Raw genomic sequence first — 57,671 nt, forward strand, 5'->3', positions numbered from 1 at the left:
CACCAGGTATTGGCAGGCCAGTTTGCCGGCCTCGACGTTGTCGGTCTGCACCGTGGCGTTCACGCCCTTGGCGTCCACGTCCACCGCCACCACGATAATCCCGGCATCCCGCGCTTTCTTGATCGCCGAGGCCATGGCGGAGGGGTCGACGGCATTGATCAGGATCAGGTCGACCTTGGATGAAATGAAGTTATCAACCTGCGCAAACTGCTTGCTCAAGTCATAGTCGGCCGACACCGAGGTGACCTTGACGTTGGGGTTCAACGCCTTGGCCCGCGCCGTGGCGCCATCGGCCAGCGTGACGAAATACGGGTTGCCCAGCGAGCCCATGCTGATGCCGAGGGCCTTGAGTTCACGCGCCTGCACGGCCTGGGACATCAGGGCTGCCAGGGCAATCAGCGGAAAAATACGTTTGACGTTCATGCGGGTCTCTCTCTTGTGATTGTTATAGGAGTCAAATCAAGTGCGCGCACCGGACTGGCGATAACGATCCAGCGCCACCGCGCCGATGATCACGATGCCTTTGATGATGTACTGCCAGATATCCGATACCCCCAGCAGCACCAGGCCATTGGTGAGCACCGCGATGATCAGCGCGCCGATCAGGGTGCCGCCGATGGTGCCGACGCCGCCGGTAAAGCTGGTGCCGCCAAGAATCACCGCGGCGATCGCATCCAGTTCATAGGACTGCCCCAGTTGCAGGCCGTTGGCGGCGAACAGGCGCGAGGCGCTCATCACCGCACCGAGCCCGGCCAACGCACCGGACATGGCATAGACGAACAGCAGCACCTTCCACACCTTGATCCCCGACAGCCGCGCCGCTTCCGGGTTGCCGCCCACCGAATAGATCTGCACGCCCATCACCGTGCGGCGCAGGATGAACCATGACAGCGCCACCACCGCCACGGCAATCACCACCAGCCAGGGCACACCGAGGATCGAGTCATTGCCGATGAACGCAAACGGCAAGTCGGGGTTGAACACGGTCTTGTCGTCGGCCAACAGCCTTGCCAGGCCACGCATGGCGGTGAGTGCGCCGAGGGTGACAATGAACGGCGGCAACCGCATGAAGGCGATCAACCCACCGTTGACCAACCCCAGCAACAGGCCAAAGCCAATCCCGGCGGCGATGCCGAACATGCCGAACTGCGGCGACATCGACGCCTGCAGCGCCACCACCGCCGACGCCGCCAGGATCGCGCCGACCGACAGGTCGATGCCCGCCGTGAGAATCACGAAGGTCATGCCGGCCGCCAGCACCACATTCACCGAGGCCTGCTGGGTGATGATCGACAGGTTCTGCATCGTCATGAAGTTCTCGCTGGCCAGGGCGAAGCCCACCAGCAGCAACACCAGCACCGGCAACATGCCCACCGTGCGCATCAGCTCGCGTACGCGCTCAGCCTTGCCCGTCGTTGTTGCGCTATTGAATTCAGCCATTGGCAGCCACCTGATCGCCACCGGTGGCGAGGTCGATAATACGTTCCTGGGAGATGACGTGACCGGAGGCCCCGCCGACTTCAGCCACCAACTGGCCTTCGCGCATGATCAGCACACGGTCGCAGGTGCCGATGATTTCCGGCAGTTCGCTGGAGATCACCACGATGCCGACACCCGCCAGGGCCAATTGATTGATGATGCGGTAAATCTCGGATTTGGAACCGATGTCCACGCCACGGGTGGGCTCATCCAGAATCAGTACATGGGGCTTGACCTCCAGCAGCCGCGCCAGCAACACCTTCTGCTGATTGCCGCCGGACAGCGCGCCCACGTTGACCTTGCCCGAGGCCACGCGAATCGACAGCGACTGGATGGCGTCATTGGCGCGCTGTGCGCCATGGGCGCGATCGAGCACGCCACCGGCCCGCGCATCCGGCACACAGGCGCACACATTGATGTTGTCGGCCACGCTCATGTCCAGGAACAGGCCCTGGGCCTTGCGGTCTTCGGTGAGGTACACCACGCCGGCACGAATGGCGTCCGCCGGGGTGCGCAGTTGCGTCACCGTTTTGCCCACCACTTCCAGGGTGCCGCTGGTGCGCGGGTCGGCGCCGAAGATCAGCCGCGCCAGCTCGGTGCGCCCTGCCCCCACCAGCCCGGCAATGCCCAGCACTTCACCGGCATGCAGATCGAAACTGCAATTGCGCACGCGCTTGCCATCGGCCATGTCGCGCACGCGCATCACCACGTTGCCGGGGTTATAGGCGGCGTGTTCCTTCTTGTAGAAACCGGACAGGTCGCGGCCCACCATCATCTTCACCAGCACATCGGCCGACAGCGCCTCGCGGGTCAGCTCACCGATATACTGGCCGTCGCGCAGCACCGAGACCCGGTCCGACAGCTCGTAGATTTCGGCCATGCGGTGGCTGATGTAGATGATCGCCAGGCCCTGGCTGCGCAGCTGTTTGATCAGCGCGAACAGACGGTCGGTTTCACGGGAGGACAGCGGCGTGGTCGGTTCGTCCATCACCAGGATCCTGGCATGGGCATGCAGGGCGCGGGCGATTTCGACCAACTGGCGCTCGGCAATCGACAGGCTGCTGACCTGGGTGGCGCCGGTGAATTCGGCGCCCAGGCGTTGCAGCACCTCCACGCAACCGGCCTGCATGCCCTTGCGGTCGATGGTCCAGCCTCGGCGCAGTTCGCGGCCCAGGTAGATATTCTCGGCCACGCTCAGGTTCGGGCACAGGCTCAGTTCCTGATAGATCACGGCGATGCCGAGGGCTTTGGCGGTAGCGGGGGTGAAGCTGGCGACGGGTTGGCCATCGATGCGGATAACGCCACCGGGATCGGCTTGGTAGGCGCCGGAGAGGATTTTCATCAGGGTGGATTTGCCGGCGCCGTTCTCCCCCATCAAGGCGTGGATTTCGCCGGGGTAGACCTTCAGGCCGACGCTTTTGAGCACGCGCAAACCGTTGAAGGTTTTGCTGATGCCCTGCATCTCAAGCAAGGGTTCAAGGCTCATGGATGAGCTCCTGGATTTATTGTTTTTGTTGTCGAGTGCTGCCGACTCTAGTTCAGATACATTTGCTTACGCAAGCGCTTGCGTTGCCGTTTTTGCGCAAGGTGAAACGTTTCATCAGCGGAGAAACACGTAAATCATTGAAATGCGGGCGCTATTGCATCGAAAGGCTGCACTCGGCCATCAAAACGCCATAATCTCTGCTATTGTCCAACGAACTCATCTCCTCCTCATCGCGTCCGCGCGATCTTCTGTGAGCATGTTCTGCGCCATCGCGCTATGCCGATGGCACGCTTGAAGTTCACGGAATGCCTGGCAATGGACACCCCCCTACCCGACCCGCCCCAATCACGCGCCGAAAAAATCGTTGAGTTCAAGCGCCAGAAAACCTTGCTCAAGACCGGCGCGCTGCAGGATGCGATCTTCAACAGCGCGTATTTCTCCAGCATCGCCACTGACGAAAAAGGCGTGATCCAGATCTTCAATGTGGGCGCCGAGCGCATGCTCGGCTACGCCGCTGCCGATGTACTCAACCGCATCACCCCCGCCGACATCTCCGATCCCGCCGAACTGATTACCCGCGCCGCCGCCCTCAGCCTGGAACTCGACACGCCGATCACGCCAGGTTTCGAAGCCCTGGTGTTCAAGGCCTCCCGCGGCATCGAAGACATTTACGAACTGACCTATATCCGCAAGGACGGCAGTCGCTTGTCGGCCATGGTCTCGGTGACCGCCCTGCGCAACCGCCATGACACGATCATCGGCTACCTGCTGATCGGCACCGACAACACCGCGCGCAAGCAGGAAGAAGCCGAGCGCAAAGGCTTCGAACGCGCCCTGGAAGAAAAGAACCTGGAGTTGGAACATGCCAACCACATGAAGTCGGAATTCCTCGCCACCATGTCCCATGAACTGCGCACGCCGCTGAACGCGGTGATCGGTTTTTCCGAGGCGCTCAAAGACGGGCTGGTAGGCGACATGAGCGAGATCCAGCGCGAGTACATCGGCGACATCTTCACCAGCGGCCAGCATCTGCTTGCGTTGATCAACGATATTCTCGACCTGTCCAAGGTCGAGGCCGGGATGATGGACCTTGAACTGGAAGCCGTGGAACTGGCCGGCCTGTTGGCCAACAGCCTGTTGATCGTGCGTGAAAAGGCCGCCCTGCAACGCATCCAGTTGACGCTGGACAACCCGCAGGATTTTGGCTGGCTGCAGCTGGACCTGCGCAAGACCAAGCAGATCGTCTACAACCTGCTGGCCAATGCGGTGAAATTCAGTGAGCACGGCAGCACCGTGACGTTGGTGGTGCGTGAAGTCAGGCGCGAACAGGTCGGCCTGATCCCCGGCGATTGGCCGGTGCAGGGTTTTGTCCTGCCGCCCGGCAGCCACCCGGCATTTCTCGAGCTGAGCGTGAACGACACCGGTATCGGCATCGCCCCGGATGACATGAGCAAGCTGTTCAAGGCCTTCAGCCAGATCGACAGCAGCCTGGCGCGCAAATTCGAAGGCTCCGGCCTGGGCCTGGCGATGGTCAAGCAATTGACCGAGCTGCACGGCGGCAGCGTGGCCGTGGCCAGCCGCGAAGGCCTGGGTGCGCGTTTCGTGGTGTGGCTGCCGCTGCACCGCATTCCGGAGGCAGCATGGCCGATATCCTGATCATCGAAGACAACGAAGCGAATATGCGCCTGGCGCGCCTGTTGCTGGTAAGCGCAGGCCACAACGTACAGTGGGCGGCGGATGCCGAAAGCGGGCTGACCCTGGCCCGCGCGCAGCAACCGGCGCTGATCCTGATGGACATTCAGCTGCCAGGCATGGACGGCCTGGCCGCGACCCGCTTGCTCAAGCAAGACCCGCTCACCGCGCACATCCCGGTGATCGCCCTGACCGCCATGGCCATGAAGGAAGACCGGGAAAAAACCCGTCTGGCCGGTTGCGATGCCTACGTCACCAAGCCCCTGCGCTACAAGGAACTGTACCAGGTGATCGACACCCTGCTGAACCCGACCATCACACCTCCCGCATGAGTCCTCTCCATGGCCAGCTCACCCGCAACCCTGTTGATCGTTGACGATGAACCCCAGATACGCAAACTCCTGGAAACCCTGCTGCAGCACGAGGGTTACCAGACCCTGAGCGCGAGCAACGGTGAAGAGGCTTTGCAACTGGTGGCGCGGCAGCCGCCCGACCTGATCCTGCTGGACATCATGATGCCCGGCATGGATGGCTACGAGGTGGCCACCCGGCTCAAGGCCAACCCCGTCACGGCGAACATCCCGATCATCATGCTGTCGGCCTTGAGCGAATCCAGCGCACGGGTCAGCGGCCTGGAAACCGGCGCCGAGGAATTCATCAGCAAGCCGGTCGAACGCGTCGAGCTGTGGCTGCGGGTGCGCAACCTGCTGCGGCTCAAGGCCCATGGCGACGAGCTCAAGCAACACAGCGCAATGCTCGAGCAGCAACTGCAACAGCGCAGCGGCGACGATACCCAGATGAACGTGCATGATCTGGCCCGGCAAGACCTGGAGCACGCTCTGCGCGAGGCGGTTGAGCGGCAGGCATTCGCCCTGCACTACCAGCCCAAGGTCGAGCTGGCGGGCGGCGAAGTCTGCGCCCTGGAGGCTTTGCTGCGTTGGGATCGGCCAGGCTACGGCGCGGTATCGCCGGCGGTGTTCGTGCCGATCCTGGAAAGCCTGGGGCTGATCGTGCCCGTGGGACGCTGGGTGATCGAGCGCGTGTGCGAACAGATTGCCGCCTGGCAGTCGAGCGGCCTCGGCGCGATTGAAGTGTCGGTCAACGTCTCGGGGCATCAGTTGATCGAGGGTGACCTGATTGCCGATATCGAGCACATCCTGGCCCACACCGGGGTTGACGCACACTGGCTGGAGGTGGAACTCACCGAAGGCTCGTTGATGGAAAACACCGAACACACCATCGCCGCCCTGCAACGCTTGCGGGCCATGGGTGTGAAGATCGCCATCGATGATTTCGGCACCGGTTACTCGAGCCTGGCGTACCTGCGTCGCTTCCCCATCGACACCCTGAAGATCGACATTGCGTTTATCCGCGAAGTCACCACCAACCCCCAGGATGCGGCGATTACCCGCACGATCATCGAACTGGCCCACAGCCTGAAGCTGCGCGTGGTGGCCGAAGGGGTGGAAACCCAGGCGCAACTGGCCTTTCTGAAAGAGGCCGGCTGCGATCAGATCCAGGGGTATCTGTTCAGCCGACCATTGCCGGTGGAAACGCTGGAGCGCTTGTTGCTGGATCGGATTCAATAAGCTTGAAAACCGTTGCCGGCTTGCGCTGCAACCCAATGCAATCACATTGAACCTGCGCCCTGCAGTGGCCCTCAAACCTGCACACACCACGGCCGCGGTACTCGTTCGATGACATTCATTCTCTGGCTGGCCGTATTGGGCGCCGTGCTGCTCATTCTCGCCCTCACCTCCTCCTACCTGCGCTGGATGCCGGTAACCACCTCGGCGGTGTGCCTGCTGTTGGGCGTCGCTATCGGGCCGCTGGGCGTGGACCTTTTGCACCTGGACGTCAAGGGCTCCGCCCGCTGGATGGAGCACCTGACGGAAGTCGCGGTGCTGTTTTCGCTGTTCGTCAGCGGTTTGAAACTGCGCCTGCCGCTCAGGCACCGCACCTGGCGCATCGCCTTTGGCATGGCCGGGCCGGTGATGCTGCTGACGATCCTCGGCACTTGTCTGGCGCTGCATTACCTGTTCGAGTTGTCGTGGGGGGTGTCGCTGTTGGTGGGGGCGATGCTGGCGCCCACCGACCCGGTACTGGCCGGCCTGGTTCAGGTCAACAATGCCCAGGACTACGACCCGCTGCGGTTCGGCCTGTCCGGCGAAGCCGGTTTGAACGACGGTACCGCCTTTCCCTTTGTCATCTTCGGCCTGATGTTCATGCAGCACGGCGGTTTCGATGGCGACTGGTTCGGCGGCTGGGTGTTGAAAAACCTGATGTGGGCGGTGCCGGCCGGGCTCTTGATCGGTTACTGGATGGGCCGTGGCATCGGGCGTGTGACCCTACGCATGCGCCTGATCAATGCCGACAGCACCTCGTCACCCAATGACTACCTCACGCTGGCGCTGATCGCCCTGGCCTATGTGAGCGCCGAAGCCGTTGGCGGCTATGGCTTCCTGTCGGTGTTCGCGGCGGGCCTGGGGCTGCGCCAGGCCGAGTTCAAATCCACCGGTTACGCCCAGACACCCGCCGAGCATCTGGCGCAGCCGGTGGTGGGCCACCTGGAGATCGAGCCTGAACAGGCCCTGCACGGTGATGTCAGCCAATTGCAGGACACGCAGATCGCGGCCGGCGTGATGATGGGCGACATGCTGGCCTTCGGCAGCCTGGTGGAACGCTCGATGGAAGTGTTCCTGGTGACCGTGCTGGGCATCGTGCTGGTCAGCCATTGGGACTGGCGCGCGCTGGCGGTGGCCGCGTTGCTGTTTTGTGTGATTCGCCCGGTGAGCGTGTTCGCCATGCCCTGGGGCAGCCTGATGGACCGTCGGCAACGCAGCCTGGTCAGCTGGTTCGGCATTCGCGGAATCGGCAGCATCTACTACCTGTTCTACGCCCTCAATCACGGGCTGATCGGCACCAGCAGCACCGTGGCGGTGAACCTGACCCTGTCGGTGATTGCGTTGAGCGTGATGGTGCATGGCCTGAGTACCCAGCCGATGCTGGTGTGGTACGAACGGCGCGCCGCGCAAAAAAATTGAATCCTGCGCCGCGCCTGGGTTTCAAACGTTCACTATCGACAGCGCGAGTCAGCAGATGAAACAGATAGGCCTACGATTGTGTGAGGAACGCCAGCGCCTCGGCTATTCGCAACAGTACCTGGCGCAGGCCGGTGGTGTGACCGTGCGCGAGCAACGCCAATATGAGCTGGGCGAAGACCTGCCGCGCGCCGATTACCTGGCGCAATTGGCCGGGCATGGGGTGGATGTGGTGTATGTGGTGACCGGTAAGCGCAGCACTGTGGTCAATATCAGCCGGCACCAGGCGCAGACCCTGATGGATAACCGCGTGGTGGGCCAGGAGGTATCGCTGGACGGCCCGCCTGAAGAAGACCTCTACTTCAAGCTCAGCGATCCCTCCGGCCCGCCGCCGGATCAGTCCTGATCTTCGGTGTTGCCGACGTCCGCCGCTTCATCCAGATCGTTGAGCGGCACCTCGGCATCGTCCATCAATGAGCCCGGGTCTTCATTGCCCGGATCGTTGAGTTCTTCGTCCAGTTCTTTTGACATGGGTGTCTCCTCTAACCGCCTTGGGTATCGATATCGGCATCGGTTTCAGGCTTGTGCTCAGGCTCAGGCTTGAAGTCCGGACTGTAGTCGTTTTCCTTGGCCTGCGGGTCCGGTGCCGGCGTCGGGTCCTTGGGGGCATCGGCGGCGGTGCCGGGAGCTGGCGCGCCGCCGTCAATCGCCGGGTCGTTGCGGTCAGTGGTCTGGGGATCGTTATCTATCGTCATGGCGCACCTCTTTGCAGGCCTGTGGGGCATCTGTACCCCGTAAAGCTAAGGCGCTGCGTTGAGGGGTGAAGTTCCGTCCGATTGCTCAGTGCAAGGGGTTATCGACCTGGATGTAGAAAGCATAGAAGCCCAACACCAGCCAGAACCCCATGAACAACCAGGGTGCGCGCATGGAAAACAGCAGCGACTTGCGATAGCCCTTGTGGGTTGACTCCCTTTCGGAAAACAACGGCGATTCGTCGTAGGCCATGCCCATCAACGGTTCACTGCGCAGCAGCTCGCTTTGCTTGTAGTGCCAGTGATCGATGATCTCGTAGGCGGCGCGAATGCCAGGCCAGGCGTTGAGCGAGCTGAGAATCCCCAGCGCGGCGAGAATCACCGGCACCACCAGGGTGAACAACTTGCCCCACTCCGGGTTCAGGTTGCCCATCCCGGAGACAAAGGCAATCACCAGGAATGACTGGGCGGTGAGGTAGGCGTCGGTGCGGTTGGCCAGGATGCTGGTTTCGTACTGGATCTCGCGACGATAGAAGTCGAGCCGGTCCTTGGGCGAACCGAAGATCTTGGCGTTGTGCTCGCTGTGGTCGGTCAACGCCGATTCCGGCGTGTTGGGCGAAATGATTCTGGGCACGACGGGGCTCCATCAGGTTTCAAGGCTCATTAGAAGAAGCGGGCATGGGTGAAGTTCAAGTTAGTCGCGCACCAAATCAGAGCACCGTGCGCCCCCCGTAGGAGCGAGCTTGCTCGCGAAGAACGCAAGAGCAATGTGTTTAACCGGATTGGCGCGTCATCGTTGACGATCTTCGCGAGCAAGCTCGCTCCTACAGAGGATTTACCGGTATCGACTGCCGTTCCGGCACACGCCTTGCTTAATCCATTCATCCGCCGGTAAACAGGAGCATTCGTTACCCCCCGACCCAGAGCCGACTCCATAAGAAAGTAAGGACCAGACCTGTTGGCACCGTCAGCCACAGGCTCATAAAAAAAGCGTTTTTTAGCGGCAGTGCCACCCAAGCAAGCTGCCAACCAAGCAAGGCTGGGCACTGACAAGGTACTGGAATGGCTCGATCTTTCTTCGATGAAATGAATGACGCAGATGGCGCATGCCGTGCGCATTATCAGGATTTCTCCCGCTGGCTGGCCAATACGCCGCCGGAACTGCTGGCCCAGCGTCGCCGTGAAGCGGATTTGCTGTTCCACCGCGCCGGCATCACCTTCACGCTGTACGGCGACGAGCAAGACACCGAGCGCCTGATCCCCTTCGACATCATCCCGCGCAGCATTCCCGCCAGCGAATGGCGCGTGATCGAGCGCGGCTGTATCCAGCGGGTCACCGCGCTGAACATGTTTCTCGCCGATATCTACCACGACCAGCGCATCATCAAAGCCGGAATCATCCCGGCAGACCAAGTGCTGGGCAATGAGGGCTATCAGAAGGCAATGGTCGGCCTGGACCTGCACCGCGACATCTACTCGCACATTTCCGGCGTCGACCTGGTGCGCGATGGCGACGGCACCTACTACGTACTCGAAGACAACCTGCGCACCCCCAGCGGCGTCAGCTACATGCTCGAAGACCGCAAGATGATGATGCGCCTGTTTCCGGAAGTGTTCGCCAGGCAGCGCATCGCGCCGGTGGACCATTACCCCAACCTGCTGCTCAAGACCCTGAAAAGCGCCAGCCGCCTGGATAACCCCAACGTCGTCGTACTCACCCCAGGGCGCTTCAACAGTGCCTTCTTCGAGCATGCCTTTCTGGCCCGGGAAATGGGCGTGGAGCTGGTGGAAGGCGCCGACCTGTTCGTGCATGACCTCAAGGTGTTCATGCGCACCACCGACGGCCCCAAGGCGGTGGATGTGATCTACCGGCGCATCGATGACGCGTTCCTCGACCCGCAGGCGTTCAACCCCGACTCGATGCTCGGCGTGCCCGGCCTGGTGGCCGCCTATTGCGCGGGCAACGTGGTGCTGGCCAACGCCATCGGCACCGGCGTGGCCGACGACAAATCGATCTACCCCTATGTACCGGAAATGATCCGCTTCTATCTGGATGAAGAACCCGTGCTGCAGAACGTGCCGACCTTCCAGTGCCGCAAGCCGGATGAACTGTCCCATGTGCTGGCCAACCTGGCGCAATTGGTGGTCAAGGAAACACAGGGCTCGGGTGGCTACGGCATGCTGGTGGGCCCGGCTTCCACCGCTGCCGAGATCGAAGACTTCCGTCAGCGCATCAAGGCGCGACCCCACGCCTACATCGCCCAACCGACCCTGAGCCTGTCGACCTGCCCGACCTTCGTCGAAAACGGCATCGCGCCGCGGCATATCGACCTGCGCCCGTTCGTTCTGTCGGGCAAGGAAATCCGCCTGGTGCCCGGCGGCCTGACCCGTGTAGCGCTCAAGGAAGGCTCGCTGATCGTCAACTCGTCGCAAGGCGGCGGAACCAAGGACACCTGGGTGGTGGAGGACTGAATCATGTTGAGTAGAACCGCCGCAGATCTGTACTGGATGTCCCGTTATCTGGAGCGCGCCGAGAACCTGGCGCGCATGCTGGAAGTCAGTTATTCGTTGTCGTTGATGCCCCACGCCGGGCGCAGCGATGGGCTCGATGAACTGGCGATGTCGCTGCTCTGCAGCGGCACCCTGGACAGCTACCTTGAGCGCCATCAGCAACTGGACGCCGAACGCATGCTGCACTTCTTCGCCCTGGATGAAGAAAACCCGGCCAGTATCTACAACTGCCTGCGCGCTGCCCGGGGCAATGCCCATGCGGTGCGTGGGCGCATCACCGCCGACATGTGGGAAAACCTCAACGCCACCTGGCTGGAAATGCGCAGCATCGCCGCCGGCGGCCTGGCGCGGCATGGCATCAGCCATTTCTGTGACTGGGTCAAGCAACGCTCGCACCTGTTTCGCGGCGCAACCTCGGGCACCATCATGCGCAATGACGCCTATCGCTTCATTCGCCTGGGCACCTTTGTCGAACGCGCGGACAACACCCTGCGCCTGCTGGATGCGCGTTATGAGATGTTTGGTGAAGAATCCGAAGAAGTCAGCGACGTGTCGGCACGCGGCTATTACCAGTGGAGCGCCCTGCTGCGCGCGCTGTCTTCGTTTGAAGCCTATACCGAGCTGTATCCGAATGCCTTGAACGCCCGCTCGGTGTCCGAGCTGCTGCTGTTGCGCAGTGACGTACCGCGCTCGCTGCATGCGTGCATCGAGGAGTTGAACCACATCCTCGCCGACCTGCCCGGCAGTTACGGGCGCACGGCCCAGCGCCTGGCGGCCGAGTTCGAAGCGCGCCTGCGGTACACCGGGATCGATGAAATTCTGGAAGAAGGGCTGCACACCCGGCTGACCGACTTCATCGACACCGTGCGCGAACTGGCGCGGGCGATACAAAGCTCCTATCTGGAAGTGGTCTAAGGCTTTTTGTAGGAGCGAGCTTGCTCGCGAAAAACTCACAGGCACCGCGTTCATTCAGGACGCACGCGTTATCGTTGACGTTTTTCGCGAGCAAGCTCGCTCCTACAGAGTACGGCGTACGACAAGCCCTCCCACAGTTGAATGGCGGTGAGTCCCTCAGGTCGTTGGCGACCACCATTTGGGCAGCAACTGCCTCACCCGCGCCTCACCAAAGCGATCATCGATCAGCATCACCACACCCCGGTCGTGCTGGCTGCGGATCACCCTCCCCGCCGCCTGCACCACTTTCTGGATACCGGGATACAAATAGGTGTAGTCATAGCCCGCGCCGAAGATCGCGCCCATGCGTGCTTTGATCTGTTCATTCACCGGATTGAGCTGCGGCAGGCCCAGGGTGGCGATAAACGCCCCGATCAGGCGTGCGCCGGGCAAGTCGATGCCTTCGCCAAAGGCGCCGCCGAGCACGGCAAAACCCACGCCCTGGCTGTGCACGGTGAACTGGTCCAGAAAGGCCTGGCGTTCAGCCTCGGCCATGCCCCGTGACTGCAGCCACAGGGCAATCTGCGGGTGCCGCTCGGCCAGCAGCTGTGCCACTTGTTGCAGGTAATCGAAACTGGAGAAAAACGCCAGGTAGTTGCCCGGCTGCGTGGCGAACTGCCGGGCGATCAATTCCACGATCGGTTCCAGCGACGCCTGGCGGTGCACGAACCGCGTGGAGATGCGCTCGACGATGCTCACCTGCAATTGCTCGGCCTTGAACGGCGATTCGACGTCGACCCAGGCGGTGTCCGTCGGCAACCCGAGCAAGTCGGCGTAGTAGTGGCGTGGGCTGAGGGTCGCGGAAAACAGCACGCTGCTGCGCGCGGCCGTCAATCGGGGCCGGATGAACTCGGCCGGCACCACGTTGCGCAGGCACAGGGTCGAGCTGCTGCGCTTGGCACTGAATTGACGCTTGCTGATATCGAAGATGAAGTGTTCATTGAACAGCTCGGCCACCTTGGTAAATTGCAGCGCCTCGAAATAGAAGGCTTGCAGGTCACCGTTAAGGGCTTCGGGGTGGTCGTTGAAATAGTCGCCCATGGCGCTGGCACACAGGCTCAGGGCCTGCAGCAGCTTGTCGGGTTTGCCCGCGTAGGCCTGATACGGCGCAAGTTGGTCCTTGTGCAGTGCATTCCATTCCCGGTTCAGGCGCTGCAAGGGCTTTTTCAGCGGTTCAGGTGCGCTGTCACGCACGGTCTTGAGGCTGTACTGATCGAGGCTGGCGCTGTACATCGAACGGGCGCGTTCGACCAGGTTATGCGCTTCGTCCACCAGCACCGCAACGCGCCACTGATTGAGCTGCGCCAGGCCGAAGAGCATGGCGCCGAAGTCGAAATAGTAGTTGTAGTCGGCCACCACCACGTCGGTCCAGCGTGCCATCTCCTGGCTCAGGTAATACGGGCAGACGTCGTGAGCCAGCGCCACCTCCCGCAGGTGACGCTGATCGAGCAGGCGAACCCTGGATGCCGCCTGGCGGGCAGCGGGCAAGCGATCGTAAAAGCCCTTGGCCAACGGACACGAGTCGCCGTGGCAGGCTTTGTCCAGGTGTTCGCAGGCCTTGTCGCGGGCCACCAGTTCCAGCACCCGCAAGGACAGCTCGGGGCTGCTGTCGTACAGCACCTGGGCGGCATCCAGCGCCAGCTTGCGGCCCGGGGTCTTGGCAGTGAGGAAAAATACCTTGTCCAATTGCTGCGGGGCCAGGGCCTTGAGCATCGGAAACAGCGTGCCGACGGTCTTGCCGATGCCGGTCGGCGCCTGGGCCATCAGGCAACGGCCGGTGCTGACCGCCTTGTAGACCGACTCGGCCAGGGAACGCTGGCCGCTGCGAAATTCGGCATGGGGAAACGCCAGGCGTTGTGCGTCGCGATTGCGCGCCTCGCGGTGTTGCATCTGCTGGTGGGCCCAGTCGAGAAACAGCGCGCATTGCTGGTTGAAGAAGCGTTCGAGGTCAGGCGCGGCAAAGCGCTGCTTGAGCAGGGTCTCGCCCTCGCCGACGATGTCGAAATACACCAGCGCCAGCTCGATCTCGTCGAGCCCCAGCTTCTGACACATCAACCAGCCATAGACCTTGACCTGGGCCCAATGCAATTGCCGATGGTTGGCGGGCTGGGCCTTAAGGTCGCCGCGATAGGTTTTTACCTCTTCCAGGCGGTTGCTGTCCGGGTCATAGCCGTCCGCCCTGCCCCGCACCTTGAGCTGCTCGTACTCACCCTCAAGTGCCACTTCGTTCTGGTAATGCGCGCTGCGCCGCGACGCCACCGTGCGATGGCCGACGATGCCTTCCTGGGCACTGGGCGACGGGGTAAAGCGCAGGTCCAGGTCACCGACCTTGGCCGTGAACTCGCACAACGCGCGCACCGCGACGCTGTAGCTCAAGCGGGCTCTGCCCAGCGCACATAGCAGACCGTGACCGGCATCTGGTACTCGCCGCAGAACTCCAGCCAGCGCAGTTGGTTGTCCTGCAGGCGGTCGCCAGGGCCCTTGACCTCGATCATGCGGTAGGTTTTCTGCGCCGGCCAGAACTGGATCAGGTCAGGCATGCCGGTGCGGTTGGCGCGGATATCCAGCAGCAGCCGCTCGAACCAGTAACGCAGGTGTTCGGCCGGCAGGCAGGTCAGGGCTTGCTCGAGCAGTTCCTCGCTGAGCAGGTTCCAGAACACAAAGGGGGACTGAATCCCCCATTTGTCCAGGTAACGCTGGCGGATGGTGGTTTTGTAGCGCTCGTCCCGCAGTTGCTCGAAGCACGCGTTGAACAAGGCGGCGCGGCGTTGCTGGAAATCTTCGCTGTGCAAGTCGGCAGGCCCGCGCTGGAACGGGTGGAAAAACGCGCCCGGCAGCGGCGCGAAAATCACGTCCCAGCACAGCAGGCCGAACAGCGAATTGATCAGGCCGTTTTCCACGTAGTGCACCGGTGCGTCCGGCTCGCTCAGATGGGCCTGCACGCAGTATTCCACCGACATCAGCGGTTGCGGCGGCGTCAGTGCCAGGTCCAGGCGCGTGACGGCGCGCGGCTTGGCCTTGGGCACCTTCGGCTCACCCAGCTTGCGCCGCAGACGCGGCACTACGCGCAGCAGGTGTTGCTGCTCGGCGGCACTTTCCGGCGCCTGTTGCGCGGCAACGGCCAACGCCAGGGCTTGTGCATAGGCCTCCTGGCGCTCCAGTACGCGGATCAACCGCGCGCGTGCGCCGGGATAGGCGCAGCCACGATAGATCTGCTCGGCCACGCCCAACTCGGCGCTGCGCTCACAGTATTGACCGATCTGGAACAGCAATTTGGCGCGGCGTTTTTCCAGCCAGGGGTTGTCGGTGTGCAGCGTGGCGATGTGTGCCAGCACCGTTTCCAGCGCCTGGCCCGCCTCGAAAGCCTGCTGGCATTGGTGCAGGAACAAAAAGCCCTCGACGTCGGCGCGGCTGCGCAACCCTCGGGATTCGGCGCAGAACGCAACCTTTTCGTAGGTGTAGATGCCCAGGTCCGCCAGCACGAACTCCGACCAGTCCTGATACAGGTTGCCGAAAAACATCAGGCGCAGGCGGTCGCACAACTCCATCACCGTCAGGCTGTAGAGCGCATCCTGCAGGTCGGGGCACCAAAGGGCGAAGCTGCGGCTCTCGTTGAACTGCGCCGCCAATGGCGCCAGCCAGTCGGATTTGCGGCCCTTGGGTTGCTCGATCCACGGCTTGAAGGCCATGAGCAGCTCGCCTTTTTGCAGCAAACCGAACAGCTCTTCAAAGCCCAACAGGCAGTGGTCCTCGACCCAACCGAACGCCAGCAGTGGCTGCATGGCCGCATGGGGGCAGCCGATTTCAAGGTAATTGAGTTTGCCCCCACGAAAATGCACGCCCTTGCGCATGACCATACGCACCAATAACGCCTGCGACGCCTGCGGCAACCTGTCGAATTGCTGAATGAACTGCAATTCGTCCGCGTCGAGCAGATCGGCATAGCGCTGCTCCAACCACATCAGCACTTGGCGGAAGTTGTGCAGGTAATACAAGGGGTCTTCGAGGAGGTTGGCCATGGTACAAAGGGATCGACTACTGGTTATGCATACAGATTGACGTCGCGAACGCTTTGTTGCAATCAGTAATAGATAAATGGCGCCTGCAACTTTTTGAAAAAAAGCGATCAGATGAGGGAGCTGATCGCGTAACATTTATGCCCCGCAGCCAGACGCTGCGGGACTTTTCAGGGTTAAAGGTAAGGGTAATGAACATGAAGAATTTGGGTCTGCCGCTGGTTGCACTCACTTTTCTGGTATTGGCCGGTTGCTCCACGCAAACCGTCGTGACGTTACAGAACGGCACACAGTATCTGACCAAGGACACACCCAACGCCAAGACCGCCGACGGTTTCTATGAATTCACCGACATCGCCGGCAAGCGTATTCGTATCAAGGCCGATGATGTAGCGACGGTGCGCAAGGAACAATAATTTCAGGCTGGCCTATATCAAATGTGGGAGGGGGCTTGCCCCCGATAGCGGTGGGTCAGCTACACATAAGCAGGCTGATACACCCCAATCGGGGGCAAGCCCCCTCCCACAGTTTTGACCGCATTCCATTCGTTAGCCGATCACAATCCCCTCCCCCGATAAACTGCTCACACCCACCAGCGTCACCGAATCAGCGCCGAAGCTGATCACGGTATCCCCGCCTACCAGCCTGGCATGGTCGCGATAATCCGTGCTGCCCTGCACGTCCGTGAATATCAGTTTGTCCGTTGCCTGATAGCCCATCACGCGATCATTGCCAAACTGCCCGTTGAACAGAAAGGTGTTATGCCCACTGCTGTCGCGGATCGTGTCGTTGCCCCTGCCGCCCTCGATAAAGTCCGCGCCCTTGCCGCCCTGGATCAGGTCGTTGCCGTGACTGCCGATGATGAAGGTATTGCCCTTGTGCGTTTCGGCATTGCGGTTGAGGTCTTGCACCCAGGTGGTGGCCCGTGCCGGGTCGGACAGGTTGGCGACGATCACCGTGGAGTCGCGGGTCATCTGTTCATAGAAGCCGGAGTCGAGAATGCGCGTCATGCCATCGCCGTAGCCGGTGGGCAAGTGCGACACCCAGGTCGGTACGTTGAGGATGGAAAACGGCAACGCGTTCCACAGCGATGACGCGTAGTGATCGTTGAAGCTGACGATATTGTCGGTGGTGGATTCATGGGGTTTGTCGTGCACGCCGAGGGACGAGGGGTTGAACGATGCGCCATCCAGCGCGCGGAACACCGGGTCATTTTCGTAGCCCACGTTCAGCACCTTGTCACCGGCGCTTTGGGTCGGTGAGGCATAGGCCACATAGTTGGCATCCTTGTAGAAGCCCGACCATTTATTGTCACTCAAGTCGGCCATGCTGTTGACCGCCAGCCCACCGAGGCTATGGCCGCTGACCAGCACATCCTGGCCGCTCAGGCCGTGGGCGCCGGCAAACGCGGCAACGTTCTCGAGCAAGCCACCGAAGGCTTCGCCGACGTAGTTTTTTGCGTAGTCCTTGGGACCGAACGCGGCGAGCAGGTCGCTGATCACATCGCCGATGGCGTCACTGATCAGGTGTTCCCGCGGCCCCGACGTGCCGCGAAAACCGATGCCGATTTCCTGCAGTTTGCCCGCGTCATCGTATTTGCCCAGCACTTCGACCTGGGCTGAGGCGTAGCCGGGTTTCTCGCCAAAGAAGGTACCCCGGTCGTCTACCTTGCCGGTGTAGCCCAGGGCGCTGGCGCTGATCGGCGTCCACCCGGCCGCGTGCACCGCGTCGAGGGCGGCTTTTTCCGAGTCGGGGTTCCAGGGGATCCCGCCAATCACCCCCTGGGCATCGGTGCCGCCGATCAAGGCGCTCACCAGCGTGGCCGGCAAACCCAGGCCCAGACCGTTGTTCTGGTAACCCACGGCAAACCCGTGATCCAAGTTGTGGTAGGCGTACAGCGTGATCGCCAGCGCGTCGGCGAATAACGTCTTGGAGCCCTCGGTCCCGAGGTTTTTATAGTCAAAGATACCCATGGCACTGCCTCTCTGTTGTTGGATTTGTCGAGAAAGCGAAAACACCTGTTAACCGTTACCTCCTGTAGGAGCGAGCTTGCTCGCGAAGATCGTCAACGATGACGCGTTCTACCTGAACAACCGCGCCGCATTTGAGTTTTTCGCGAGCAAGCTCGCTCCTACAGTGGTTTTTAAAGCGTTAGAACGCCCAGTCCAGGCTCAAACCGACGCCATGCACCTTCTCCTTGCTGGCCAGCAAGCCGTTGTAGTCGAAGTTCACCCGCGCATCCTTGCTCAGGGCCAGGCTCACCCGCGCCCCGACCAGGGCGGCATCACGCACCATCGGCGCACTTTCCACCGCGAACGACGGGCCACCGGAGGCAAACGCCAGGTGTTGCTCGGAGTCGGTGCTGCTCAGGTTGTGCTGCCAGCCCAGGGTGCCGGACACTTCCAGTTGCTGGTGATCGTTGACGTTGAAGGTTTTCAAGGCGCGCACGCCCAGGGTGCTCAGCACCAGGTCGCGGCTGTCGTCGCCACTTTTCAGCGCGGCGGCATCGCCCTTCTCTTTGAAGCTGTCCGTGTCCAGGTGCACATAGGCCAGGTTGGCGAATGGCTCAAGCGCCAGGGGTTGCAGGTTGATACGGTACGCCGCCTCGGTGAACACCTGGGTGCTGTGGGCATCGACCTTGGCTTTCTGCTTGCCGCTGACGTCGCCGTATTGCAGGTCGCGCTTCACATCGGCGCGGTGCCAGCTGTAGGTCGCGCCGCCGCTCAGGCGCCAGGCGCCGATTTCATGCCCGGCATAGGCGCCGAAGTGATAGCTGTCGACCGAAGCGCGGCTATGGGTGTCGCTGCCCATGTTCAGCGACGTATCGCTGTAGCCCGCCACCAGACCGATGCGTGTCGCGTCGTCGAGGGCACCGTCGACGCCGGCCAGCATGCCGCCGATGGACGTGGTGTAGCCCGCCGTGTCGCTGCGGCTGTCGGTCTTGCCCCAGGCCCCCAGCGCCTTGACCCACACGTTGCCACGGCTGTCGATGGCCTGGCTGGTCGCGCCCATTTCACCGTTGCGCAGCCGCTCGCCGACCGCTTCGCGCACGTAACGACTGTCGTTGACCAACGCGGTTTCCAGGGCCGGATAGACTTCGCCACTCAATTGCTGGAACGCGCCTTGTGCCGAGGCCGCCGTCGGGGCCAGCAGCAAGCTTTCATACACGCCGTTGCCCGCGCCCAATTGCTCGGCGGCTGCGGCGACGGCGCGCTGGTTCGGCGTGGCGGCCACACTGGCGAAGCTGTTGGTGCGTGCCACATCCAGCTGCACGCCGCCCGCCGCGTAGTTCAACGTGCCGCCGATGAACAGGTAATCCGGCAGTACCGCACCGAAGCGGCCGGTGATACCGCCCGCAGCTTGCAGGATGTTGTACTGGCGGCCGATCAGGCTTTGCGCCTGGGATGCGCTGAGCAAGGTCGGGCTGTTTTCCAGGGCCAGGGTCACAGTACCGCCATTGAGCGTGGCGGTGCCGCCGGCGACGATGCGGTCGCTGCTGGTGGGCGACAGTTCCACCGCGTACGTCGAGCCCGCCTCAAAGGTGACATTGCCCGCCACGTTCAGCGTGCCGATGGAGTTGCCCGGCGCCACGGTGCCGCCGCTTTTTGCCGCCAGCGAACCGATGCGCCCCGAGCCACCGACCACGCCGCTCTGGCTGACGGTCACGTCGGAGGTCACCGAGCCGTTGACCGCCAGCAACCCCTGGTTGACCAGGGTCGGGCCGCTGTAGGTGTTGGCGCCGGTCAGCACCAGGGTGCCAATGCCCTGCTTGGTCAAGCCGCCATGCCCGGCGATGTCGTTGCTCCACACATCCAGCCCGCAATGGATGTCGTTGCACACGCGCTGGGTTGGTTTGCCGACATCCACCACTGCGCCGATGCCCGGCAAGTCCGCCACGAACTGGCCACTGCCATAGGCGCCGTCGATGCGAAACTCAGCCGGAATATCCTCGGCGGTAATGAACATGCCCGGACCGTTGACTGCCTTGCCCAGGTTGATCATGCCCCAGCCATACAGCGAGTCGATGCCCGGCGCGCCAAGGTCGGTGGCGGTGGTCTTGAGCAGCGTGGAGATCTGGTCGCCACTCATGTAGGGGAAACGCTCCATCAGCACCGCCGCACTGCCGGCCACATGAGGCGCGGCCATGGAGGTGCCGTTGAAGTTGGCGTAGTCGTTGGTGAGGTTGTCCAGGTTGGTGCCGTTGATGATCGAACTGAAAATCTTCGTACCCGGCGCCGACACACAGAAACTCGCCGCATAGCCGCAGCGCGACGAGAAGGTGCTGATCACGTAGGGGTTGGCGCTCGCGGTGTCCGGGTTCTGCTGCAGGGCCGCCACCGACAGCCAGTTCGGCGCAATCTGCGGCACGAAATACGCCAGGCCCGAGATCGCGTCGGGGTTGTTGCGGTTGTAGTCGTTACCGGCGGCAAAGATGGTCAGCACACCACTGCGGGCGGCGTCGATCGCACCTTGATAAGCGCCGCCTGCAATGGTGCCGAGGATCGGCCGGATGTTGTTGAACTGCGCCTGGGCTTCATTGACCGTGAAGTTGGGGAACGCCGGATCGCGACCGCCCTTGGCGTACTGATCACCGATGCCGATACCCCAGCTGTTGTTGATGATGCGCGCGCCGCTGGCGACCAGTGCATCCCAACCGGCTTTGTACACCGCGCCATCGTTGCCCAGGATGATCCCGTCTTCCGGGCCCGGGTCGCCGTTTTCGGCACTGATGATCTGTGCGTTGAACGCCACGCCATGCATCGGCCCGCCGTCGCGGTTACCGGCCGCAATGCCGCCAACGTGGGTGCCGTGGTTGCCCAGCTTGCCGTTGGAGCCCAGGGACGGCGTGCCGTCATAGCGAAACGCATCGCCGGCCTTCACCGGGATGTACGGGTCGGTGTACTGGCGGATGCCCTCGGTGACGATCGTCACCACTTTGCCGGGGCTGGCGAATTCCGGATGCTGGGCGTACACCGGCTGGTCGAAGATGCCCAGCTTGACACCCTTGCCGGTGTAGCCGGCGGCATATGCGGTGTCGGCGTGCACGGCGCCCAGGCCCCAGTCGGCCTTGAATTCATTGCTGCGCCAACTGGCGGCGTCGCCCGGCTTGCCGGCTTCCACATAGGGTGCGGCCTGGGCGGTTTCCAGGCTTGCGAGGCTGCTGGCCAGGCAGCACAGCAGCGCGCCGTATGGCACGCGGCTCAACGCCTTGAGCGGGTAGCCCGGGCCTGTGTGGATGGCGATGGTGAACCCTGACTTGCGTTTTTTCACGGTGACCTTCCTTAGTTTTCTTATGACATTTGGAAAAATCTCGACCAGGCGCCACTGTCCTCCTGTGGGAGGGGGCTTGCCCCCGATAGCGGAGTGTCAGTCGCCGGATGTACTGGCTGACCCGCCCTCATCGGGGGCAAGCCCCCTCCCACATTCGATGTGTGGTGTGCCTTTAGAACTGCCAGTTCAGGCTCAGCCCCACGCCCTGGGTTTTCTCGCGCCCGCCCAATTGGCCGTTGTAATCCAGATTGACCCGTGTTGACGGGCTCAGCGCCAGGCTCGCCTGCAGCCCTACCAACGCGGCGTCGCGCAGCAACGGCGCGCTGCGCACGGCAAAGGACGGCCCGCCGGCGACAAACGCCAGGTGTTCCTCGGATTCCACCGCCGTCAGGCTGTGTTGCCAGCCCAGCGAGCCGGACAGATCCAATTGTTGATGGTCGTTCAGCGCCAGGGTTTTCAGTGCGCGCACGCCAAGGGTGCCGAGCAGCGCATCACGTCGGTCATTGCCACGCTCCAGGGCCGCCGCAGCGCCTTTTTCGTGGAACGACTCGCTGTCCAGGTGCACGTAGGCCAGGTTGGCGAAGGGTTCCAGTGCCAGCGGTTGCAGGTGAATGCGGTACGCGGCTTCGGTGAACAACTGCGCGGTGCGGGCCTCCAGCTTGGTCTTTTGCTTGCCGCTGACCTCGCCGTATTGCAGGTCACGCTTCACATCGCCGCGATGCCAGCTGTAGGCACCGCCCACACTCAGGCGCCAGTCGCCCAGCTCACGCCCGGCATAGGCGCCGAAGTGGTAGCTGTCGATGGACGCCGAGGAATGGGTGCCGCTGCCCATGTTCAATGAACTGTCGCTGTAGCCGGCGACCACGCCGACGCGGGTCTGTTCGTCCAGTGCACCGTCGACACCCGCCAGCAAGCCGCCAAGGGAGGTGGTGGAGCCCGCCGTTTCACCGCGCGTATCGGACTTGCCCCAGGAGCCCAGGGCCTTGAACCACAGGTTGCTTTCACCCGCCACCGGCACATGGCGCAGGCGCTCGCCCACCGCGTCGCGCAGTTGGCGGCTGTCGTTGATCAACATCGCGCCCACGGCCGGGTAGATTTCACCGGACAGTTGCTGCAAACCCTGTTGCGCCGTGGCCACCGAGTCCGATTGCAGCAGGCTTTCATACACCGGGTTGCCCGCGCCCAATTGCTCGGCGGCCGTGGCGACGGCGCGCTGGTTGCGGGTGGCGGCGACACTGGCGAAGCTGGCGTCATTGCGCCCGACGTTCAGTTGCACGCCATTGGCGGCGTAATCCAGCGTGCCGCCGAGGAACAGATAGTTGGGCAGCACCTGGCCGAACTGGCCCTGGATACCGCCTGCCGCCTCAAGAATCGAATACTGCCGGCCGATCAGACTTTGCGCCTGGCTCTGACTCAATAACGTCGGGCTGTTTTCCAAGGCCAGGGTGACCGTACCGCCGCCCAGCACGGCCTTGCCGCCGGCGACGATGCGGTCGCTGCCGGTGGGGGTGAGTTCTACCGCATAGGTGGAGCCCGCGCCCAGGTTCACATCCCCGGCTACCTGCAAGGTGCCCACCGAGTTCCCCGGCGCCACCCGCCCGCCGCTGTTGACCGACAGTGCGCCGATCCGCCCGGAGCCGCCGAGGGTGCCGCTGTCGTTGACCGTCACCGCCGAGGTCAAAGAACCGTTCACCGCCAGCAGGCCGCCGTTGACCAGGGTTGCGCCGCGATAGGTGCTGTCGCCGCCGAGCACCAGGCTGCCCGCGCCGGATTTGATCAGGCTGCCTGCGTACACGCGGTTCGCCGCCGCCTGATCGCGCGCGCTGCCCACCGCGTAGTCGGTCTGGTCCTGCTGGCTGGCGCCGGCGCCCACGCCGTTCTGCCAGCCCTTGTCGAGCAGGGTTTGCTGCCAGGCGCCGTGCTCGGCGCGGTCTTCGGCCTGGCGCTGGAGCAGCGCCTGGTCGGAGATGCCGTTGCTCCACACATCGGCCTGCCCGGGCGCGAGGTTCACGTCCATTGCGCCCAGCAACTGCCCCGGCCCGTGCATCGCCCGGCCCAAGTCCGGCACGCCCCAGCCGATGATGGCGTTGGGGGCCTGGGTGGGCGAGCCGTCGAGTTGCGTGGCGGTGGTCAACAGCACCTGCAGCGCCTGCTCGTTGGTCATGTACGGATAGCGCTCCATCACCAGCGCCAGCGCGCCGGTGGCATGGGGCGCTGACATCGAGGTGCCGGATTTCACGCCATAACCCCCGTCCGGGATGGTGCTGTTGATCAGCGCACCCGGGGTGGAGATACACCAGTATTTGGCGATGCCGCATTTGTTGTACTTCTGGTTGTTGGCCCTATCCAGCCCCGACACCGCCAGCCAGTGGCCTTCCAGTTCCGGCTGAAAATACGGCAGCGCCGAACGCACGCTGGCATTCGCATAGCCGCTGTTGCCGGCGCTGAACACGTTGATCACGCCGGCCTTGGCCACGTCCGCCGCCGCGTCCAGCCAGGTGCCGCGGTTGTAGTGCTGGGCGTAGGCGACGTGCAGGTCACCCAGGGTCTGGTAGCTGACATCCTTGGGCTGGCTGCCCCAACTGTTGTTGATGGCGCGCACGCCGGAGTCCACCAGGGCGCTGTACACCGCTTTGAAGTACTTGGGGTCCGGGGTCGGGCCGAACAGGAAGCTGTCGTTGGCGTTGGTGTTGCCGACGTAGACCTGAGCGTTATACGCCACGCCATGCATGCCCACGCCATCGCGCGCCGCGCCCATGGTGCCGGTGACGTGGGTGCCGTGGGAGTCGTTGTTCGGGTTGAGCGCGCCCGTGGTGCTGAAGGCACTGCCATCGACGTACGTGCCGCTGGCGGTGACCGGGTGGAAGCGCTCTTTGGACGCTTCGGGGTGATTGGCGTCAAACCCTGAGTCCAGCGCGCCGATCTTCACGCCATTGCCGCTGATTCCGGCGGCATAGGCTTCATCGGCCTTCATACGGCCCAGGCCCCAATCGCTCTGGTACTCGGCGGAACGCCAACTGGCGGGGTTACCCGGCTGGCCGGTTTCGGCGTATTGCGCCTGTGCCGCAACGGACAACAGCAGCAATGAACCTGCGGTGAAGGGTTTGAACCGTGGTGAATCCGTGATCATCCGTACACTCCTGTTTTATTGTTATGTCTTGCCCCTACCGCGTTCTCTCCGGGCCGAAGGCTTCGTCCACCTTGGCCAGGTCGGTGTCGCGCAGGTTGCCCGCGTAGTAATGCAATTTGGTCCAGGCCATCAGGTAGTCGTACCGCGCCTGGGCCAGGTCGCGGCGGGTGCTGTAGAGCTGCTGCTCGGCATTCAGCGCATCGAGGTTGACCCGCTCGCCGCCGAGGATGCTTTGTTTGGTCGACACCACCAGCGCCTCGGCGGAGGTCAGGGCCTTCTGATAGGCGCGCAGCTTGCTCACCCCGGACAGGCATGCGCTGAACTGGCGGCGCAGTTCGATCAGGGTTTCGCGGGTCTTGCCTTCCAGTTCGTACTCGGCCTGCTCCATGGCGCGGCTGGCCTGGCGCGTGGAGGCCGAGATGGCGCCACCGGCATACAGCGGCAGGCTGACTTCGACGCCGATGGTGTTGGTGTCGTAGCGCTGGTTGTAGGTGTTGCCGCTGTCCGATTCCTGCTTGCGCGAACTGGCGTAGGCGGTAATTTTCGGCAAATGCCCGGCGCGGTTGCGCTCCACTTCATAGCGCGCCACTTCCAGGGACTGGCGCTGCGAGGCCAGCACCGGGTTGTTGGTCAGCGCCAGTTCGTGCCAGGTGGCGTAGTTGGCCGGGCTCAGGCTGAACGCGGCGAAGCTCTGGTTCAGCGGTGCCAGGTCGTCGATGTTGACGCTCTGCACACCGATCAGCGCGCCCAGCTCGCGCAGCGAGGCATCCTGCTCATCCAGGGCCTGGATCTCTTCGGCGGTGGCCAGTTCATAGCGCGATTCAGCTTCCAGGATGTCCGTGCGCGTGCCCTCGCCTGCCTTGAACAAGTGCTCGTTCTGCTGGAACTGCCGCTCGAAGGCCTTCTTCTTGGCGCGGGCGATGTCGATCTGGTCCTGGGCGAACAACGCCTGGGTGTAATAGCTCAACACCCGCACCAGCAGTGCCTGGCTCTTGTCGCGAAAGCTCTCGTCGGCAAACAGCGCCTGGGCCACGCCCTTGCGGTAGTTGGCATAGGCTTCGTAGTCGAACAGCGGCTGCTGCAGGCTGAAGGTGGACCCGTAGCTGTTGTAGTTGCGGTCGTCGCGATAGCTGCCGCCACGCCCGTCGGGCAGGTGCGCTTCGGAATTGTTGCGGCCCTTGTTGTAGTTGTACGACAGCCTCGGCAACAAGCCGGCACGGCCGATGGTGCGGTTTTCCAGGCCGGCGTCGCGCTCCTTGATCGCGCCGAGGAACACCGGGTCATTGCGCAGGGCTTGCTCGTACACATCGAACGGGCCCATGGCGGCGTGCGCGCCGGCGCAACTGAACAGCAAGGCGATGAGCACAGGCTTCATGTTCATTCCTCGGTCAACGCGGAGCCGGCGCGATCGAGCAGCGGCTTGAACAGGTAATTGAGCAGCGAGCGTTCGCCGGTGCGCACGAACATCTCGGCGGGCATGCCCGGCTTGATCACCAGGCCGTGGAGCGTCTCCAGCGCTGCCTCGCTGACGGTGGTGCGCAGCACGTAATACGGCGCACCGGTCTTTTCATCGAGCATCTGGTCGGCGGAAATCAGGCTCACCTCCCCCGGCACACGCGGGGTGCGGCTCTGGTTGAAGGCGGTGAAGAGGATGTCCACCGGCAAGTGCGCGCCGACCTTGTCCACAAGGTGCACCGGCAAGTGCCCTTCCACTTCCAGGCGCGTGCCCTGGGGCACGATTTCCAGCAAGGTTTCCCCGGCCCGCACCACGGCGCCCTCGGTGTGTACGCCGAGGTTGACCGCGATGCCATCGGCCGGTGCGTTGATTTCGCTGTGCTGCAGGTCGAACCCGGCGGAGGCCAGTTGCTGCTCCAGGGTCAGGCTGCGCAGTTGCGCGTCGGCCAGTTGGCTGCGCACTTCCTTCTGATATTCCTCGCTGTGCTGCTGCAATTTGAGGCGCGATTCGACAATGCCCTGTTCGACGCGGCCGCTCTCGCCGGCGTTTTGCGCCAGGTCCTGCTGCACCTGGGACAGCTGGCGCTGGTAGTCCATCAGGCGGTTACGCGGGATGTAACCGTTGTCGGCCAGCGGTTGCAGGCTGCTCAGTTGGTCACGCAGGGATTGCGCCTGGGCGGTCAGGTCGCTGCGGGCGCGACGCATGCCGCTCAACTGCGACGTGGCGCCATCGATGCTCGCCCGAATGCCGGCCTGCTCACGGGCAAAGGCCTCGCGCCGGCTGCTGAACAGTTGGCGCTGGCCTTCGAGTACCAGCGCCAGGGCCGGGTCGGGATTGTTGCTCAGTTGCGCAGGGAAGCTGACGCCGGGCAGGTTGTCACGCTCGCTCTGCCAGCGGGCGGCGCTGGCCCAGGCCATGCGGTACTGGGCCTGCAGCGATTGCACGTCGGCCTGGTGCTGGGTCTGGTCGAGGCGAAACAGCGGCTGGCCTTGTTTCACCACCTCGCCTTCACGCACCAGTATCCGGCTGACCACGCCGGGGCTGAGGGTCTGCACGGCCTTGCGCTTGCCCGACACCACCACCGTGCCTTGCACGGGAATCCCTTGATCGAGCGGCGCCAGGCTGGCCCAGAGGAAAAATCCGCCGGCGCCGACCACGGTCAGCAGCCAGCCCATGCGTACAAAGAAGCGCGCCTCGTGTTGCTCGTAAATCATGCAAGTATCCTTACTGCTTGACGCAAAACGTGTAGGAGCGAGCTTGCTCGCGAAAAACCCGCAGGCACTGTGTGTATCCAATCGGAGCACGTCATCGTTGACGACTTTCGCGAGCAAGCTCGCTCCTACCACCGGTTTTTTCCCTGGGTGCTTCGTGCTGGCCCGACAACGCGCGCAGCACTTCCTGGCTCGGTCCGAACGCCTGCAACTGGCCCTCGCTGAGCACCAGCAACTTGTCGGCCTGGGCCAAGGCGGAGGAACGGTGCGTCACCAGTACCACGCTGCTGCCCTGGGCCTTCATCTGCACGATGGCGCTGGCCAGCGCCGCTTCGCCGACGGTGTCGAGGTTGGAGTTGGGTTCATCCAGCACGATCAGGCGCGGCCCGCCATACAGGGCGCGGGCCAGGGCCACGCGTTGCTTCTGCCCGCCGGACAGACCGCCGCCGTTGTCGCCCAGCAGGGTGTCGTAGCCCTGGGGCAGGCGCAGGATCAATTCGTGCACCCCGGCCTGTTGCGCGGCCTTGACCACCCGTTCCGGGTCGGCCTCGCGAAAGCGCGCGATGTTGTCAGCGATGCTGCCGCTGAACAGTTCGATGTCCTGGGGCAAATAGCCGATATGCGGGCCGAGGTCATCGCGGTCCCAGCGGTGAATATCCGCGCCGTCCAGGCGCACCGTGCCGGCCAGGGTCGGCCATACGCCTACCAGCACGCGGGCCAGGGTGGATTTGCCCGAGCCCGAGGCGCCGAGCACACCCAGCACTTCGCCCGCCGCCAGGTTGAAGCTGACGTGGTGCAGGGTCGCCAGGCGTCGACCGGGTGGGCCGGCGCTGACCTGCTCGAAACTGACCTGGCCCTTGGGCGCCGGCAAAGCCATCTGCTCGGCTTGCGGGGGGAACTCGCGCAGCAATTCGTCGAGGCGCTGGTAGGCCAGCTTGGCTGAACTCCACTGCTTCCACACTGCAATCAGTTGGTCGATGGGGCTGAGTACCCGCCCCATCAAAATGGAGCCGGCGATCATCATCCCGGCGGTCATATCGCCCTTGATCACCAACAAGGCGCCCAGCCCCAATACCAAAGATTGCAGGCACAACCGCAAGGATTTGCTCAGGGAGGTGATCACCGAACCGGTGTCGCTGGCCTTGTTCTGCAAGCCCAGGAACTGCGAATGCACCGCGAACCAGCGCTGGCGCAGCGCTCCGAGCATGCCCATGGCCTGGATGGTTTCGGCATTGTGCAAATGGCTGGTGGCCAACTGCGTCGACTGCTGGGAAAAACCGGCGGCGTCGCCCAGGGGCTTTTTGGTCAGGTACTCGTTCAGGCAGGCCAGGCCGATCAGCAGCACGGCCCCCGCCGTCGCCAGTATGCCAAGCCACACGTTGAACAGGAAAATCACGAACAGGTAGATCGGAAACCAGGGCGCGTCGAAAAATGCGAACAGCGCGGGCCCCGTAATGAACTGGCGAATGTGGGTCAGATCGCCCAGGGATTGCCCGGCATGCCCCTGCCCGCGTTGCAGGTTGCGTTCGAATGCGGCTTTGTAGACGCGCAAGTTGAACCGTCGCTCCAACTGGCTGCCGATGCGGATCACCACAAAACTGCGGACAACTTCCAGCAGGCCAATAAAGACAAAGAACCCGACGACCATCAGCGTCAACATCACCAGGGTGGTTTCGTTCTGGGAGGACAGCACGCGGTCGTACACTTGCAGCATGTAAATCGATGGCACCAGCATCAACAGGTTAATCAAGGCGGTAAAACAGCCAACGCTGATCAAGATGCTCTTGTATTCACCCAGCGCCTTGAACAAGGGCGCAACGCTGTGGGGCTTGGCCATATCTTTTTATCTTCCCTGAACCCGGATGACGCGCAAATAGTTGCCCAACCCCTGATAAGGAGCGGTCAACTAACAAATGAAGTTATAAGCTTATAACTGGAAACTAAGGCGTGCGCCGCAATGCAACTACGCCACCGGATTTAGTGCGGCCCTCATATTCGCCTTCCTTCTGGCGATTCAAGTGCGTGATCCCGCTGCCTTCGGCATTCATCAGCCAGATACCGTCCGGGGTGGGCGACCAGGTCAAGGGCTTTTCACCCAGCCATTGCGCCACACACGCCACATCGCCGCCCAGGCTGTTGGCCTGCTCTTGCAGGTCCAGCGCACACACCTGGTCACCCTGGTGCAACTGCCAATGCCCCGCCAGCTGCGCGGTACTGGGTAAAACAAGACTGCTCGCCATTGCATGGGCTCCTGCCGACACGATCAAAAGGGTCAACCACTTGGAAAAACGCTGCATCGTTTGGCTCCATCCTGGAACGCGGCGCCGAAGCGCCGCGCCTTACATCACGCCACGATGTCGCTGGCAGCGGCCTGGCCCACGGTGGTGACGAGGAAATCCGCCACGCCGTGCCCGGAGAAGTCCACGGCCAACGTACCCAGGTTGGTACCTGAGGCGTAGGACAGAACCGCGTCGCCGGCATGCCCGGTGAAGGCATTGACGAAGGTCACGCCCGCACCCTTGGTGATACCGGACAGGTCGATCTTGTCCGAACCCGAGGTGAAGTCAAAGATCTTGTCCGCAGCCCCTGGCTTGGAGTCGGAACTGGCACCGTACACGAATGTATCGCTGCCGGCGCCGCCCCACAGTTGGTCCGCACCGCCACCGCCGTAGATGAGGTCGTTGCCGGCCCCGCCCTTGATCAGGTTGGCCGCCTGGTTACCAATGATCAGATCGTTACCCGCGCCACCGAAGGCGTTCTCGACCGTCACGCCCTTGGCAATCGACACGTTGCCCACCAGGCCGCCAACGTCGGAGAACGAGGTGGCATTGAGGTTGATCTTCTGGTTCTGGGTAAATCCGGAGAAGTCCAGGGTGTCATTGCCGCCACCGTCCCATACCGAGAACACCAGCTTGTCGGCATTGGAGGTGGCGCTGAGGAAATCACGCCCGGTGTTGGAGTTGAAACCGTAGGTGGTGTCACCGGCGCGGGTATTGAGGTTGGCACCGTAGAGCTTCTGGATCGCGGCGATGTCGTCGATCAGCGGACCGGAAGCGTACGCCTCGACCCCGCCTTTGCTGAAGTTCTGGTTGGTGTTGCTCTCGCTCCAGTAACTCATGAGGCTATAGCCGCGCGTGTCCTGTCCATAGGTCGCGTCGTTGTAGGTCGGGTTGCCGTTCCCGGCGTTGTAGTCGCCAGGGTGAGCCAGGCCCAGGGTGTGGCCGATTTCGTGGGTCAGGGTCTGCCGGCCGTAATTGTTCAGGTCCGGCGTCTTGTTCGGCGTGTAGCTGTTGTTGGTCAGGTACCACGAGGTGCCGTCGTAGCCTGCGCCGGTGCCGGGCAGGTAAGCGAACGCCGCCGCGCCGTCCTGGCCACCGCTGTAGTTGCCGAAGGTCATATGCCCGTCGCCGCCGGAAGCCTTTTCGGTAAAGGTCACGTTGGCCACATCCGACCAGGACTGCATGGCCAGTGCGGCCTGTGCTTTCTGCTGGGCGTTGAATTGGCTGAAGCCGGAGATGCCATGTTTGTTCATGGTGCTCTGGGTAGCCGAGGTGAGGAAGGTGTAGGTCAGATCGATCTTGCCGTTGCCATCAAAGTCCCGGTAGGCGGCGCCATCCCGCAGCAGTTGGGTGGCTGCCTGGTCCACGCTGTAGGACGGTTTGCCATTGACCGTGAGGTTGCCGCCACGGTCATACAAGTGGCTGAAGCTATCGATTTGCGAGTAAGCGGTGCTGGCTTGCGCGGCAGATACAATAGCCTTGTCTTTTACTTTTGACATAAACGTACTTCCTTGTTTGCAAGTGCATCAGTCTTTGTTCGATAGGAACCTCGCGGGCGAGGATAGTCCTATCACTCACCTCTTTTGAAGGCGTAAGAAAACTGACACAACTTGAAATCTTTCGTCTACACATATTTCCGCAGGCACAAAGAGGCCGAGCTTGAACTTGAAGAAGTCGCGCGCAGCGTTTGTTGGGGACTGTCGTGTTTGCGTAGCCAAATAGCGCGAAGGGATATTTAAATATTAAATACAAGTAAAGCTGTTCTAGTTGATCGACTCACTTGAATACTGGATCCAATACATTGTCACGGTGTCAATGGCGAGATTAAAGAGCCACTACTTGAACTATTATATGCCGCTGTCCCCTTTTGCCGGGGCATACTTGAGCTATGCCGTCGATAAAAGCGGCATTTGAATAGTGGCCTTTTGCCAAATCCGCAGCATGACCTGATCCAGGTCAATCTGTGTTGAAAGAACCGCCGAACGGACCTTAAAAAGTCGCCTGCCACTTGCGAACGAATGCTATTTTGAATGCTCGACACCAGGGCTATTGAAAGGTCCTGGCCCCTGCCGCGAGCTAAAGGAAGCGCTCAATGAACAAGGTGGGCAACATGAACAAAGTGACATTCCCCAACGCGTGCCAGCTGATGCGCTGGCATTTTCATCCGATGGGCTTCGAAGGGAGCATGGACGCCCCCGGCAGTATGGTGGCCCGCCTGTTCGATCGGGCCAGCGGCGAGACATTGATCGCTATCGCCGGCATTCCCTGCGCTACCGTGATGAATGCTGCCGATGTGGAGCGCATCATCGAGGCGGTGGAGGCTGAGCTTGATAGTTTTGTGCCGCCGTTGTTGTTGCAGGCCTGATCATTGCGACAGACCGGTGAATTCCATTGTGGGAGGGGGCTTGCCCCCGATAGCGGTGGGTCAATCAACATCAGTGTCTGCTGGGCCGACGTCATCGGGGGCAAGCCCCCTCCCACATTTAGATCGCACTCAGGCCGATTACCCGCGTTGATCGTCGAAGAACGCTTTCTTGCCGTCGACCCGCTCCGACGCCCTTGGCACATTCACCGCCTGGCCTTCGGGCTTTTCCACATACCAGTAGCAGTGGCTTACCGCGCGCGTGATGCCGACGTAGGCCAGGCGCAGCAATTCGTCTTTTTGTGCATTGTCGTACGCCTCGCTGTCGCCGTCCTTGCCCAGCCCCGCCATGCGGTAGACCTGGTTCTTGTAAGGCGAACTGGTGAGGTGCTGGCAGTCACCCAGTAAAAACACCGTGTCCGCCTGCAGGCCCTTGGCGCTGTGATAGGTCAGTTGCTTGAGCCTGCGCGCCTGGGGCGGCAAGCTCGAATCCAGATTAACTACAGCTTGAATATGCTCCTGTATCAACAGCTTATCGCTGCTTTTTCGATACAGCATCAAGATCGTATCGCCCTGCTGATAGTGCTCGAGCAACTGCCGCGCCAGCGCCGCGTCGTCGCGCTCGAGCACTACCACGGGCACCAATGGCTTAGGCTCGCCACTGGCCTTGGCCTTTTTACCGGGGATGGCTGGAGCATTGCGTACGATGTGCTCGGCAGCATCGATGATGTGCTGTTGGCTGCGGTAGTTCTCGGCCAGCATTACCCGCGTGGTGCTCGGCGATACAAATTCCTTGTTGAACTCCATGAAGTACTTGGGCGAACTGCCGCGCCAGCCGTAGATCGACTGCCAGTCATCCCCCACGCACAGCAACGATGAGCGCTGCGCCCCACGCCCCACATGCATGGCCGGGCCACGGCTGCGGATTTCGCGCAGGCTGGCGCGGATCCACGAGACAATCTGCGGCGATACGTCCTGGAACTCGTCGATCATCAGGTGCGACATCGGCCGCAGCAGTGAATCGCCGAGCAGCTTGAGGTTTTCCGGGGTGTTTTCGCCGAACAGCGAGAACATGCGGTTAAAGGTCATGATCGGCGGCGATTGATCAAGCAAGTGATCTTCCAGGGCTTTCCAGAAAATGCCCAGGGCCTCGAAGAACAAGCGGTCCGGGTCGTCTTTGGGAAAGCTCATGCGGCCCACGGCGCTGGGCACATCCAGCCCGAGGTTCTCGATAAAGCCGGCGGCCATCACAAAACTGTCCAATAGCGGCGCTGAAGCAAGCTCACCCTTGACCTTGTAATCAAACCCCGGCCCGGCGGTGGCATCGTCCGCGAGGCTACTTAACAACTTCCTTGAAGACTCATAACTATCCAACCATATCAATGGCTTGCGGCAGAAAGCTTGAAACAACGTGCGCTTTACCGCCCACTCCGCGCGCACTGACAGCTTTGAATTGGACCGGCTGATGTGGGCGTTTTCCCGCGAATCGAAGCCAAGCACCACCCAGGCGTCCAGCTCGGGGATATAACCATGACAGTGAAATTGCGCCCCATTGATGTCGAACGCCTGCCGGCTCGGCTCGATGCCCTTGATCGGCCAGGCGCCGGCGCGAAACCACAGGTCCTCAATGACGTCGCAGAGTTCTTCATCGCGCTTGGCCGCCAATTGCGTCACCGCCATACGCTTCTGCACATCCGGATGATCACGCTCCAATTCCTTGAGCTGCAGCCCATGGCGTGCCAACGGCGCAATCAACTCACGAAAACGCACGTGGCTGCCGTGCAAGCGCTGATAGCAGGCGTTCATCTGTTGGCGCTGGGCGTCGTTGATGCGCAGGTCGAACGGGTTGCTGTCGGCGTCCTCGAACCCGGCGCTGAGGTTCTCGAACGCTTGCAGTCGCTCAAACCCCGGCAGGCTGCGCACCATCGGCAGGATGCGTGAGTGAAAGGTGCGCACCACCGCCTGGGCTTCTTTCTGGTCAAGGGGTTGGCCCCACAGGCTGAGAATCTGCATGAGCTTTTGGATAAAGTCCTTGCGCGATTCGCGGGTGAACGTCACCACGGTCATCGAACTCAGCTCGAAGCCCAGGTAATGGGTGAGCAGCAGGATGCGCAACACCAGGGAGGTCGACTTGCCCGCGCCGGCACCGGCAATTACCGAGGTCGAGGGCGTGTCGCTGAAGATCATCTTCCACTGCGCGGCGCTCGGTTGGGCGTGGGCCGGCAGCAAACGCGCAACGTCGGCCTTGATGCGCTTTTTTATGTCGGCGGTCAGAGGCAATCGCCAGTCGTCGAACAGGTTATCGTCAATGCCCGGAGCACGGGGTTCATCCGAACGAAAATCACGAATCAGCAGGACTTGTCGGCCCTCTTCCAGACCGTCCACCTTGCCCTCGCGATAGCCATACTCCACACCGGCTTCATGCCCGCTGCGAAAACCGTCGGCCTGACCATGTAACCAGGAGAACCGGTGCTGGGCGCGCAAACGCGTGAGGCCGTGGCCGAACAGGCGCGCGGCAAGCCGTTTGAACAGCGGCATTTCCGCCAGAGGGCGCAGTTCAGGGGGCAGATCAGGCTGTGGGTGCGGCACGCGGACTCCTGCGCAGAGCGTGGTTTGGACGATGCGCCATGGTCGCCGGAATTGGCGCCGAGTTCCAGCCAAATGCTTTGCTGTCATGCAGTTAGGCGATGAAGTGAAAGCTGTTGCGCTTATTTAATATCGAATCAACCGATAGGAATTAGGCATTTTTTACGCTTTTTATCGATCATGCGCTGTTGGATCATAGGGCCATCAACAGGAGACGATCATGCTTGAACTTCGACCCTTCAACACCCTGGGCGGCGCCCACCACGGCTGGCTCGACGCCCATCATCATTTTTCGTTTGCCGACTACCATGACCCCGAGCGCATGCACTGGGGCAACCTGCGGGTATGGAACGACGACATCATCGCGCCGGGCACCGGTTTCCCGCAGCACTCGCACCGCGACATGGAAATCATCACCTACGTGCGTGAAGGCGCCATCAGTCATGCCGATAACCTTGGCAACAAGGGCCGCACCGAAGCTGGCGATGTACAGGTAATGAGCGCCGGCACCGGAATCGCCCACAGCGAGTACAACCTGGAAGCCACGCCGACCAAGATCTTCCAGATCTGGATCATCCCGAATCAGGCCGGGTTGCCACCCTCCTGGGGCGCCAAGCCGTTTCCGCAAGGTGTTCGCGAAGGTTTCGTGACCCTGGCCAGCGGCAAGGCCGGAGATGCTGAAAGCCTGCGCATTCGCGCCGATGCACGTCTGGTGGCGGCTAACCTGAAGGCCGGCGAAACGGCCGAATACCGGCTGGACAGCGGGCGACGTGCGTACCTGGTGCCGGCAACGGGCGTGATTGAAGTCAATGGCTTGCGTGCGCAAGCTCGAGACGGCGTGGCAGTTGCCGATGAGCAAGTGTTGCTAGTGACGGCGGTTGAAGACAGTGAAGTTGTGCTGGTCGACCTGGCCTGATCCAAAGTCTTGCGGGCATCTAACTGATGCCAGTCAGTCAAGCGCACACCGCCGCTTGTAGGAGCGAGCTTGCTCGCGAAAAACTCACAGGCACCGCGTTTATTCAGGAAGCCCGCGTTATCGTTGACGTTTTTCGCGAGCAAGCTCGCTCCTACACAAAGCAGCCGCCCCCACCCGTAACCACGATGCGCAGCGAGCCGCTTTTGATCTTGATCTGGCTTTTGATGTTGATCTCAGGCGCCCCGTTAAACCACGCTGGCCGAACGCAGGCGAGGTGCCGAGTGGTGGGGCAAGAGCGTTTTGCTTACTTTTGACTGGGCCGGCATTCCGGCTTTTCAAAAGTGAGCCGCCGTCAGGGCGGAACCCTAAGTGGCCGTTACCGCAGAAACGGATATGTACTCGATCTGATCCGACATCCTGGTCGGCCCTGAGGCCGCCATCGGGGGCAAGCCCCCTCCCACATTTTGATCTCAGGGTGTCAGTTACTCAGAGATCGCGCCGTCTACCAGCACCTGGGCCTCTTGCACCAGTTGCTTGAGGTGATCTTCGCCGATAAAGCTCTCGGCGTAGATCTTGTAGATGTCCTCGGTGCCCGATGGACGTGCGGCGAACCAGCCGTTTTCGGTCATGACTTTCAAGCCGCCGATGGCCTGGTTGTTGCCCGGCGCATGGCTGAGGATCTGCTGGATGCTTTCCCCGGCCAGTTGCGTGGACGTGACCTGCTCCGGCGCCAGTTTGCCCAGCAGGGCTTTTTGCGCCGGGGTGGCCTTGGCATCGACGCGGATGGCGAACGGCTCGCCGAGAGCGTCGGTCAGGCCGCGATAGAGCTGGCTCGGGTCCTGACCTTTGCGTGAAGTCATTTCAGCGGCGAGCAAGGCCGGGATCAAGCCGTCCTTGTCGGTACTCCAGACGCTACCGTCCTTGCGCAGGAACGAGGCTCCGGCGCTTTCTTCGCCACCGAAGCCCAGCGAACCTTCGAACAAACCATCGGCAAACCACTTGAAGCCCACCGGCACTTCGTACAAACGCCGGCCGATACGCGCGGCGACGCGATCGATCAGGCCGCTGCTGACCACGGTTTTACCCACGGCCGCATCGGCGCGCCAGTCCGGACGGTTCTGGAACAGGTAATCGATGCACACCGCCAGGTAGTTGTTCGGCGCCAAGAGCCCGCCAGACGGGGTCACGATGCCATGACGGTCGTGGTCAGGGTCGCAGGCAAACGCCACCTCGAAGCGGTCCTTGAGACCGATCAGGCCTTGCATGGCGTAGCTGGAAGACGGGTCCATGCGGATCTGGCCGTCCCAGTCGACACTCATGAAGCGGAAGGTTGCGTCGACTTCGGTGTTCACCACCTCCAGGTTCAGCCGATAGTGTTCGGCAATCGCCGACCAGTAGCGCACCCCTGCTCCGCCCAGCGGATCGACGCCCAGGCGCAGGCCGGCGCTGCGGATGGCATCCATGTCGATCACATTGATCAGGTCGGCCACATAGCTGTTGAGGTAATCATGGCGGTGGGTGGTATCGGCCTTGAGCGCCTGGGCGTGAGTGATGCGTTTGACCCCGGCAAGCTTGTTGGCCAGCAGTTCGTTGGCCTTGGCTTCGATCCACTTGGTGACATGGGTATCGGCCGGGCCACCGTTGGGCGGGTTGTACTTGTAGCCGCCACTTTGCGGCGGATTGTGGGACGGCGTGATCACAATACCGTCGGCCAGGCCGCGGGTACGGCCACGGTTGTAGCAGATGATGGCGTGGGAAATCGCCGGCGTCGGCGTGTATTCGTCACCTTCGGCGAGCATGACGTGCACGCCGTTGGCGGCGAGCACTTCCAACGCACTGGCGCCGGCCGGCGTCGACAGTGCGTGGGTGTCCAGGCCGACGAACAGCGGGCCGTCGATGCCCTGGGCCTCGCGGTACAGGCAGATGGCCTGGCTGATCGCGAGCACATGCCATTCGTTGAAGCTCAGCTCGAACGAACTGCCACGGTGCCCGGAAGTACCGAACGCCACGCGTTGGGTGGAGATCGCTGCATCAGGCTGGCCGGTGTAATAGGCCGTGACCAGTCGCGGGATATCCACCAGCAACTGGGCTGGTGCCGGCTTGCCCGCAAAAGGACTGATAGTCATGCATAAACCTCGGAGAAAATTAGAATTCGGAAAAATGACAGTTTACGGTGACTTGGACTACTGCGCGACGGTATCGATCCCATGTCCCACACAGAAATTTCGTACACCTCAAAGCTTCGACTGCAGCAGCGCCCCGGCCAACGTATCCAAGGCGATATCCAGATTCGGATGACCACTGAACGCATGACTCAGGCGCATATGCTGCTGATGCAGGCCGCTGAGGCTGAACAGCTCCCCGGGGGCGATCACCACCTGTTGCGTCACCATACGCTGGAACACCTGATGCATATCCACCGCCGCCGTCGACTGCAGCCAGAAACTGGCGCCGGCGCCCGGCATCCGGTAGCTCACCCGGCCCTCCAGACGTTCATCCAGACGATGACCCATGGCCTGGGCCTGTTCGCGCAGCCGTTGGCGCAATGTCTGCAAGTGTTGATCAAACCGCCCGCTTTCGTACAAGCGGGCAATGGCCCGCTGGCGGATCGACGACAAACGGAATGCGCGCAATAAAAACTGGCGCTGCAATTCGCCGCTCAGTTGCCGCGACAGTACAAAGCCAAACGGTGCTTCCGGACCGAGGATCTTTTCGAGTGACGAAAACACCATCAGTCGCTCGGGGTTGACCAAGTGTCGCAGGGCCGTTGGGGACGGTACAAAACTCAGCTCGCCAAAGGTGTCATTCTCCAGCAGCCAGCAACCGAACCGATCCAGCAGGTGCGCTACCTGCAACCGTTCCTGTACCGACAACACGCTGCCTGACGGCATGCTCACCCCCGACGACAGCAGCACCAGATGCACCGGCTCGTGGCGCAGCAGGTGTTCAAAGGTGGTCAGATCGAAGCGGCCATCAGCGTGCCAGGGCAATTCGATAACCCGCACGCCGGCACCCTGCAACAGGCGCAGGACCAGATAATCGCAGGGTGACTCGACGACCACTACCGTGCCCTTGAGGCCCAGGGCATCAATCAGGATCTCCAGGACTCCGCGCAGGTCCGCGCCGATATACACCTCGTCCGCCTGCCAGCAGCGTGTGGGCGACGAGGTATACCGCGCCGCCAGTGCCGCACGCAACTCCCAGACGCCAGAGGGTTGCGAGCGGGTTTGCAGGTGGTGCGGATACCGACGAATCAGTTGGCGCTCCAGCGTCAACAGTGCGCCATCCAATGAGCCCAGCAATGCCGGTTCATCGCCACTGAGCACCACCATCGCCGGCCGCCGCGTTGCGGCATACAGGCGCTCGAGCAGGTCGGCATCGGTTGTCGTTGGCGCGTTTGTGGCCACCGGCCAGGCAAAGTAGCCGGACTTGGCCACCGAATAGATCCGGCCCTCTTTCTCCAATATCGAATAAGCATATTGAATCGTCGAGATCGACACCTTCAAGCGGCTCGACAGTTGCCGCAGGGAAGGCAGCTTTACCGGTGTTTCAAGGCTGACCTCATTGATCAGGTTGATCATGTAGCGGTACACCGCCTGATAGGCAAAATCCGCTTGCCGCTCTCCTCGCAGCTTCATGAGCGTGCGCCCGGGTTTGCACTTGCCTGCACGCTTAGCGTCCCGACAACTGCGCAATCTGCGCCTGCACACGAGCCCCGCGCCGTTTGCGCGCCTGGGCGCTACGCCCCGCCAATTGGAGCCGCTTGCGGTACAGGTGCTGCAGAAGAGGCAATGGCAAGCCACTGGTGTCAATCAGCCATTGCTGCAGCATGTCCGCAGCGGGCTTACCCTGCAGCGCCTTGTGCAATTCGGGCAGCCCCACCAGCATGCCGGGGTGGCATTGGCGCAGGTAACCCTCCAGGCGTTCGCCGTGATGAATGAAGGGTGAGAACAACAGGCAAGTCAGTTGGCCCTCGTCCAGGCCAAAGAATCCTCTGGCATAGGTGGTCGACAACACGCGTCCATCGTGGCTGCCCATCTCGTCGATCAGGCTCTCCGGGATTTTTCGACGGCCCATCGCATCCCTCGCCTGACGTACAAACGCTTCGACGCCCTCCTCGTACGACAACTCCCGCAGGCACTGGGCCTGTAGCCCATGCAGATGGGCCATGAGCAGCGGGTTGGGATAGTCAGGATGACTGAAGTGAAAGTCGAATGGATCCGGCTTGTGCGCCAGGAACTCGGTGAGCAGCGGTGCCGAGGCGATATCGACCTCGACGAGCAGGTCGGCCACCCCGATATAGGCCAGATGGCGATGCCCGCTACGGTCAGGGTTGTCGGCCTCCACGTAGTGCTCGCCATAGAGGTCGCGGTAGCAACCGATGCTCCACTCCTGCATGCGCGCGAACAAGATATTGAGCGATGCATGCCGGCGCGGCGGCACAGTGACACCCGCGCCCAGGGCCGCGCGCTTGAGCCAGGCCAGGTACTGGCTTTGCTTGCGCGGCGAGTCGCCGCTGACCACAGCGTGCACGCCGCCATTCCACGTGCTGACGCGTTGGTAGAAATCCCCCAGAGCCAGGTAAGTATCGTTGCACAGCGTGGCGCGCGCATCTCCGGACGTCAGGTGCCCGATCATCAGCATATTGCGCTGGCTGACCTCGCGACCGCTGCTGGATGCGGGCCGCTGATGATGGAAAGGTTGTACCTCCTGGTTTTCCACCATCAACAGCTCCACGCGAGGATCATCGTGGAAAAACAGCGCGCTGTAGCCCTCATTCAGGCTGTCGAGTGTCGCCTGGGTCATCCCGGCATGCCGCAGCGTCGCTACCCGCAGGTGAAACGTCTTGGGCGCACGGCCGGCGATGCTCAACTGCGCCGCCCGCAGCAGCGCCAGGGTATAACTGCTGACCTCGCCGCCGCCGTGGGCGAGCAACACTTTGTAGCTACCCACTTGCTCCATGCCGCCCGCCGCCACCACTATTCGCTGGATCAACAATTGAAGTGCCGTCCTTTCGGCGCGAGTGAAGTGCCCCATCAAACGTTGCAGAACTTGCTGATAAACATAGTTCATGGCTTGTTCGTGAATTGCGCTCATCGTTCTACTACCTGAGTTGAAATATCAGTTTCAAAGCAACTTTTTGACGTCGTTGCCTGGCCCATTACATCTGTAGGTCTGTCTTCCGCTGGAGGGCACAAAGATGATTAAACACTAGCACCTGGCAACAAAATCACCGGGACAGGCACCTGAGCCGTTACAACCCAACCCACGCACAGACGCGGCAATCCAGGGCCTCGTGTGGTCACGTTGCGTACCCTAGGAATATTCCGACAATTTCCTACAGCGCTTTAACTATTAAACTAGCGAAACCTCCGACAAATATTAAATCACCCACTTAATCCTTCTTCTTGCAATAAGGTCGGATGTTCCGAGGGCTTTTCGGCAGCCAGGGTGTCGCTTGGTTAGTTCGCTGATGCCAGACAGTAATGTGCAATAGCTAATCATTGCTCAATCCTTGAGATGATGGTGAAGCCACAATTATCGGCGCTCAAATAATGATTAATAGATACAGAACAACGCAGGAAAGCAGTTCAGATGATCCGCGGCGTGAACTTCAGTAACGCGCACACGACAGCGCCGCGCTGGATTTCAGGGCGGCGTAAGGGCCAAAGGTATTGTTTACGGGGCGCAATGCCCTCGGCGTGGCTCAACCCTGGCGCGGTTTAAGCCCTGACAAATGGCGCATCTGCCGTATCCGTGCAGACGCTGGAGCATTCATTTGCGAATACTCCTACAGCTCAAACAGCTTCAACCTGCAACGCAACCCGTTCGCGGCACGGGCATTCATCCATGTAGCGATGGGCTTCGACGAACTGGCTGAACGGAAACACCGTGGTTTTCAGCGGTAGCAGTACCCGGTCGGCAGTCAGTTGGTTGATATCACGCAAGGCACGCTGCAACGCGACCTGGTCCTGAATGATGCCCAGCTCCGGCTTACCGGTGAAGTTGCCGATGCAATGCACGAAGAACTGAATATTCTTCTGGAACGCCGCACAGGCGGGGAATGGCGTCTGGTTGCCGCCTTGCAGGCCGTACAACACCAGGCTGCCGCGTGGCGCCAGCACATCACCAAGCAACGACATCTGCGGCCCGCCGAGGCCGTCGAACACCACATCGACACCACGGTCACCGGTGATTTTGTTGATTTGCATGAGCAGGTCCTGCTCTTCGGTGACGATGACTTTTTCCGCCCCGAGGGACAGCAGGTACTCACGCTCGGCGCTGTCCTTGGTCGCGGCAATCACTCGCACACCCAGGGCTTTGCCCAACTGCACAAACGAAGGCCCGGCGCAGTGGCTGGCATCGGTTACCAGGGCAAATTGCCCGGGTTTGACCCGTGCCAGGTCCATGTAGGCAAAATAGGCAATCAACAGCGGCGTGTAATGCACGCTGGCTTCAATGGGGCTCAAGACATCCGGGTAGCGGGTCAGGGCTGAACGCGGCAGGACGATCTGCTCGCCATACACCGGGTAATCGTTAGGGCTTTCGGCGGGAAAACTGGCGACCTTGTCGCCCACCGCCAAATCGTCCACACCGTCGCCCAGAGCGACCACCACACCGGCCATTTCATGGCCAAGGCCGGACGGCAGACGTGCATGGGACGACGCCAGGTTCTGGCGCCAGAGAATGTCGTACCAGCTGATACCAATCGCGTCGACACGCACCTGCACTTCGCCCGGTGCGGGCTGTGCGGCGACATGCTCTTCGCATTTGAGCACCTCGGCCGGACCAAACTTGTGAAAACGAATCGTGCGGGACATCGCAAACCTCGTCAAAGTAACCTCTAATGCCATGAACTCTATCTGGGCTTTACGGGTAAGGCCACCGGTCGCCATTAATAGTCGACATGCCTGTCATTGATTCCGCATGTGAGGAATAGACCTCAGTTAACGTAGGAAAACTCAATTATCCGGTGCAGAGTACCAGTCTTTCCCCGTAAGATTCATGCCGGTCATGCTTCAGGGTGGAACCTTGGAGGTTCTTGCCATGGCCGCTCTCGTCAAGTTCGCTGACTCTTCCAGGACACAAGATGAACCGTAACGACCTGCGTCGTGTCGACCTTAACCTCTTGATCGTATTCGAAACCTTGATGCATGAGCGCAGCGTGACCCGCGCCGCCGAGAAACTGTTTCTCGGCCAGCCGGCCATCAGCGCGGCCCTGTCACGCCTGCGTGGGCTGTTTGACGACCCACTGTTCGTACGCACCGGGCGCAGCATGGAACCGACGGCCCGCGCCGTGGAAATCTTCGCCCTGCTCTCCCCGGCGCTCGACTCGATCTCCACCGCCGTCAGCCGCGCCGCCGAGTTCGACCCGGCCACCAGCACCGCAGTGTTCCGCATCGGCCTGTCCGACGACGTGGAATTCGCCCTGCTGCCGCAACTGCTCAAACGCCTGCGCGCCGAAGCCCCCGGCATCGTGCTGGTGGTGCGTCGCGTCAACTACATCCTGATGCCCGGCCTGCTCGCCTCAGGCGAGATATCCATCGGCGTCAGCTACACCGCCGACCTGCCGGCCAACGCCAAGCGCAAGGTATTGCGCCGCAGCCTGCCGAAACTGCTGCGCGCCGACAGCGTGCCCGGCTCCTTGAGCCTGGACGACTTCTGCGCAAGACCCCATGCCCTGGTGTCGTTCGCCGGTGACCTGAGCGGGTTTATCGATGAAGAACTGGAAAAACTCGGGCGCAAACGCCACGTGGTGCTGGCCGTTCCGCAGTTCAACGGCCTGGGAACATTACTGGCTGGCACCGACATCCTCGCCACCGTGCCCGATTACGCGGCCGACGCCCTGACCTCGGCCGGTGGCCTGCGCGCCGAGGACCCGCCGCTGCCTGTGCGCTCGTTCGAACTGCACATGGCCTGGCGCGGGTCGCAGGATAATGATCCGGGGGAGCGGTGGTTGAGGTCGCGGATTCAGATGTTTTTTGGGGACCCTGAGAGTCTGTAGGCGTCTTTGGGCAGGCTGTTTATCTGATCATTTCTGCCTTTCCACAAACCATGGAGCTCCATTCACTTCCGGTGGATTGCTACATTGAGGGCACATCTGAGGGCATGCTTTGGATGGTTTGAAAAGGATGCCCCCAGCCCTATACCCAAGAATCCGCTCATGAAATCACTCCAGCCCAAGCCGAAGAGTGGCCTCCGTCCACGCTCCAACCGTCTCAAGATCTTCCAAAGTTTCCAGCAGAATCTTTTCCAAACTCAATGCACAGCATCCTGGCAGGCCAAAAGTTGTGGATATTTCAACCCCACTCGGCATTTGCAATTACCAGAGCCATATTTTGAATATCAGCTTGTCTACCCCGCAGCCGATCGACGCCGTCGCGACGTGTTACGCCGGCCCGTCGATAGTGCCGGCAGACAAGATCCGCACCGGCTTTAATGCCTTCTAACATTCAGCCGGGCCGTCCGTGCCTGGGCAACGTAGTTAAATAGTCATCCATGCGTTGGATAAGTGGATCGGTCAGCTGTTTCATCGAAGGGATGGGAGTGATGACAGGGTGACTTTGCGGATGCTCAAAGTCTTCAATCTGTTTTTTCACTTCGATTTCAATACTCTTATCAGCCAATTCCTTGGCTATGGCAACAAAACCGTTATCTAACGGATGGGCACGTTCACCCGCTTGCACGCCGGGATAGTTAACGGCAGGCTGAAAATCACTGAGGACAGCTATCAATCTGACCGAGGAGTAAATCCACGGCCGAGCATCAGAAACGAGCGCTCCATATAAATTATATCAGAATGACTCCGCTCAACAGTGCGCCTACCGAATGCCCCTGTGCATCGATAAAGCTGAGCCTGGCTGGCGCAACTTTGCTCCATGCTTTGCGCAGGTACGGCAGCAAATTGAAAATATTCAACAGGTTTGCGATAACAGACAGAGGGATTAAAAGTAATGCTCCTAGCCCGACGCCGATTAAAAGTAGGAACCCCAGCAGGGTAACCACGAAGGCTCCCAAGAGCAGCCATGCAGGAATATAAAAGACAAGTACTAGAAATCCAACCGTAATGTCAAATGATTGCGGTGGCAGCCCCAAGGCTTCAGCCACAACCCATCTTGAAATGGCTGTCGATATCAGCAACACCAACAAGTGCAGCAGGATAATAGGGGTTTTACCAAACGGCTTGCCCCATACAGAGATAAACCAGCGATAGATGCGTAAACATACAAACATGAAGCCAACAACAAACCCTAGAGAAGCAATCAAGATAGCACTATTTAATATTGCAATACCCATTAACGCTGACAAGAACATCCCAAGCACTGTAACAGCGACAGAAAAGCTATAAAAACGCCCCGACCAACTCATGGCTTTTAACTTAACCTTCAACTTCCCGAACTCAAACATCATTCCTCCCGACTATTAATTAACTTTATATCAATCCATTGACGCTTCGCATATGCTCAACCGCTTTACGCACTACTATCCATCTTTATCACAAGTAGGACAGGTACCAAGCGTTCCCGGAGGAGGCTCCAAGCGCTGGAGTGGAGAACAACATAATCGTCGAGGCACTGCTCTCCTCTATCAGGCAGTGTGATACACCAGTACTGAAGCCACCCTGTAGCCCCTTAGTACTATGTCAGAAACCGTATTTGCGATTGCTCGCGCTGGGCGGTCATCCGGGTATGAAACGCACCCATCAGCGGCGCTGCTTTTTCCTGACGTATTCGTCGTCGGACGTCCGGTTCTAAATCACAGACTTCGCGTTCAACTTCACATGAGGCCGCGATGTAGTGATCGGCGTATTTCGCGACTATCCCCTGGGCCAACAAGCCTGCCGTTGGGATACCTTTGTCGATGACCTGGGCTGGCACCGGTGCCTGGGTCAGTGTTTCGCACTCATCGCAAACCCACTTACCCCAAACGTGCCGTTCAACGCTGAACACGCCAGGCGTGTAGTCGAGTTTCTCGCTGACATCCTCGCCGATGCGCTTGAGGGCGCAGCCGCATTGGCATTGAGTGTTTTCAGGTTCGTGATGAATCAGCGTGCGCGGAAATTCGGCAGGCAAGGCGATACGTTTGGGTTGCTGACGGACTAACGATTGCAAGGGCTTCGGTGCCAGGTATAGACCGTGTTATCGGTTTTTCGCAGCACAGGACCGATACGAATTCCTGTGGTACTACGCGCTCAAGCCACCGTTTTACACCACCTGCTGGACCTGATCCGCTTCAGGCTCTATCGCATCCACAGTAGAGACATGGTTGGTGATGCCGAAAGGAATGTGCACGGATGGAGCAACTGCGCTAGTCGATTTAAGGTGCCCTGATTGGTCATCGAAGAAGATGTGTGGTTTCAATACACCTAAAATTTTTCCTTTCTCGATGCCACCTAGGAAGAATGCGTCATTGGCCATGACACCCCAACTCTTGAGTGTATTCATCGCACGCTCATGAGACGGAGCATTGCGGGCTGTGACGATCGAGACGCGTATGCGGTTTTCGTATTTAGGATTGAGCTTTTTGTGCTTCTCCTCGACCGACTGGATTTTGGATATCCGCACCATGAATTCCTTCAGCGGCCCAGGGTTATGGGGCTGCATGACGTTCTTCACTTCGTGCGCATGGAATTCAGACAATCCAGAGGCCTGCATGATTGTTTCGGACTCATCGCCGGCGAGCACGCCGTCAAAGTCGAATGCGATGCGTAGGGTTTTATCAGTCTCGTCGTCTTCAAATTTTGAATCGAGCACCTGGCCAGCCGGGTACCCGGCCCTGATAGCCGCTTCCACGTCTTTTTTGTCACCCGACAAAAATAAAGCGATATTCAGTGCTGGTATGTATTCATAAGGAGATTTTCCCTGCATGAAAATCGCCCTTGTCATCCCAAGTCCGTAGTGCTCGATAGTCTTCAGTACGCGCAGCCCAGTGTCGGGATCATTACGCGAAAGAAGTAATACCTCGACGAGCGGATCCGTAGGATCGACGCTAAGGTCATTCACTGACAGTAAGCGCTTGATGAAGGGGAACGCTATCCCCTTAGGAAGCGGGACGTGAAGATTTTCTTGCTGAAACTTACGGTATTCCTCCTCCCCCTGACTCTGAAACACTGCGTCCGATGCCAACAAATCAAACACAGCACTGGAAGCGACGCCAATCACCAGGCGATTTTCTAACTCGTAGGGCATTGGAACCTCTCTTGATGCCTCTAAACGCAAATATTGATGGGCATCGAACATGCCGATCGATTTCAGGGCGGATCGAGAAGCACACATCGCGCGCCTCCTCCCACGCACAGTCAGGCATATCAATCTTCAAATCAATCTGCAGGTCGCTTTGTTATGGGCGGATGACTTTGAACCTTGCTGATTGGCGCCGAGTCAGCCATCACCTGATCGCCGGATGTCGGCCCCAAGCTATTCTCCTGAGCGAAAATGGCATAATATGCCAACAATCAAAAGTACCTGTTTGCATAGACCTGGAGCTAGTTATGGCGACGCGAAACGTTGTGCTCACCCCTCATCAGGAACAGGTTATCCATGACTTGGTGCAGTCCGGCCGTTATCAGAATGCCAGCGAAGTGATGCGAGAAGGTTTACGTTTATTGGAGCAGCGCGTCGCCGAAGACACCGCCAAAATTGAGGCCCTGCGTCAGGCGACCTCAATCGGCATCATGGATCTTGAGCACGGGCGCTTTACTCAGGTGAACGAAGGGGATCTGGAGCACTACCTCGAGGGCTTGAGCCTGGAGGCAACCCTCCCCGCGCGAGAGAAACACTGAGCATGCCGCAGTATCGGATTTCCAACCCGGCGCGCGCCGACATTGTCGACATTCTCAGGCTCTCGCAGACGCAGTTCGGCGATCAAGCTCGCCAGCGCTACCAAGCGCTGATCCTCGCGGCGCTGCAAGCGCTTGCCGACACGCCTTATCGCATCGGCAGCCACGACCGCGATGAGCTTGCACCGGGCCTTCGCAGCTATCACCTCATCTATTCACGCCAGCAGGCCAAACAAACCCATGGAACGGTCAAAAGCCCACGCCATATCGTGTTCTATCGTGTGGCAAACGACGACGTGATCGAGGTCGTCAGGCTCCTTCATGACGCCATGGAAGTGCAGTTGCACTTGCCTAACAATTGATCAGCAACCTGGCCCAACGGCTTAACTGGCCAGGAATAGCGAAGTCCGTCGGAGATTGCCATTCGCGATCACCCGCACACTCGGTACGAATGGGGCAAAAATGGGGGCAAACAAAATCGTTATCGACCTGAAAACATTGTCCTAGAGCCCAGTCAAAATGTTTTTTGGCGACCCTGAGAGTCCTTAGGCATCGTCGGGTGGGCTGTTTAGCCTGATCATTGCGCATGACCGCGGTGTAACCGAGCTACGTTCTGATCGATGCGACCTTGGATCGTGAGCAAGGTGTCTCGAGTAATAACTTGTGGGTATAGGTTCTCGGCAATGCTTGCAAACCGGCCCGCCACATCACAAACGCCGTCAATCACTCTGCCTGCAACATCCGGGGGCACCTCGGCCTCCTCGGCAAGCCGAAGCATTTGCCTGCGGGAAATCACCAGCGCTTCACCCATCACATCCATCTGGTGGTATCCACCTGGTCCCTCGCAGAAGGTCACGTCGTAAGCCGGTGACAGGTTCCACTGACCGTCTTGCGACATGATGTAGGCGAAGTTCTTGGGATGATCGTCTCGGTTGTTGAAAGCAACATTGAAGACGGCACGTTCGAAGGCCACCGCCATCTCTCGTACGTCGTTGGTACACATCTGTGTTGCCCGCAAGAAGTTGACGTAGTCCAATACCCCCGGAGATCGGTAATTTGCCCCCGTAAAGGCCGCGAGGCTTTGCATCGGTACGCGCAGACCATCCCGGCGGTCAAATCGCTTACTGGCAAACGCAGCCAACCCATTGGGCAGACTGAAGTACTGCGTGTCAGGGGTCTTGATGCCGCACATGCGCAGGCACTCGGCGTAGACCATTTCGATAGCACACACCTCGGCATGCTCGTCTTTCGCCGGGAACTTGACCAACCAAGCTTCAAAGCCCGCCGTAAAGGCAGTGGTAAAACGGCCAGTTTCTGGATCGCGATAGACCAGGGCCTTGGGCCTTGCACCTTGAGGCGAGCCACCCACCAGCAGCAACGTCTGCAGGAACTCGCCGCCGTCTCCATGGAGCACTTCCTGCACTTCGGCGGCAAGCTGCTCCAGCGGGATATGGACTTCAGGCACCTGCCCTTCTGGTGCCACGGGCTCAAACGTCATGGCCCCCATTGCGTTGCAACCGATGTATGCCAGCCGTTCCAGTGAGCCGATGCGCGCCGTGGTGAGCCCGCGGCGCCTGAACATACGGTCCATCAGCAACATGCCCCACCCATCGGGCAAGGAGTCGTAAACAGGCCCTGGCAAGTACAACTGGTGGTCTGGAAAATCTCGGCGCAGCTGAGCCCCCTCCAACGCAAGCGTGTAGGAGGATAGTTCCAAGCCCCTTTGCCTGGCTTCATTGCTGTACTGGAACACGATCAGCGGGCGACCGGTCAGGGCAGTCGTGGAGACGAGCGTGCCCCATTGCCATCGCTCACCCCAGCCCTCGTAGAAGACGTTCACCTGCTCAAGCATTGCCGGGCTTCCTCTTTGAACGCAGACGATTGGCGCTGTTTTCGTAGCGCCGAATATCCTCGATGCTGTCCAGCTTTGGGAGGAACAGGCCTTCAAGTTCCTTGGTTCGACCAAGCGCCATCGCCACACGAACGACGTTCTCGAATCCGACATTGCGCCCTGCTTCAAGATTGGACACAGTGTTTGTGCCAATGCCGGCACGTCCGGCCAAGTCGGCTTGTGTCATGTCCAGCGCCAAGCGCTCTGTACGCAAACGATCGCAGAGGCGCTTGACGACCTCGCTCGGCTTGCTGAAGCTTAAATCCAACATAGTGTGCACCAAGACCATTCTGGGCCAGTTAGTCCCCAAAATTATAGAATTAACGTCCCAGCCTATCAAGAGAGTTAATTCCCCAAATCTGTGTCTTATCGGATAATTTAAAACTTAAGCCACAATTTAATGGATTTATCTGCCATAAAGCCAAAAATAGGGAGCACTGTTTGGGGGCCGTTAAGATCCGTATTCTTGGTGATATCTTGCATTGCGCGCCTGAGGAGCGAACCTTCGAGTACGTAGCCAAGCAATGGTCGGCATTTAAGTCTGCAGATCAGGCTACAAGCCAAGAGGCTTAACTTCTCGAATGAAATCAATAAGTAAGCGCAGCCCTGTTGGCAGTTGCCGTCGGCTCGAATAGTAGATATGAAAACCATCTTCCAGCGGGGCCCACTCCGTAAGCACCAGGCGCAGCCGCCCGTCTTTCACATATGGCTCAACCAGAGGTTGCGGGAAATACATCAAGCCAGCACCTCCGAGCACCGCGATGAGGCCCGTCTCAGCTTGGTCGACCGTGACGGACGTTGGTACGGTGATCTGGAATGCCTCACCATTGCGTTCCAGTTCCCACCGATAAACCCGATCATCTCCAAGACGGTTGCTGATGCATCGGTGATTCAACAAATCATCCGGATGTTCGGGTGTTCCGAACCGCTCCAGGTAACTGGGTGCCGCCGCGACAACCCAGCGAATATCGGCCGAGAGGCGCCGACTCACCATGTCTTCGGGGACGGTACCACCGTAGCGGATCCCGGCATCGAAGCCGGCGTCGGTCATGTCCACCAAACGATTACTGGCAACGATATCGATCTCGACATCGGGATACCGATCCATGAAGGCCGGCATGATGGGAGCCAGTAAAAGATTTGCCGCCTCGACGGCAGCATTGATCCTGACCCTGCCACTAGGTGTATCTCGGAACCGGTTCAGCGTTTCCAGTGCCGTATCAATCGCCTCGAAAGGATCACCGATCGATTGGGCAAGCGCCTCACCGGCTGCTGTCAACGTCACACTCTTTGTGGTGCGATTGAGCAGCCGAACCCCAAGTCGGTTTTCCAGCCCCTTTAGCGCGTGGCTCAGCGCCGAAGCACTCACGCCGATCTCCACAGCTGCACGGCTGAAGCTGCGATGGCGCGCAATGGCCAGAAAATAAATCAGATCGGCTACATCTGCGCGACTGGTCTGCATGTCAATTCGACCTCTCTGTTAAACGAGACCTACCTCGCCACACGGTGATATTTATCGCGCAACTTCTCGCCCAATGCCGTGCTGCTCGGCGGGCAGCGCCATTAGTCCATAGTAATTTACGTCTCGCCTGTTTTTTCGCTGCTGATCCTGAATTTCCCTCACAAGTCCATCCTACGTGCCCCTGTAACTGACCTGCGTATGCGTCGTTATGCTGGATTCATTCCGTGCCTTGACAGGATGAACTTCCGGCTTGGCGCAATCACGTCACGGAGCAAGAGAATGGACTCTACGCATTTGGGTCGTACTGGCCTTCAGGTTAGCCGCCTGTGCCTGGGCACCATGAATTTCGGACATGTCACCGACGAGGCCAAGAGCTTCCGGATTCTGGACGAGGCGCTCGAGGCGGGGTCCTGAAAAAGGCAGCCAACGGTCGTCGCGCAAGGCCGGCTTTGGCCAAGCGGATCGAACAACATCGGGTTCAGCTCGAAGCCTGCGAAGGTTTGTGCGAGGACCTGGGAGAGACCCCCGCTGATGTGGCGCTGGCCTGGCTTCTTCAAAATCCTATCGTTACCGCGCCCCTCATCGGTCCCCGGACTATCGAGCAGTTGAAAGACGCCCTTCGTGCGACAACGGTCAGCCTGTCCGATGACACGGTGCGATGCCTCGAAGAAATCTGGCCGGGTCCCGGCGGCGAAGCGCCGCAAGCCTACGCCTGGTAGCGCTGGGGCGTCAGGTTCCCGCATTCAACTACATGGAGCATCCAGCCTATGAGCGATACAAGGTCTGACGACCGTTTCGTTGGCGATCAAGTGTCCACTGATCGTCGCAACTTTCTCATCGCCGGGAGCGGTGTCCTGCTGGCAGCAACGTCTTTTGCTTTCAATTAATGCCGAGGAGAGACAGATATGAAGCACCTCGCCCCAATCATCGCAGGAGCCATCATCATGACAACCACGAGCACCGAAGCCCAGCAACCGACCAACGAGGGCCGCCGCTTTTCGCCAGAACAGGTCCGGTCGGTCGCGCCCGCCCTCGAACAGTACACGCAGGACCGTCTTTACAGCGATGTCTGGAACCGCCCCGGCCTGAGCAGTCGCGACCGCAGCCTGGTGACCCTCGCGGCGTTGATCGCGCGCGGCGAAGCGCCGGAGCTGACCCAGTATGCCGATTTGGCAATCGAATCCGGGGTAACACCGGCAGAGATATCCGAAGTCATCACCCACCTCGCCTATTACTCGGGATGGGGCAAGGCCATGGCCGCAGTCGGACCTGTAGGCGAGGTATTCGCCAAGCGCGGTATCGAGGCAGACCAACTGGCGGCCATTCGCCCGGACCCTTTGCCCCTCGATGAAAAAGCCGAAGCCCAGCGCGCAGCACGGGTCGGTGAGCAGTTCAACACCGTGGCACCGGGCCTTGTCCAGTACACCACCGATTACCTCTTCCGCGATCTCTGGCTTCGTCCCGACCTCAAGCCCCGCGACCGCAGCCTCGTCACTGTCGCCGCGCTGATCTCCGCCGGCCAGGTCGAGCAAATCACCTATCATCTCAACCGTGCGATGGACAGCGGCCTGACCGAGGAACAGGCTTCGGAGGTCATTACCCACCTGGCCTTCTACGCTGGCTGGCCAAGCGCCATGTCGGCCCTGCCCGTCGCCAAGGGCGTTTTGGAAAAACGACGCAGCTGATCGCCAGCTTGCGGTCGTCGTGCCCGAAAACAAGCTTGGCGCGACGGGTCTGGCCATTCACAAAGATGGGCGCATCTTCATCGCATCGGTGGGCGATAGGCGACAGGGCTTCATTCGCGCCGTCTATCCCGATGGGGCTCGCCATCTACTCAGTCGCGGAAAAGGGAAAGCCCGAGCCTACGCAGGGGCAGCGTCCAGAGCGGCTGCTTTCTGCCGCAACAAGTCGATAAACAACCCCAATTCCCGACTCACCGGCTCGCCCTTGCGCATCAGCAAGCCAAACGGTGCCAGCCGCACGTCCAACGCAATAGGCAGCGCCACCACCAGGCCCATCTTCAGGTAGTCACGCAGGGCGCTTTCCGACAACACCATCACCGCATCGGTCAGTTGGATCAGTTGCTGCATCGAATACACCGAGCTGCATTCGATGATATCGGGCGGGCTGGGCAGTGCATGGTCCTGCAACGCCAAGTCAAAGCTGATACGCGCCGGGCTGGTTTGCGGTTGCAGAATCCACGGCCAGTCACGTACCAGTTCCGCCAGCGATAGCTGATCGCGCTGGGCCAACGGGTGACCGGCGTGTACCACGACCATCAGGCGCTCATTGCCCAAGGGTTCGAAGCTGTAGTGCTCATTGTCGGTGGCCGCGTTGCGGCGCGAGATCGCCAGATCGATACGGCCCTGTTCGAGCAACTGAATCACTTGGTCACTGGTGTCACCCATGATGCGGATACGCAGTTGCGGGTTGAGCGACTTGATCTGCGCAATGCTGTCCATCACCAGGTCCGGCGCGGCGCCCATGATGGTACCGATGGACAGGTAGCCATAACCGCCCTGCTTGCGCGCCGTTAAATCTTCGGCACAGCGGTCCAGGCCACTCAGCGCCGACTCGGCGAAGTTGATCAGTTGCTGGCCGAGAGCCGTAGGGCGCATCCCCCGGGGCAAACGCTCGAACAGATCGCAGCCGAACATGTCCTCGATCTCGTGCAGCATACGCGTGGCGGCAGGCTGCGACATGTTCAGGGCCTGGGACGCGCGGTGCAGGTTCTGGCTGGAGCTCAGCGCCACCAGCATATGCAAATGCTTGTAGCGCAGGCGGTTGAACAGGCTGGGAGAGATCGCGGGACTACGCATTTTTTTCCTTTTAATCGATACCCTGAGGTTATCGCCTTTAAGCGAGATTCGATTTGTAGCGCATTGCTCGGCCACCGTACAGTTCGGCCCATAAGAACAAAACGACGGACTCCCTTATGAAAACCCTGCCCGCGCCCCTGCTCGCCAAGATGTCCTGGCGGCTGCTGCCCTTTCTGCTGCTGATGTACATCATGGCGTTTCTCGACCGCGCCAACGTCGGGTTCGCCAAACAAGCCTTCCAGGCTGACACCGGTTTGAGCGATGCCGCCTTCGCCTTTGGCGCCGGTGTGTTCTTCGTCGGCTACGCACTGCTGGAAGTGCCGAGCAACCTGATCCTGCATCGCGTCGGCGCCCGCCTGTGGATGTGCCGCATCATGGTCAGTTGGGGCTTGATCTCGGCGGCGATGGTGTTCGCCCATAACGAAACCAGCTTCTATGTGTTGCGCTTCCTGCTGGGCGTGGCCGAAGCCGGATTCTTCCCCGGCGTCATCCTCTACCTGACCTACTGGTTTCCCCAGGCCGTACGTGGCAAAGCCATGGGTTTTTTCTACTTTGGCGCGCCGCTGGCGTTCATCTTCGGTAGCCCGTTGTCCGGCTTACTCCTGGAAATGGACGGCCTGGGCGGCATACACGGCTGGCAATGGCTGTTCGCGGTGGAAGGCTTGATGGCCACTGCGGTGGGCGTATGGGCCTATTGGTACCTGGATAATCGCCCTGCCGATGCCCAGTGGCTGACCGCGGATGAGCGCCAGCAGATCCAGGGCCTGCTGGACAAGGAAGATCAGCACAAAACCTCCCACGGCCGCAGCTTGCTTACCGTGCTGTGCCAACCTTCGGTGTTGTACCTATGCCTGGTGTACCTGCTGATCCAGGCCAGTGTGTACGGCGTAGTGTTTTACCTGCCCACCCAAGTGGGCGACCTGCTCGGCACCAAGGTGGGATTGATCGTCGGACTGGTCTCGGCGATCCCCTGGTTGTGCGCGCTGTTCGCCGCCTGGTGGATCCCAAGCTATTGCGACCGCACCGGCCTGCGTCGCCAAACCGCCTGCCTGACTCTGTTGATGGCCGCTGCCGGGATCGCGTGCTCGGTGACATTTGCCAATCCGTTGCTGGGCATGCTCGCCCTGTGCTTCGCCGCCTCGGGCTTCATTGCGGTGCAACCGGTGTTCTGGACTTTTCCTTCCAGTTACCTGGCAGGCAGCGCCGCCGCAGCGGGCATCGCGCTGATCAATTCCTTCGGCGCCCTCGGCGGCTTCATTGCCCCGGTGATCAAACACTGGGCCGAAGGCGCCTTCCACTCCCCAGCAGCCGGTTTGTACCTGCTGTCCGCTACCACGGTACTGGCCGCATTGCTGGTACTGGGCATCCATTCACCCGGCCGCAACGCGTCGAACACGCCGGCCACTGTTTAACGCAAGGAGTCACACCATGGGTCATCTCACCATCAAACATGTCCGCGCCTTTGTACTGCGAGGCGGCGGCGCCGATTACCACGACCAGGCCGACGGCCATTGGATCGACGATCACATCTCCACGCCCATGAGCAAATATCCGGAATACCGCCAGAGCCGCCGAAGTTTCGGCATTAACGTGCTGGGCACCCTGGTGGTGGAGATCGAAGCCAGCGACGGCACCGTCGGTTTCGCCGTGACCACCGGCGGTGAACCCGCGGCTTATATCGTTGAGAAACACCTGGCGCGCTTTATCGAAGGTGCGCGCGTCACCGATATCGAAAAGATCTGGGACCAGATGTACCAGTCCACCCTTTACTACGGCCGCAAGGGTCTGGTGATCAACACCATTTCCGGTGTCGACCTGGCCCTGTGGGACCTGCTCGGCAAGATCCGCCAGGAGCCCGTTCACCAACTGCTCGGCGGTGCGGTGCGCGATGAGTTGCAGTTCTACGCCACCGGCGCGCGCCCGGACCTGGCGCAGAAAATGGGTTTTATCGGCGGCAAGATGCCCCTGCACCACGGCCCCAGCGAAGGTGAAGAAGGTCTGCGCAAAAACCTCGAAGCCCTGGCGACCATGCGTGAACGGGTCGGCCCGGACTTCTGGTTGATGCTCGATTGCTGGATGAGCCTGGATGTGAACTACGCCACCAAACTGGCCATAGGCGCCCACGAACATGGGCTCAAGTGGATCGAAGAGGCCCTGTCTCCGGACGATTACTGGGGCTACGCCGCCCTGCGCAACAACGTGCCAAAAGGCATGCTGGTGACCACTGGCGAGCATGAAGCCACGCGCTGGGGTTTCCGCATGCTCCTGGAAATGGGCTGCTGCGACATTATCCAGCCCGATGTCGGTTGGTGCGGCGGCCTCACCGAGCTGGTGAAAATCTCGGCCCTGGCCGATGCCCATAACGCAATGGTCGTGCCCCACGGCTCGTCGGTCTACAGCTACCACTTTGTTGCCACCCGCCATAACAGTCCATTCGCCGAGTTCCTGATGATGGCGCCCAAGGCCGATGAAGTAGTGCCGATGTTCCATCCGCAACTGCTCGGCGAACCGGTTCCGGTCAATGGCCGCATGCGCTTGTCGGCACTGGACAAGGCCGGTTTCGGCGTAGACCTGAACCCCGATTGCCATCTGCACCGTCCGTACAATCGCTGAGGAAAACTGCCATGAACATGCCCCGCAATGGCTTCAAGGCCGCCCTCGCTCGGAACGCCACCCAATATGGCATCTGGGCCGGTTTCGCCACCGGCTACGCCGCCGAGATCGTCGCCGGCCTCGGTTACGACTGGATGCTGATTGACGGCGAACACGCACCCAACACGGTGCCGAGCGTGCTCAACCAGTTGCAGACCGTAGCGCCCTACTCTACTGCGCCCGTCGTGCGCGCAGTAAACGGTGACGCCAGCCTGATCAAGCAACTGCTCGATGTCGGCGCCCAGACCCTGATGATCCCCATGGTCGAAACCGCCGAACAGGCCCAGGCCCTGGTGCGTGCCATGCGTTATCCGCCCCATGGCATCCGTGGCGTCGGCGGCGGTTTGACCCGCGCCACACGTTGGGATGGCGTGGCGGACTACCTCAATACCGCCCATGAAGAGTTGTGCCTGATCGTGCAGGTGGAGTCGCGCCTGGGCGTGGAAAACGTCGCGGCGATTGCCGCCGTGGAAGGCGTGGACGCGGTGTTTATCGGCCCCGCCGACCTGTCCATCGGCCTCGGGCACGCCGGCAACCCCGGCCACCCCGAGGTGCAGGAGCGTATCAGGCACGCAGTGGATGCGACCCTCGCCGCCGGCAAGGTCAGCGGCATCCTGGCGCCCAATGAAGAAGACGCCCGCCGCTACCAGGCCTGGGGTTGCCGCTTTATCGCGGTGGCCATTGATATCAGCCTGCTACGCCAGAGCGCCCTGGCCACCCTCGCCCGCTATCGCCCGGCTGCCGACACCCAAGCGCCTTCGCGCATTTACTGAGGAACCTGCCATGTCATCCGTTCCCGTTTACCAGAACTTCATCAACGGCCGCTTTGCCGCAAGCGAAGCGCATATCGATGTGCTCAATCCGGCCACCGGCGCCTTGCTGTCCAAGGTTCCTGCCTCCACCGTCGCCGATGTCGACCAGGCCCTCGCCGCTGCCCGCAGTGCGCAAAAAGACTGGGCACGCAAACCCGCGATCGAACGCGCCGGCCACCTGCGCCGCATCGCTGCCAAGCTGCGCGAAAACGTCGCCCATCTGGCCCGCACCATTACCCTGGAGCAAGGCAAGATCACGAGCCTGGCCGAAGTCGAGGTGAATTTCACCGCTGATTACCTCGACTACATGGCCGAATGGGCGCGGCGCATCGAAGGCGAGATCATCACCAGCGACCGCCCCAATGAAAATATCTTCCTGTTCCGCAAGCCGCTGGGCGTGGTAGCCGGCATTCTGCCGTGGAATTTTCCGTTCTTTTTGATCGCGCGAAAAATGGCGCCGGCGTTGCTCACCGGCAACACCATCGTGATCAAGCCCAGCGAAGAAACCCCGAACAACTGCTTTGAATTCGCCAAACTGGTGGCCGAGACCGACCTGCCCGCCGGCGTATTCAACGTAGTCTGCGGCGACGGCCAGGTCGGCGGCGCACTCACTGCGCACAAAGGCGTGGACATGATCAGCTTCACCGGCAGCGTCGCCACCGGCACGCGGATCATGGCCGCCGCCGCGCCGAACATTACCAAGCTCAACCTGGAGTTGGGCGGCAAGGCGCCGGCCATTGTACTCGCGGATGCCGACCTGGAGCTGGCGGTCAAAGCCATCCGCGATTCGCGCATCATCAACACCGGCCAAGTGTGCAACTGCGCCGAACGGGTGTATGTGCAACGCAAGGTCGCGGATCAGTTTATCGAGCGCATCAGCGCGGCGATGTCGGCCACCCGCTACGGTGATCCCATCGCCCAGACCGACGTGGAAATGGGCCCGCTGATCAACCGTCAGGGCCTCGAAAGCGTCGACCGCAAGGTTCGCACCGCGCTGAGCCAGGGCGCGACCCTGATCAGCGGCGGGCAGATTGCCGACTTAGGCGCGGGCTTCCACTTCCAGCCAACGGTCTTGGCCGGGTGCCGCGCCGATATGGAGATCATGCGAGAAGAG

The 57,671-nt window shown here is 60.8% G+C and carries 47 protein-coding genes and 1 pseudogene (2 of these 48 only partly in view); 19 read left to right on the forward strand and 29 right to left on the reverse strand.

What is annotated here, in order from left to right; translation table 11 throughout:
* The 3 genes in view from TU82_RS07385 to TU82_RS07395 are tightly spaced (at most 36 nt apart) and all read right to left on the reverse strand, a layout consistent with a single transcriptional unit that may run on beyond the window.
* On the reverse strand, positions 1-423 hold the start of the coding sequence (locus tag TU82_RS07385; protein ID WP_057722459.1) for an ABC transporter substrate-binding protein. It extends 510 nt beyond the left edge of the window; 423 of the gene's 933 nt are visible here — the first part of the coding sequence; its start codon is at positions 421-423; its stop codon lies beyond the left edge, outside the window.
* Positions 424-459: 36 nt separating this feature from the next.
* Positions 460-1,440: an ABC transporter permease subunit gene (locus tag TU82_RS07390; protein ID WP_057722460.1), complete on the reverse strand. Its 981-nt coding sequence runs from the start codon at positions 1,438-1,440 to the stop codon at positions 460-462.
* Positions 1,433-2,965, reverse strand: coding sequence for a sugar ABC transporter ATP-binding protein (locus TU82_RS07395; RefSeq protein WP_057722461.1), 1,533 nt, complete (start codon positions 2,963-2,965; stop codon positions 1,433-1,435). The genes TU82_RS07390 and TU82_RS07395 overlap by 8 nt, the downstream gene beginning before the upstream one ends.
* Before the next feature lie 315 nt (positions 2,966-3,280).
* Here TU82_RS07395 and TU82_RS07400 point away from each other — a divergent pair, with 315 nt between their 5' ends.
* From TU82_RS07400 to TU82_RS07420, 5 genes are all read left to right on the forward strand, one after another.
* Positions 3,281-4,621 (forward strand): sensor histidine kinase, encoded by a 1,341-nt coding sequence (locus TU82_RS07400; RefSeq protein ID WP_057722462.1) that lies wholly within the window; start codon positions 3,281-3,283, stop codon positions 4,619-4,621.
* The gene (locus TU82_RS07405) at positions 4,606-4,989 is read left to right on the forward strand and encodes a response regulator (protein WP_057722463.1); all 384 of its coding nucleotides are present in this window, start codon (positions 4,606-4,608) and stop codon (positions 4,987-4,989) included. Before TU82_RS07400 ends, TU82_RS07405 begins: the two co-directional genes overlap by 16 nt.
* Before the next feature lie 9 nt (positions 4,990-4,998).
* Positions 4,999-6,246 (forward strand): EAL domain-containing response regulator, encoded by a 1,248-nt coding sequence (locus TU82_RS07410; RefSeq protein WP_057722464.1) that lies wholly within the window; start codon positions 4,999-5,001, stop codon positions 6,244-6,246.
* Between the two features lie 108 nt (positions 6,247-6,354).
* Positions 6,355-7,701, forward strand: coding sequence for a cation:proton antiporter (locus tag TU82_RS07415; RefSeq protein WP_057722465.1), 1,347 nt, complete (start codon positions 6,355-6,357; stop codon positions 7,699-7,701).
* A gap of 55 nt (positions 7,702-7,756) precedes the next feature.
* Positions 7,757-8,104 (forward strand): helix-turn-helix domain-containing protein, encoded by a 348-nt coding sequence (locus tag TU82_RS07420; RefSeq protein ID WP_057722466.1) that lies wholly within the window; start codon positions 7,757-7,759, stop codon positions 8,102-8,104.
* Here TU82_RS07420 and TU82_RS29340 read toward each other — a convergent pair.
* From TU82_RS29340 to TU82_RS07430, 3 genes are all read right to left on the reverse strand, one after another.
* Positions 8,095-8,229 (reverse strand): hypothetical protein, encoded by a 135-nt coding sequence (locus tag TU82_RS29340; protein WP_256592792.1) that lies wholly within the window; start codon positions 8,227-8,229, stop codon positions 8,095-8,097. The genes TU82_RS07420 and TU82_RS29340 overlap by 10 nt on opposite strands.
* 11 nt (positions 8,230-8,240) lie before the next feature.
* The gene (locus tag TU82_RS07425) at positions 8,241-8,453 is read right to left on the reverse strand and encodes a hypothetical protein (protein WP_057722467.1); all 213 of its coding nucleotides are present in this window, start codon (positions 8,451-8,453) and stop codon (positions 8,241-8,243) included.
* 85 nt (positions 8,454-8,538) lie between these two features.
* Positions 8,539-9,084: a hypothetical protein gene (locus tag TU82_RS07430; protein ID WP_057722468.1), complete on the reverse strand. Its 546-nt coding sequence runs from the start codon at positions 9,082-9,084 to the stop codon at positions 8,539-8,541.
* 428 nt (positions 9,085-9,512) lie between these two features.
* Between TU82_RS07430 and TU82_RS07435 the strand changes: the two genes are divergently transcribed.
* Entirely contained in the window at positions 9,513-10,922 is a 1,410-nt protein-coding gene (locus TU82_RS07435; protein ID WP_057722469.1) for a circularly permuted type 2 ATP-grasp protein, read from the forward strand.
* Positions 10,923-10,925: 3 nt separating this feature from the next.
* Positions 10,926-11,876, forward strand: a complete 951-nt coding sequence (locus TU82_RS07440; RefSeq protein ID WP_057722470.1) for an alpha-E domain-containing protein — start codon at positions 10,926-10,928, stop codon at positions 11,874-11,876.
* Between the two features lie 156 nt (positions 11,877-12,032).
* On the opposite strand, the gene TU82_RS07445 is transcribed toward TU82_RS07440, so the two are convergent.
* On the reverse strand, positions 12,033-14,291 hold the full coding sequence (locus TU82_RS07445) for an ATP-dependent DNA helicase (protein WP_057722471.1): 2,259 nt from the start codon (positions 14,289-14,291) through the stop codon (positions 12,033-12,035).
* Positions 14,288-15,934 carry a VRR-NUC domain-containing protein gene (locus tag TU82_RS07450; protein ID WP_057722472.1) on the reverse strand — a complete coding sequence of 549 codons (1,647 nt, stop codon included), beginning with the start codon at positions 15,932-15,934 and terminating at the stop codon, positions 14,288-14,290. The genes TU82_RS07445 and TU82_RS07450 overlap by 4 nt, the downstream gene beginning before the upstream one ends.
* 188 nt (positions 15,935-16,122) lie before the next feature.
* Between TU82_RS07450 and TU82_RS07455 the strand changes: the two genes are divergently transcribed.
* Positions 16,123-16,347 carry a YgdI/YgdR family lipoprotein gene (locus TU82_RS07455; protein ID WP_057722473.1) on the forward strand — a complete coding sequence of 75 codons (225 nt, stop codon included), beginning with the start codon at positions 16,123-16,125 and terminating at the stop codon, positions 16,345-16,347.
* Positions 16,348-16,479: 132 nt separating this feature from the next.
* On the opposite strand, the gene TU82_RS07460 is transcribed toward TU82_RS07455, so the two are convergent.
* The 8 genes from TU82_RS07460 to TU82_RS07495 all read right to left on the reverse strand — a co-directional run bounded on the left by TU82_RS07460 (position 16,480) and on the right by TU82_RS07495 (position 30,777).
* The gene (locus TU82_RS07460) at positions 16,480-17,904 is read right to left on the reverse strand and encodes a polyurethane esterase (RefSeq protein WP_057722474.1); all 1,425 of its coding nucleotides are present in this window, start codon (positions 17,902-17,904) and stop codon (positions 16,480-16,482) included.
* 178 nt (positions 17,905-18,082) lie between these two features.
* Positions 18,083-21,202: an autotransporter serine protease gene (locus tag TU82_RS07465; protein WP_057722475.1), complete on the reverse strand. Its 3,120-nt coding sequence runs from the start codon at positions 21,200-21,202 to the stop codon at positions 18,083-18,085.
* 172 nt (positions 21,203-21,374) lie between these two features.
* The gene (eprS, locus tag TU82_RS07470; RefSeq protein ID WP_057722476.1) at positions 21,375-24,332 is read right to left on the reverse strand and encodes an autotransporter serine peptidase EprS; all 2,958 of its coding nucleotides are present in this window, start codon (positions 24,330-24,332) and stop codon (positions 21,375-21,377) included.
* Positions 24,333-24,366: 34 nt separating this feature from the next.
* Positions 24,367-25,707, reverse strand: a complete 1,341-nt coding sequence (locus TU82_RS07475; protein WP_057722477.1) for a TolC family outer membrane protein — start codon at positions 25,705-25,707, stop codon at positions 24,367-24,369.
* Positions 25,708-25,709: 2 nt separating this feature from the next.
* Positions 25,710-27,002 (reverse strand): HlyD family type I secretion periplasmic adaptor subunit, encoded by a 1,293-nt coding sequence (locus tag TU82_RS07480; protein ID WP_057722478.1) that lies wholly within the window; start codon positions 27,000-27,002, stop codon positions 25,710-25,712.
* 91 nt (positions 27,003-27,093) lie between these two features.
* Entirely contained in the window at positions 27,094-28,836 is a 1,743-nt protein-coding gene (locus TU82_RS07485) for a type I secretion system permease/ATPase (RefSeq protein WP_057722479.1), read from the reverse strand.
* A gap of 103 nt (positions 28,837-28,939) precedes the next feature.
* Complete coding sequence (locus TU82_RS07490; protein ID WP_057722480.1) at positions 28,940-29,296, reverse strand: protease inhibitor Inh/omp19 family protein; 357 nt, start codon at positions 29,294-29,296, stop codon at positions 28,940-28,942.
* A gap of 47 nt (positions 29,297-29,343) precedes the next feature.
* The gene (locus TU82_RS07495) at positions 29,344-30,777 is read right to left on the reverse strand and encodes a serralysin family metalloprotease (protein ID WP_057722481.1); all 1,434 of its coding nucleotides are present in this window, start codon (positions 30,775-30,777) and stop codon (positions 29,344-29,346) included.
* 593 nt (positions 30,778-31,370) lie between these two features.
* Here TU82_RS07495 and TU82_RS07500 point away from each other — a divergent pair.
* Positions 31,371-31,643 (forward strand): DUF1652 domain-containing protein, encoded by a 273-nt coding sequence (locus TU82_RS07500; protein WP_057722482.1) that lies wholly within the window; start codon positions 31,371-31,373, stop codon positions 31,641-31,643.
* A 138-nt stretch (positions 31,644-31,781) separates the two neighbouring features.
* Here the strand turns inward: TU82_RS07500 and TU82_RS07505 are convergent, their stop codons facing one another.
* A complete protein-coding gene (locus tag TU82_RS07505; protein ID WP_156421646.1) occupies positions 31,782-34,229 on the reverse strand; it encodes a UvrD-helicase domain-containing protein in 2,448 nt (815 codons plus the stop codon).
* A gap of 217 nt (positions 34,230-34,446) precedes the next feature.
* Between TU82_RS07505 and TU82_RS07510 the strand changes: the two genes are divergently transcribed.
* Positions 34,447-35,142 (forward strand): pirin family protein, encoded by a 696-nt coding sequence (locus tag TU82_RS07510; RefSeq protein WP_057722483.1) that lies wholly within the window; start codon positions 34,447-34,449, stop codon positions 35,140-35,142.
* A gap of 482 nt (positions 35,143-35,624) precedes the next feature.
* Here TU82_RS07510 and pgm read toward each other — a convergent pair whose 3' ends face one another.
* From pgm to TU82_RS07535, 4 genes are all read right to left on the reverse strand, one after another.
* Positions 35,625-37,268: a phosphoglucomutase (alpha-D-glucose-1,6-bisphosphate-dependent) gene (gene pgm, locus TU82_RS07520; RefSeq protein WP_057722485.1), complete on the reverse strand. Its 1,644-nt coding sequence runs from the start codon at positions 37,266-37,268 to the stop codon at positions 35,625-35,627.
* Positions 37,269-37,376: 108 nt separating this feature from the next.
* Positions 37,377-38,780 carry an aminotransferase-like domain-containing protein gene (locus TU82_RS07525; protein ID WP_057722486.1) on the reverse strand — a complete coding sequence of 468 codons (1,404 nt, stop codon included), beginning with the start codon at positions 38,778-38,780 and terminating at the stop codon, positions 37,377-37,379.
* Between the two features lie 34 nt (positions 38,781-38,814).
* Positions 38,815-40,239: a hypothetical protein gene (locus tag TU82_RS07530; RefSeq protein WP_082631978.1), complete on the reverse strand. Its 1,425-nt coding sequence runs from the start codon at positions 40,237-40,239 to the stop codon at positions 38,815-38,817.
* A 701-nt stretch (positions 40,240-40,940) separates the two neighbouring features.
* Positions 40,941-41,963 (reverse strand): zinc-dependent alcohol dehydrogenase family protein, encoded by a 1,023-nt coding sequence (locus TU82_RS07535; RefSeq protein WP_057722487.1) that lies wholly within the window; start codon positions 41,961-41,963, stop codon positions 40,941-40,943.
* Between the two features lie 269 nt (positions 41,964-42,232).
* Between TU82_RS07535 and TU82_RS07540 the strand changes: the two genes are divergently transcribed.
* Entirely contained in the window at positions 42,233-43,147 is a 915-nt protein-coding gene (locus TU82_RS07540; protein ID WP_057722488.1) for a LysR family transcriptional regulator, read from the forward strand.
* A gap of 448 nt (positions 43,148-43,595) precedes the next feature.
* Here TU82_RS07540 and TU82_RS29110 read toward each other — a convergent pair whose 3' ends face one another.
* From TU82_RS29110 to TU82_RS07555, 4 genes and pseudogenes are all read right to left on the reverse strand, one after another.
* Entirely contained in the window at positions 43,596-43,877 is a 282-nt protein-coding gene (locus TU82_RS29110; protein ID WP_231982750.1) for a hypothetical protein, read from the reverse strand.
* 55 nt (positions 43,878-43,932) lie between these two features.
* Entirely contained in the window at positions 43,933-44,550 is a 618-nt protein-coding gene (locus TU82_RS29115; protein WP_231982751.1) for a hypothetical protein, read from the reverse strand.
* Between the two features lie 389 nt (positions 44,551-44,939).
* Positions 44,940-45,242, reverse strand: a pseudogene (locus TU82_RS27715) (IS66 family transposase zinc-finger binding domain-containing protein); the annotation flags it as partial.
* A 105-nt stretch (positions 45,243-45,347) separates the two neighbouring features.
* Complete coding sequence (locus TU82_RS07555; protein WP_057722489.1) at positions 45,348-46,331, reverse strand: 5'-nucleotidase; 984 nt, start codon at positions 46,329-46,331, stop codon at positions 45,348-45,350.
* 302 nt (positions 46,332-46,633) lie between these two features.
* On the opposite strand from TU82_RS07555, the gene TU82_RS07560 reads away from it, so the two are divergent.
* Positions 46,634-46,924, forward strand: coding sequence for a type II toxin-antitoxin system ParD family antitoxin (locus TU82_RS07560; protein ID WP_032698686.1), 291 nt, complete (start codon positions 46,634-46,636; stop codon positions 46,922-46,924).
* 2 nt (positions 46,925-46,926) lie between these two features.
* Positions 46,927-47,283 carry a type II toxin-antitoxin system RelE/ParE family toxin gene (locus tag TU82_RS07565; RefSeq protein WP_057722490.1) on the forward strand — a complete coding sequence of 119 codons (357 nt, stop codon included), beginning with the start codon at positions 46,927-46,929 and terminating at the stop codon, positions 47,281-47,283.
* 215 nt (positions 47,284-47,498) lie between these two features.
* On the opposite strand, the gene TU82_RS07570 is transcribed toward TU82_RS07565, so the two are convergent.
* The 3 genes from TU82_RS07570 to TU82_RS07580 form a co-directional block, all read right to left on the reverse strand.
* Positions 47,499-48,773 carry a type II toxin-antitoxin system HipA family toxin gene (locus TU82_RS07570; protein WP_057722491.1) on the reverse strand — a complete coding sequence of 425 codons (1,275 nt, stop codon included), beginning with the start codon at positions 48,771-48,773 and terminating at the stop codon, positions 47,499-47,501.
* A complete protein-coding gene (locus tag TU82_RS07575; RefSeq protein ID WP_057722492.1) occupies positions 48,766-49,083 on the reverse strand; it encodes a helix-turn-helix domain-containing protein in 318 nt (105 codons plus the stop codon). Before TU82_RS07575 ends, TU82_RS07570 begins: the two co-directional genes overlap by 8 nt.
* Before the next feature lie 282 nt (positions 49,084-49,365).
* Positions 49,366-50,274, reverse strand: coding sequence for a LysR family transcriptional regulator (locus tag TU82_RS07580; RefSeq protein WP_057722493.1), 909 nt, complete (start codon positions 50,272-50,274; stop codon positions 49,366-49,368).
* A 326-nt stretch (positions 50,275-50,600) separates the two neighbouring features.
* Here TU82_RS07580 and TU82_RS07585 point away from each other — a divergent pair, with 326 nt between their 5' ends.
* Together TU82_RS07585 and TU82_RS07590 are read left to right on the forward strand one after the other, a co-directional pair.
* Positions 50,601-50,993, forward strand: coding sequence for an aldo/keto reductase (locus tag TU82_RS07585; protein WP_197678322.1), 393 nt, complete (start codon positions 50,601-50,603; stop codon positions 50,991-50,993).
* Between the two features lie 186 nt (positions 50,994-51,179).
* Positions 51,180-51,959 (forward strand): carboxymuconolactone decarboxylase family protein, encoded by a 780-nt coding sequence (locus TU82_RS07590; RefSeq protein ID WP_057722494.1) that lies wholly within the window; start codon positions 51,180-51,182, stop codon positions 51,957-51,959.
* 177 nt (positions 51,960-52,136) lie between these two features.
* On the opposite strand, the gene TU82_RS07595 is transcribed toward TU82_RS07590, so the two are convergent.
* Positions 52,137-53,093 carry a LysR family transcriptional regulator gene (locus TU82_RS07595; protein WP_057722495.1) on the reverse strand — a complete coding sequence of 319 codons (957 nt, stop codon included), beginning with the start codon at positions 53,091-53,093 and terminating at the stop codon, positions 52,137-52,139.
* Between the two features lie 116 nt (positions 53,094-53,209).
* On the opposite strand from TU82_RS07595, the gene TU82_RS07600 reads away from it, so the two are divergent.
* The 4 genes in view from TU82_RS07600 to aldA are tightly spaced (at most 16 nt apart) and all read left to right on the forward strand, a layout consistent with a single transcriptional unit that may run on beyond the window.
* Positions 53,210-54,505 carry an MFS transporter gene (locus tag TU82_RS07600; protein ID WP_057722496.1) on the forward strand — a complete coding sequence of 432 codons (1,296 nt, stop codon included), beginning with the start codon at positions 53,210-53,212 and terminating at the stop codon, positions 54,503-54,505.
* Positions 54,506-54,521: 16 nt separating this feature from the next.
* The gene (gene rhmD, locus TU82_RS07605) at positions 54,522-55,706 is read left to right on the forward strand and encodes an L-rhamnonate dehydratase (protein WP_057722497.1); all 1,185 of its coding nucleotides are present in this window, start codon (positions 54,522-54,524) and stop codon (positions 55,704-55,706) included.
* 11 nt (positions 55,707-55,717) lie between these two features.
* Positions 55,718-56,518 carry an aldolase/citrate lyase family protein gene (locus TU82_RS07610; RefSeq protein WP_057722498.1) on the forward strand — a complete coding sequence of 267 codons (801 nt, stop codon included), beginning with the start codon at positions 55,718-55,720 and terminating at the stop codon, positions 56,516-56,518.
* A gap of 10 nt (positions 56,519-56,528) precedes the next feature.
* Positions 56,529-57,671 carry the 5' portion of an aldehyde dehydrogenase gene (aldA, locus tag TU82_RS07615; protein ID WP_057722499.1) on the forward strand. The gene runs 291 nt beyond the window's last position, so 1,143 of the gene's 1,434 nt are visible here — the first part of the coding sequence; it begins with the start codon at positions 56,529-56,531; its stop codon lies off the right edge, out of view.

Source organism: Pseudomonas orientalis, assembly GCF_001439815.1.
GTDB classification, from domain to species: Bacteria; Pseudomonadota; Gammaproteobacteria; order Pseudomonadales; family Pseudomonadaceae; genus Aquipseudomonas; species Aquipseudomonas orientalis.

Bases quoted from the DNA above. Each gene is read 5' to 3' on its own strand.
- TU82_RS07390 (WP_057722460.1), bottom strand. From the start codon at position 1,440: ATGGCTGAATTCAATAGCGCAACAACGACGGGCAAGGCTGAGCGCGTA.
- TU82_RS07395 (WP_057722461.1), bottom strand. From the start codon at position 2,965: ATGAGCCTTGAACCCTTGCTTGAGATGCAGGGCATCAGCAAAACCTTC.
- TU82_RS07400 (WP_057722462.1), top strand. From the start codon at position 3,281: ATGGACACCCCCCTACCCGACCCGCCCCAATCACGCGCCGAAAAAATC.
- TU82_RS07405 (WP_057722463.1), top strand. From the start codon at position 4,606: ATGGCCGATATCCTGATCATCGAAGACAACGAAGCGAATATGCGCCTG.
- TU82_RS07410 (WP_057722464.1), top strand. From the start codon at position 4,999: ATGGCCAGCTCACCCGCAACCCTGTTGATCGTTGACGATGAACCCCAG.
- TU82_RS07415 (WP_057722465.1), top strand. From the start codon at position 6,355: ATGACATTCATTCTCTGGCTGGCCGTATTGGGCGCCGTGCTGCTCATT.
- TU82_RS07420 (WP_057722466.1), top strand. From the start codon at position 7,757: ATGAAACAGATAGGCCTACGATTGTGTGAGGAACGCCAGCGCCTCGGC.
- TU82_RS29340 (WP_256592792.1), bottom strand. From the start codon at position 8,229: ATGTCAAAAGAACTGGACGAAGAACTCAACGATCCGGGCAATGAAGAC.
- TU82_RS07425 (WP_057722467.1), bottom strand. From the start codon at position 8,453: ATGACGATAGATAACGATCCCCAGACCACTGACCGCAACGACCCGGCG.
- TU82_RS07435 (WP_057722469.1), top strand. From the start codon at position 9,513: ATGGCTCGATCTTTCTTCGATGAAATGAATGACGCAGATGGCGCATGC.
- TU82_RS07440 (WP_057722470.1), top strand. From the start codon at position 10,926: ATGTTGAGTAGAACCGCCGCAGATCTGTACTGGATGTCCCGTTATCTG.
- TU82_RS07450 (WP_057722472.1), bottom strand. From the start codon at position 15,934: ATGGCCAACCTCCTCGAAGACCCCTTGTATTACCTGCACAACTTCCGC.
- TU82_RS07455 (WP_057722473.1), top strand. From the start codon at position 16,123: ATGAACATGAAGAATTTGGGTCTGCCGCTGGTTGCACTCACTTTTCTG.
- TU82_RS07460 (WP_057722474.1), bottom strand. From the start codon at position 17,904: ATGGGTATCTTTGACTATAAAAACCTCGGGACCGAGGGCTCCAAGACG.
- eprS (WP_057722476.1), bottom strand. From the start codon at position 24,332: ATGATCACGGATTCACCACGGTTCAAACCCTTCACCGCAGGTTCATTG.
- TU82_RS07475 (WP_057722477.1), bottom strand. From the start codon at position 25,707: ATGAAGCCTGTGCTCATCGCCTTGCTGTTCAGTTGCGCCGGCGCGCAC.
- TU82_RS07480 (WP_057722478.1), bottom strand. From the start codon at position 27,002: ATGATTTACGAGCAACACGAGGCGCGCTTCTTTGTACGCATGGGCTGG.
- TU82_RS07485 (WP_057722479.1), bottom strand. From the start codon at position 28,836: ATGGCCAAGCCCCACAGCGTTGCGCCCTTGTTCAAGGCGCTGGGTGAA.
- TU82_RS07490 (WP_057722480.1), bottom strand. From the start codon at position 29,296: ATGCAGCGTTTTTCCAAGTGGTTGACCCTTTTGATCGTGTCGGCAGGA.
- TU82_RS07495 (WP_057722481.1), bottom strand. From the start codon at position 30,777: ATGTCAAAAGTAAAAGACAAGGCTATTGTATCTGCCGCGCAAGCCAGC.
- TU82_RS07500 (WP_057722482.1), top strand. From the start codon at position 31,371: ATGAACAAGGTGGGCAACATGAACAAAGTGACATTCCCCAACGCGTGC.
- TU82_RS07510 (WP_057722483.1), top strand. From the start codon at position 34,447: ATGCTTGAACTTCGACCCTTCAACACCCTGGGCGGCGCCCACCACGGC.
- pgm (WP_057722485.1), bottom strand. From the start codon at position 37,268: ATGACTATCAGTCCTTTTGCGGGCAAGCCGGCACCAGCCCAGTTGCTG.
- TU82_RS07525 (WP_057722486.1), bottom strand. From the start codon at position 38,780: ATGAAGCTGCGAGGAGAGCGGCAAGCGGATTTTGCCTATCAGGCGGTG.
- TU82_RS07530 (WP_082631978.1), bottom strand. From the start codon at position 40,239: ATGAGCGCAATTCACGAACAAGCCATGAACTATGTTTATCAGCAAGTT.
- TU82_RS07535 (WP_057722487.1), bottom strand. From the start codon at position 41,963: ATGTCCCGCACGATTCGTTTTCACAAGTTTGGTCCGGCCGAGGTGCTC.
- TU82_RS07540 (WP_057722488.1), top strand. From the start codon at position 42,233: ATGAACCGTAACGACCTGCGTCGTGTCGACCTTAACCTCTTGATCGTA.
- TU82_RS29115 (WP_231982751.1), bottom strand. From the start codon at position 44,550: ATGTTTGAGTTCGGGAAGTTGAAGGTTAAGTTAAAAGCCATGAGTTGG.
- TU82_RS07555 (WP_057722489.1), bottom strand. From the start codon at position 46,331: ATGCCCTACGAGTTAGAAAATCGCCTGGTGATTGGCGTCGCTTCCAGT.
- TU82_RS07560 (WP_032698686.1), top strand. From the start codon at position 46,634: ATGGCGACGCGAAACGTTGTGCTCACCCCTCATCAGGAACAGGTTATC.
- TU82_RS07565 (WP_057722490.1), top strand. From the start codon at position 46,927: ATGCCGCAGTATCGGATTTCCAACCCGGCGCGCGCCGACATTGTCGAC.
- TU82_RS07570 (WP_057722491.1), bottom strand. From the start codon at position 48,773: ATGCTTGAGCAGGTGAACGTCTTCTACGAGGGCTGGGGTGAGCGATGG.
- TU82_RS07575 (WP_057722492.1), bottom strand. From the start codon at position 49,083: ATGTTGGATTTAAGCTTCAGCAAGCCGAGCGAGGTCGTCAAGCGCCTC.
- TU82_RS07580 (WP_057722493.1), bottom strand. From the start codon at position 50,274: ATGCAGACCAGTCGCGCAGATGTAGCCGATCTGATTTATTTTCTGGCC.
- TU82_RS07590 (WP_057722494.1), top strand. From the start codon at position 51,180: ATGAAGCACCTCGCCCCAATCATCGCAGGAGCCATCATCATGACAACC.
- TU82_RS07595 (WP_057722495.1), bottom strand. From the start codon at position 53,093: ATGCGTAGTCCCGCGATCTCTCCCAGCCTGTTCAACCGCCTGCGCTAC.
- TU82_RS07600 (WP_057722496.1), top strand. From the start codon at position 53,210: ATGAAAACCCTGCCCGCGCCCCTGCTCGCCAAGATGTCCTGGCGGCTG.
- rhmD (WP_057722497.1), top strand. From the start codon at position 54,522: ATGGGTCATCTCACCATCAAACATGTCCGCGCCTTTGTACTGCGAGGC.
- TU82_RS07610 (WP_057722498.1), top strand. From the start codon at position 55,718: ATGAACATGCCCCGCAATGGCTTCAAGGCCGCCCTCGCTCGGAACGCC.